56 protein-coding genes (2 of these 56 running past the window's edge) are annotated in these 56,541 nt (G+C 60.3%); 4 read left to right on the forward strand and 52 right to left on the reverse strand.

What is annotated here, in order from left to right:
- The 24 genes from BW979_RS24740 to BW979_RS24855 form a co-directional block, all read right to left on the reverse strand.
- Window positions 1–944: the 5' portion of a DNA circularization protein gene (locus BW979_RS24740; protein ID WP_076386137.1), read on the reverse strand. It extends 295 nt beyond the left edge of the window; 944 of the gene's 1,239 nt are visible here — the first part of the coding sequence; it begins with the start codon at window positions 942–944; the stop codon falls past the left edge of the window.
- On the reverse strand, window positions 931–2,505 hold the full coding sequence (locus BW979_RS24745; protein WP_076386139.1) for a phage tail protein: 1,575 nt from the start codon (window positions 2,503–2,505) through the stop codon (window positions 931–933). Before BW979_RS24745 ends, BW979_RS24740 begins: the two co-directional genes overlap by 14 nt.
- 130 nt (window positions 2,506–2,635) lie before the next feature.
- On the reverse strand, window positions 2,636–2,932 hold the full coding sequence (locus tag BW979_RS24750; RefSeq protein ID WP_047230006.1) for a phage tail assembly protein: 297 nt from the start codon (window positions 2,930–2,932) through the stop codon (window positions 2,636–2,638).
- The gene (locus BW979_RS24755; RefSeq protein ID WP_076386141.1) at window positions 2,929–3,276 is read right to left on the reverse strand and encodes a phage tail tube protein; all 348 of its coding nucleotides are present in this window, start codon (window positions 3,274–3,276) and stop codon (window positions 2,929–2,931) included. Before BW979_RS24755 ends, BW979_RS24750 begins: the two co-directional genes overlap by 4 nt.
- A gap of 67 nt (window positions 3,277–3,343) precedes the next feature.
- Window positions 3,344–4,840: a phage tail sheath subtilisin-like domain-containing protein gene (locus BW979_RS24760; protein ID WP_047230005.1), complete on the reverse strand. Its 1,497-nt coding sequence runs from the start codon at window positions 4,838–4,840 to the stop codon at window positions 3,344–3,346.
- Window positions 4,840–5,022 (reverse strand): DUF2635 domain-containing protein, encoded by a 183-nt coding sequence (locus BW979_RS24765; protein WP_047230004.1) that lies wholly within the window; start codon window positions 5,020–5,022, stop codon window positions 4,840–4,842. The genes BW979_RS24760 and BW979_RS24765 overlap by 1 nt, the downstream gene beginning before the upstream one ends.
- Window positions 5,019–5,603 (reverse strand): phage tail terminator protein, encoded by a 585-nt coding sequence (locus BW979_RS24770; RefSeq protein WP_076386143.1) that lies wholly within the window; start codon window positions 5,601–5,603, stop codon window positions 5,019–5,021. Before BW979_RS24770 ends, BW979_RS24765 begins: the two co-directional genes overlap by 4 nt.
- A gap of 139 nt (window positions 5,604–5,742) precedes the next feature.
- A complete protein-coding gene (locus tag BW979_RS24775) occupies window positions 5,743–6,759 on the reverse strand; it encodes a contractile injection system protein, VgrG/Pvc8 family (RefSeq protein WP_076386145.1) in 1,017 nt (338 codons plus the stop codon).
- 9 nt (window positions 6,760–6,768) lie between these two features.
- Entirely contained in the window at window positions 6,769–6,981 is a 213-nt protein-coding gene (locus BW979_RS24780) for a tail protein X (RefSeq protein ID WP_047230001.1), read from the reverse strand.
- Window positions 6,974–7,357 carry a phage tail protein gene (locus BW979_RS24785; protein ID WP_076386147.1) on the reverse strand — a complete coding sequence of 128 codons (384 nt, stop codon included), beginning with the start codon at window positions 7,355–7,357 and terminating at the stop codon, window positions 6,974–6,976. Before BW979_RS24785 ends, BW979_RS24780 begins: the two co-directional genes overlap by 8 nt.
- Window positions 7,357–9,516, reverse strand: coding sequence for a phage tail tape measure protein (locus BW979_RS24790; protein WP_076386149.1), 2,160 nt, complete (start codon window positions 9,514–9,516; stop codon window positions 7,357–7,359). Before BW979_RS24790 ends, BW979_RS24785 begins: the two co-directional genes overlap by 1 nt.
- A gap of 128 nt (window positions 9,517–9,644) precedes the next feature.
- Window positions 9,645–10,220: a phage tail assembly protein gene (locus tag BW979_RS24795; protein WP_047229997.1), complete on the reverse strand. Its 576-nt coding sequence runs from the start codon at window positions 10,218–10,220 to the stop codon at window positions 9,645–9,647.
- Window positions 10,221–10,399: 179 nt separating this feature from the next.
- The gene (locus tag BW979_RS24800; RefSeq protein WP_076386151.1) at window positions 10,400–10,906 is read right to left on the reverse strand and encodes a phage major tail tube protein; all 507 of its coding nucleotides are present in this window, start codon (window positions 10,904–10,906) and stop codon (window positions 10,400–10,402) included.
- On the reverse strand, window positions 10,906–12,072 hold the full coding sequence (locus BW979_RS24805; RefSeq protein ID WP_047229995.1) for a tail protein: 1,167 nt from the start codon (window positions 12,070–12,072) through the stop codon (window positions 10,906–10,908). Before BW979_RS24805 ends, BW979_RS24800 begins: the two co-directional genes overlap by 1 nt.
- Before the next feature lie 2 nt (window positions 12,073–12,074).
- On the reverse strand, window positions 12,075–12,284 hold the full coding sequence (locus tag BW979_RS24810; RefSeq protein ID WP_076386153.1) for a hypothetical protein: 210 nt from the start codon (window positions 12,282–12,284) through the stop codon (window positions 12,075–12,077).
- Window positions 12,285–12,384: 100 nt separating this feature from the next.
- Window positions 12,385–12,813: a phage tail assembly chaperone gene (locus tag BW979_RS24815; protein WP_076386155.1), complete on the reverse strand. Its 429-nt coding sequence runs from the start codon at window positions 12,811–12,813 to the stop codon at window positions 12,385–12,387.
- Between the two features lie 2 nt (window positions 12,814–12,815).
- A complete protein-coding gene (locus BW979_RS27355; RefSeq protein ID WP_083714460.1) occupies window positions 12,816–14,768 on the reverse strand; it encodes a phage tail protein in 1,953 nt (650 codons plus the stop codon).
- On the reverse strand, window positions 14,769–15,404 hold the full coding sequence (locus tag BW979_RS24825; RefSeq protein WP_076386157.1) for a phage tail protein I: 636 nt from the start codon (window positions 15,402–15,404) through the stop codon (window positions 14,769–14,771).
- Window positions 15,401–16,396, reverse strand: coding sequence for a baseplate J/gp47 family protein (locus BW979_RS24830; protein ID WP_076386159.1), 996 nt, complete (start codon window positions 16,394–16,396; stop codon window positions 15,401–15,403). The genes BW979_RS24825 and BW979_RS24830 overlap by 4 nt, the downstream gene beginning before the upstream one ends.
- A complete protein-coding gene (locus tag BW979_RS24835) occupies window positions 16,393–16,725 on the reverse strand; it encodes a phage baseplate protein (protein WP_076386161.1) in 333 nt (110 codons plus the stop codon). Before BW979_RS24835 ends, BW979_RS24830 begins: the two co-directional genes overlap by 4 nt.
- Window positions 16,726–16,736: 11 nt before the next feature.
- Window positions 16,737–17,348, reverse strand: a complete 612-nt coding sequence (locus BW979_RS24840) for a phage baseplate assembly protein V (protein ID WP_076386163.1) — start codon at window positions 17,346–17,348, stop codon at window positions 16,737–16,739.
- A 3-nt stretch (window positions 17,349–17,351) separates the two neighbouring features.
- Window positions 17,352–17,864 (reverse strand): hypothetical protein, encoded by a 513-nt coding sequence (locus BW979_RS24845; RefSeq protein ID WP_076386165.1) that lies wholly within the window; start codon window positions 17,862–17,864, stop codon window positions 17,352–17,354.
- A gap of 47 nt (window positions 17,865–17,911) precedes the next feature.
- On the reverse strand, window positions 17,912–18,262 hold the full coding sequence (locus tag BW979_RS24850) for a phage holin family protein (protein WP_047229987.1): 351 nt from the start codon (window positions 18,260–18,262) through the stop codon (window positions 17,912–17,914).
- 515 nt (window positions 18,263–18,777) lie between these two features.
- Window positions 18,778–19,512 carry a LexA family transcriptional regulator gene (locus BW979_RS24855; protein WP_047230040.1) on the reverse strand — a complete coding sequence of 245 codons (735 nt, stop codon included), beginning with the start codon at window positions 19,510–19,512 and terminating at the stop codon, window positions 18,778–18,780.
- Between the two features lie 780 nt (window positions 19,513–20,292).
- Between BW979_RS24855 and BW979_RS24865 the strand changes: the two genes are divergently transcribed.
- The 3 genes from BW979_RS24865 to fdxA all read left to right on the forward strand — a co-directional run bounded on the left by BW979_RS24865 (window position 20,293) and on the right by fdxA (window position 24,449).
- Window positions 20,293–20,649: a DUF6124 family protein gene (locus BW979_RS24865; protein WP_076386169.1), complete on the forward strand. Its 357-nt coding sequence runs from the start codon at window positions 20,293–20,295 to the stop codon at window positions 20,647–20,649.
- 754 nt (window positions 20,650–21,403) lie between these two features.
- Window positions 21,404–23,983, forward strand: coding sequence for a DNA mismatch repair protein MutS (gene mutS / locus BW979_RS24875; RefSeq protein WP_076386171.1), 2,580 nt, complete (start codon window positions 21,404–21,406; stop codon window positions 23,981–23,983).
- 142 nt (window positions 23,984–24,125) lie between these two features.
- Complete coding sequence (gene fdxA, locus BW979_RS24880; protein ID WP_076386173.1) at window positions 24,126–24,449, forward strand: ferredoxin FdxA; 324 nt, start codon at window positions 24,126–24,128, stop codon at window positions 24,447–24,449.
- Window positions 24,450–24,944: 495 nt separating this feature from the next.
- On the opposite strand, the gene rpoS is transcribed toward fdxA, so the two are convergent.
- The 8 genes from rpoS to BW979_RS24920 form a co-directional block, all read right to left on the reverse strand.
- A complete protein-coding gene (rpoS, locus tag BW979_RS24885) occupies window positions 24,945–25,952 on the reverse strand; it encodes an RNA polymerase sigma factor RpoS (protein ID WP_047227588.1) in 1,008 nt (335 codons plus the stop codon).
- Between the two features lie 106 nt (window positions 25,953–26,058).
- The gene (locus tag BW979_RS24890) at window positions 26,059–26,904 is read right to left on the reverse strand and encodes a peptidoglycan DD-metalloendopeptidase family protein (RefSeq protein WP_047227587.1); all 846 of its coding nucleotides are present in this window, start codon (window positions 26,902–26,904) and stop codon (window positions 26,059–26,061) included.
- A gap of 226 nt (window positions 26,905–27,130) precedes the next feature.
- On the reverse strand, window positions 27,131–27,766 hold the full coding sequence (locus tag BW979_RS24895) for a protein-L-isoaspartate(D-aspartate) O-methyltransferase (RefSeq protein WP_171061419.1): 636 nt from the start codon (window positions 27,764–27,766) through the stop codon (window positions 27,131–27,133).
- 41 nt (window positions 27,767–27,807) lie between these two features.
- The gene (gene surE / locus BW979_RS24900) at window positions 27,808–28,557 is read right to left on the reverse strand and encodes a 5'/3'-nucleotidase SurE (protein WP_047227585.1); all 750 of its coding nucleotides are present in this window, start codon (window positions 28,555–28,557) and stop codon (window positions 27,808–27,810) included.
- Complete coding sequence (gene truD, locus BW979_RS24905; protein ID WP_047227584.1) at window positions 28,545–29,603, reverse strand: tRNA pseudouridine(13) synthase TruD; 1,059 nt, start codon at window positions 29,601–29,603, stop codon at window positions 28,545–28,547. Before truD ends, surE begins: the two co-directional genes overlap by 13 nt.
- Entirely contained in the window at window positions 29,600–30,073 is a 474-nt protein-coding gene (gene ispF, locus BW979_RS24910; RefSeq protein ID WP_076386175.1) for a 2-C-methyl-D-erythritol 2,4-cyclodiphosphate synthase, read from the reverse strand. Before ispF ends, truD begins: the two co-directional genes overlap by 4 nt.
- 93 nt (window positions 30,074–30,166) lie before the next feature.
- Complete coding sequence (fghA, locus tag BW979_RS24915) at window positions 30,167–31,015, reverse strand: S-formylglutathione hydrolase (RefSeq protein ID WP_076386177.1); 849 nt, start codon at window positions 31,013–31,015, stop codon at window positions 30,167–30,169.
- Between the two features lie 8 nt (window positions 31,016–31,023).
- Window positions 31,024–32,136: an S-(hydroxymethyl)glutathione dehydrogenase/class III alcohol dehydrogenase gene (locus BW979_RS24920; protein WP_025212132.1), complete on the reverse strand. Its 1,113-nt coding sequence runs from the start codon at window positions 32,134–32,136 to the stop codon at window positions 31,024–31,026.
- 107 nt (window positions 32,137–32,243) lie between these two features.
- On the opposite strand from BW979_RS24920, the gene BW979_RS24925 reads away from it, so the two are divergent.
- A complete protein-coding gene (locus BW979_RS24925) occupies window positions 32,244–33,140 on the forward strand; it encodes a LysR substrate-binding domain-containing protein (RefSeq protein ID WP_047227581.1) in 897 nt (298 codons plus the stop codon).
- Between the two features lie 136 nt (window positions 33,141–33,276).
- Here BW979_RS24925 and ispD read toward each other — a convergent pair whose 3' ends face one another.
- The 20 genes from ispD to frr all read right to left on the reverse strand — a co-directional run.
- A complete protein-coding gene (gene ispD / locus BW979_RS24930) occupies window positions 33,277–33,984 on the reverse strand; it encodes a 2-C-methyl-D-erythritol 4-phosphate cytidylyltransferase (RefSeq protein WP_076386179.1) in 708 nt (235 codons plus the stop codon).
- The gene (gene ftsB / locus BW979_RS24935) at window positions 33,981–34,259 is read right to left on the reverse strand and encodes a cell division protein FtsB (protein ID WP_047227579.1); all 279 of its coding nucleotides are present in this window, start codon (window positions 34,257–34,259) and stop codon (window positions 33,981–33,983) included. The genes ispD and ftsB overlap by 4 nt, the downstream gene beginning before the upstream one ends.
- Window positions 34,260–34,429: 170 nt before the next feature.
- Entirely contained in the window at window positions 34,430–35,719 is a 1,290-nt protein-coding gene (gene eno / locus BW979_RS24940; RefSeq protein WP_047227578.1) for a phosphopyruvate hydratase, read from the reverse strand.
- A 159-nt stretch (window positions 35,720–35,878) separates the two neighbouring features.
- On the reverse strand, window positions 35,879–36,724 hold the full coding sequence (kdsA, locus tag BW979_RS24945; RefSeq protein ID WP_047227577.1) for a 3-deoxy-8-phosphooctulonate synthase: 846 nt from the start codon (window positions 36,722–36,724) through the stop codon (window positions 35,879–35,881).
- Between the two features lie 4 nt (window positions 36,725–36,728).
- A complete protein-coding gene (locus BW979_RS24950; RefSeq protein WP_047227576.1) occupies window positions 36,729–38,360 on the reverse strand; it encodes a CTP synthase in 1,632 nt (543 codons plus the stop codon).
- 298 nt (window positions 38,361–38,658) lie between these two features.
- Window positions 38,659–39,960: a tRNA lysidine(34) synthetase TilS gene (gene tilS / locus BW979_RS24955; RefSeq protein WP_076386181.1), complete on the reverse strand. Its 1,302-nt coding sequence runs from the start codon at window positions 39,958–39,960 to the stop codon at window positions 38,659–38,661.
- Window positions 39,961–40,091: 131 nt separating this feature from the next.
- Window positions 40,092–41,039 (reverse strand): acetyl-CoA carboxylase carboxyltransferase subunit alpha, encoded by a 948-nt coding sequence (locus tag BW979_RS24960; protein WP_047227574.1) that lies wholly within the window; start codon window positions 41,037–41,039, stop codon window positions 40,092–40,094.
- A gap of 151 nt (window positions 41,040–41,190) precedes the next feature.
- Entirely contained in the window at window positions 41,191–44,712 is a 3,522-nt protein-coding gene (gene dnaE / locus BW979_RS24965) for a DNA polymerase III subunit alpha (RefSeq protein ID WP_076386183.1), read from the reverse strand.
- 96 nt (window positions 44,713–44,808) lie between these two features.
- On the reverse strand, window positions 44,809–45,453 hold the full coding sequence (rnhB, locus tag BW979_RS24970; RefSeq protein ID WP_160891751.1) for a ribonuclease HII: 645 nt from the start codon (window positions 45,451–45,453) through the stop codon (window positions 44,809–44,811).
- Between the two features lie 11 nt (window positions 45,454–45,464).
- Window positions 45,465–46,595 (reverse strand): lipid-A-disaccharide synthase, encoded by a 1,131-nt coding sequence (gene lpxB / locus BW979_RS24975; RefSeq protein WP_047227571.1) that lies wholly within the window; start codon window positions 46,593–46,595, stop codon window positions 45,465–45,467.
- Between the two features lie 2 nt (window positions 46,596–46,597).
- Window positions 46,598–47,374 (reverse strand): acyl-ACP--UDP-N-acetylglucosamine O-acyltransferase, encoded by a 777-nt coding sequence (gene lpxA / locus BW979_RS24980; RefSeq protein WP_047227570.1) that lies wholly within the window; start codon window positions 47,372–47,374, stop codon window positions 46,598–46,600.
- Window positions 47,371–47,811: a 3-hydroxyacyl-ACP dehydratase FabZ gene (gene fabZ / locus BW979_RS24985; RefSeq protein WP_047227569.1), complete on the reverse strand. Its 441-nt coding sequence runs from the start codon at window positions 47,809–47,811 to the stop codon at window positions 47,371–47,373. The genes lpxA and fabZ overlap by 4 nt, the downstream gene beginning before the upstream one ends.
- 108 nt (window positions 47,812–47,919) lie before the next feature.
- Complete coding sequence (gene lpxD, locus BW979_RS24990; RefSeq protein WP_047227568.1) at window positions 47,920–48,975, reverse strand: UDP-3-O-(3-hydroxymyristoyl)glucosamine N-acyltransferase; 1,056 nt, start codon at window positions 48,973–48,975, stop codon at window positions 47,920–47,922.
- 3 nt (window positions 48,976–48,978) lie between these two features.
- A complete protein-coding gene (locus BW979_RS24995) occupies window positions 48,979–49,482 on the reverse strand; it encodes an OmpH family outer membrane protein (protein WP_047227567.1) in 504 nt (167 codons plus the stop codon).
- A 45-nt stretch (window positions 49,483–49,527) separates the two neighbouring features.
- Window positions 49,528–51,903 (reverse strand): outer membrane protein assembly factor BamA, encoded by a 2,376-nt coding sequence (gene bamA, locus BW979_RS25000; RefSeq protein ID WP_047227566.1) that lies wholly within the window; start codon window positions 51,901–51,903, stop codon window positions 49,528–49,530.
- A 74-nt stretch (window positions 51,904–51,977) separates the two neighbouring features.
- Window positions 51,978–53,330 carry an RIP metalloprotease RseP gene (rseP, locus tag BW979_RS25005; RefSeq protein WP_076386185.1) on the reverse strand — a complete coding sequence of 451 codons (1,353 nt, stop codon included), beginning with the start codon at window positions 53,328–53,330 and terminating at the stop codon, window positions 51,978–51,980.
- Between the two features lie 52 nt (window positions 53,331–53,382).
- A complete protein-coding gene (gene ispC, locus BW979_RS25010) occupies window positions 53,383–54,573 on the reverse strand; it encodes a 1-deoxy-D-xylulose-5-phosphate reductoisomerase (protein ID WP_076386735.1) in 1,191 nt (396 codons plus the stop codon).
- Entirely contained in the window at window positions 54,570–55,376 is an 807-nt protein-coding gene (locus BW979_RS25015; RefSeq protein WP_047227564.1) for a phosphatidate cytidylyltransferase, read from the reverse strand. Before BW979_RS25015 ends, ispC begins: the two co-directional genes overlap by 4 nt.
- Window positions 55,376–56,131, reverse strand: coding sequence for a polyprenyl diphosphate synthase (gene uppS, locus BW979_RS25020; protein WP_047227563.1), 756 nt, complete (start codon window positions 56,129–56,131; stop codon window positions 55,376–55,378). The genes BW979_RS25015 and uppS overlap by 1 nt, the downstream gene beginning before the upstream one ends.
- 13 nt (window positions 56,132–56,144) lie before the next feature.
- Window positions 56,145–56,541 carry the 3' portion of a ribosome recycling factor gene (gene frr, locus BW979_RS25025; RefSeq protein WP_047227562.1) on the reverse strand. 161 nt of this gene lie beyond the right edge of the window, so the window shows 397 of its 558 coding nt (coding positions 162–558); its start codon lies off the right edge, out of view — the gene reads right to left on this strand; its stop codon occupies window positions 56,145–56,147.

Below are 56,541 nucleotides of genomic sequence, written 5' to 3' on the forward strand. Positions count from 1 at the left end.
ACATCGTCGGCCACCGGCACGTCACGACGCTGGACCGGCTGCACCGCCTGCTGCGCCACCGATGGGGTGGCGCCCAACTTGACCGCCGGTGCGGCCACCGGCATCGCCGCAATCCATTGCGCGGCCTGCACCAACAGCGTGTCCTGCACCAGATCGGCCACGGCCTGGGCCGCCGCCGTGGTGTCCTTGCCAGTGGTGAGTTTGGGGGCGTCCGCCTTGCGAATCGCCTCGACCTGTTGCGACACGCTGGCAATCACGCCGCGATAGCCGTCACGGGCAAAGTCCTTCAATTCCCGGATGTCCCCCAGCAACCCTTTGAACTCGGCCGCCACTTCCTTGGGCAGCTCCTTCACCGCCTTGACCAGATCGCTGAGTTGCCGATAAGTCTCGATCAACGGTTTGAGTTCCTGCTCGATGACGCCGTAGACATCCTTGAGGCTGTTGCGCAGGTCAGCGATGCCGATCCGCGCGGCTTTGATCAGCGTCATCGCGTCTTCGAAGCGCCGCACCGCCGCACCCAGGAAACTGTCAGCCGACACCAGCAACAGTTTCTGGCTGTTGATCGCGGCCGACGGGAATTGCAGCGGCTGGTCGGGGTAGAACTTCAGGGCGAAGGTCACCAGGCCACCGTCCTGGCGGGTGTGGGTCATGTCGCATTCACCGACCTTGACCTGCAGGCGCCCCAACCACGGATGCACCAGTTCGCCGCTGCCCTGCTCCAGGGCCTTGAGCAACTTGTCGCGCTGCTCCAGGCAATCGGGGCCGACGATGAACGCGGTCAGCTCATGAATCTTCGCTTGCTGACCGAGACCTTCGAAGAACGGCTGGTCACGCTGGGGATATTCATGCAACTGGCCCTTGTGGCCGACCGGGGTTTTCGCCTGATCGACCCAGAACCCGACACCACGAAACGACGCCGGCAACAAACGATCACGCCAGCTCATTGGAACCTCCTGTGGAAAGTGAGCGATAGCCGATGCGCGAACTCACCGCCAGGGCCGGTTGATTGGTCTGTGGTGGATCGGCGCGCAAACCGGCCGGCGCATTTTCGAAGCGCACGGTCAGGCCGCCTTCGAGCTGCGTGCGATTGTTGGCGGCGCTTTGTTGCACCAGGGCGCTGGAGGTTTGCGGCAATGCGCCTGGCGTCAATGAGGTTTTCATCGGCAGGTTGCCGGACGCCGGCGCAAGGCTGGATGACAGGCCCGCAGGCGGCTCACTGGCCCCACCAAAAAACGCCGGCGCCAGCTCGCCCTTGCCTTCGGCATTGGTCTGGCGCTGCGCCTCGGTCAACCCTTCGACCTTGCCGGTGAACGAGGTGATGATTTCACCGAAGCCGCCGTTGAAGAACGCCTTGATCGGTGCAATCACGCCCTGCAGTTCGTCCCACCACTGGCTGAACCATTCACCCACCGGCCCCCACTGTCGGGTCAGGCCCTCAATGGGCGACCAGTCGAACAAACCGCTGAACACCGCCAGCATGATCGACACCTGATTGCGAATGCCTTCCCAGATACCGGCGAAGACTTCCCCGATCGTGCCCCAGTTGGCCATGATCAGCCCCAGTGGCGTCCAGTCGAACAGACCTTTCAGCGCGTCCATTACCGGCACAGTCAACGCCTTGAGCAGATCCCAGATCGCTGCGAACAACCCGGTCAGGGGCGCCCAGTTGCTGATGATCAAACCCAACGGTGACCAGGCGAACAGCGTCTGCATGAAACCGATGACCGGCGTTGCGGCCGCCACGATCACATTCCAGAGCGCGCCAAAAAAACTGCTGATCGGGCCCCAGTTGCTGATCACCAACCCCATCGGGGTGAAGGCGAACATCGTCTTGAAGAACTCGACCATCGGCATGACGATCGGCGCTAGCTTCTGCCAAAGCCCGGCGAAGAACGCCGAGATCGGAGTCCAGTAGGCGATGATCATTCCGGCCGCCAAGGCGATGCCCATGGCAATCAAGCCGATGGGGTTCATCTTCAAGGCCAGGTTGACCACTTCCAGCGCCTGGCTCGCACCACTGACCGCCGTTTGAATCGCATTGAACGCCACGACGCCAGTCGCCAGGCCCTGCACCAATTGCGGGTTATCCTGCAGCACCTGGGCCACACCCGTGACCATCGGCTGCAAGCTGGCTGCCGCCGCGTTGACCGCCGGCCCCAGGGCCGAACCGAACTGTACCGACACATTGCTGATGGAAGTCTTCAATCCATCCAGGCTTTGTGCCGCCACACGCGGCGCTTCAGGTGCCTTCAAGCTGCTGGCCGCCGCGTTCGCCGCGCCCACTTCACCTTTGAAAGCCTCTGCTGACGTGAGCCCCTCCATGAACGGTTTGGCCAGGCCGCCCTCGGGGAGCAGAGCGGAAATATCCAGGCTGCCAAGGCCCGTGGCATCGAGGTTCTGTTTGAAGCTGACGACCTTCGCTCGGAGGCTGGCAAGCTTGGGCGACAGCTCATCGATGCCGGTCAGCAGCACTGCTTTTTTCTCTACCTTTTGTGTCTCTGCCATCACTGCACCTGCTGCATCGCATTGATCCGTTGCGCGTGCTCCAGGGACTCGCGGAGCACATCCAGTGGCCTGGCCATCATCTGTTCGGGGTCAACCTTCCAGAACCAGGCCAGGTCATAGGCGGCTGCGATCAGGTCGCCGATGGCTGCGACGCCGCACTCATGAAAAAACTCGCGACGGCCCAGCTCAATGCGTTGAGGTCAGCCAGGTCCAACTGGTTGACCGACGACGGCGGGATGCCGGCGCAGACCGCGATGTATTTGGCCGCGACGTCCATGTCCAGGCTCACCTCCTCGCTCTTGTCGATCTTGTACGGCAGCGCCTTGATCGCCCGGACCTCCTGCACCGTCGGACGGCGCAGGGTCAGTTCGCTTAGCGGCTCGCCGTGGGCCTCGATGGCCACGCGCAGCGTCACGACATCGCTCATTGCCAGGCCCCCTTGATGCCTTCGAATTTCAGTTCGATGGTGGCGTCGTCGCCCTTGGACACCGGCTCTTCCACCAGGTAGGCGCCGGCCAGTACGTAAACCTTGCCGTTGTTGAATTCGCAGGTGACGGTCATGTCGGTGCCAGCGACCAGTTGCTTGAGCGGGAAGTCCGCGGTGTGCAGCGCCGTCACCTTGAAGGACGGGGCAATGTCGGTTTCCTTATAGAAACCCGGTACGACGGTTTCGCGTTTGGTGAACATCAGTGGCGCTTCGCAGCCGCCGTTGATGGTCAGTTGAGCGCCGTCCACTTTGACGTAGCAGGTGCCCGCAATCAGTTGACCCATGGTGTTTCTCCCTTCAAATAAAAAGCCCACACGAGGTGGGCGCAGTTCATACGTTCAAACGCGACTTTCAGGCGGCGTCGTCGTATTGCAGACGGAACTGGTTGAGCAGTGCGAACACCCGCAAACCATTGATGTAGTCCGGCGGGAACAGCACATTGACCCGGCTCGGGTCCTGACTGTCACGCTCGACAACCAGGTGCTCGGCGAACAGCTCGGCGTTTTCCACGTGGCCTTCCAGCTCCAGCTTGGCGTACTGGGCGATCAACTCGCCGCGAATGGTGCTCGGCGTCACGATGGGCTGGCCGGCGCCGAAACGGGTGCCGTCGGCAGCCAGTTTGTGGCGCCCATATTTGCTGGTGATCACACTTTGCAGGCGACGCACGATGAACGCCGACTGGTGCATGGTTTCGCTGTCCAGGTAGGAATTGTCAGCCTGGCCAAAAGCGTTCTTCTGATAGGTGGTGATCGAACGCTGGATGCGCACGTAGCCACCTTCGTAGTACGCCGTGGCGATACCGTAGTTGAGCAGCGACTGACGCTCGGTCAGGGTGAAACGTTCGCTGGCCGGCGCCGGATCCAGGCCTGGCAGACTGCCGCTCTGGGTCGGACGGCTGGCGTCGGCGGAAATGAACACCGCAGTACGGGCGGCCAATGCAGCGGCCTGGACCCAGAACGGTTGCGGCACACCCAATTCCAGGGCCTGGATAGTCATGTGCTGGTCGTTGCGCGCCTGACCGGCCGCCACCAGGGTGCCGATGGTGCCGCGCTTGGCGCTGTAGACATGGCCGAACAACTGCTTGGCCCAGGACCAGCGACCAGTGCTGTCGTCCATGACCGCTTGCCAGGTGTTGAGGCTTGCCACATCGGACCACGGCATCGCGATGAATTCGAACGGCTCGTCACCCAGCGCCGCGACGGCGGCGGTCTGGTCCGGTACACCGGCCCCACCGGTCATTGCCGTGATGGCGGTGGTCAGGCCGGCCGGGGTGTCTTCGCCATTGCTCTTGCCCAGGCGATTGAATTGCAGGCTGATATCGTTACCGCTGTCGCCGGTCCATTTGGCGCTCAGGGTCACAACACCCTCGGCAGCCGCAGCAATCACCGGCAGATCGGCCGCCGCGTTGATCTTCAAGGCCAGCGCAGTGGCGGCTTGAGCGGCCGTCGCTCCATTGACGATGGCCGCCTGAACACGCACGCCGCCCACATACAGATTGAGCATGCCGCTTTGAGTGGCGGCGCCGGTCAGGGTCAGCACGCCCTGGGCAATGGCACCTTCGACGTTGTGCAGCGGCAGGCACCAGATCTCGCCCAGCGGGTCGGTCTTGCGCCAGGTTTCGTACATCGAGGCAAGCATCGAACCTTGACCGCCGATGTTTTTGGCCAGCGCAACGCTGGACACCAGCACCAGTTTACCGACCTCGGCCGGGGCCACGTTGTCGTTGACCTGAGCCACGATCAACCGGCGCATGGCCGACGACGCGCTATTGGCCGCCGAGTTGTCCATTTCGGCGTAGAACAGCGGAACACGAATGTCCGCGGGAATGTTGCTGAATCCGATCGCCATTATTTGGCTCCCTGTGGTTTTGCCGCTTTCACGGTTTTGGTAGTGATATCGCCATCGGCCAGACGTCGACGCCACCAGGCGCTGTCCGGTACTTCACGGCCCTCGAGGGGCAACAGATCGCCCGCTTCCGGGTCCGGTACGGCACGGCCCGGGGCCGGCAGCACGGTGATGCGTTTGCTCATGGGGTTACGTCTCCAGAGAAGGTCAGTTCCACGCGCCCATCGGGCCCGGGACGTTTCAGGTTGGGGTCCGCCGGGTCGATGGCATCGACCCGCACGGTGGCCCCGGTAAAGGACGACAAGCCGTCCAGTTCACGCTCGTGCCAGCTTTCGGCAGGCTGGCTCGCCAGATTGCGGCCCAGCTGGAACTCGGCGAAAAAGTGCAGCCGGTACAACACACGGCTGCTGTTGATGGAAACCAGTTCGCTGCCGTCGTACTCGATGCCGGTGTAGTCACCACCGGGCTTGAACCCCACCAGTGCCCGCCACAGTTCGGCGCGCAGGTCGTGCAACAGATCCAGCGCTTTTGTCGCATCGGTGGCGTCGAGCACCAGTACGGTGTCGAAACGGTCACGCACCGCTTGCAGCGTGGCGTTCTGGGCGGCGTTCTTGCTGGCATTGTCGGCGCTTGGCAGGACATAGGCGCAGGGGGTTTGCAACGGCATGTCGGCTTGCAACGTGGCGAGGTCAAAACCTGCAGCCACGCGATTGCCGAGCGCAGGACATTGCTCACGCAGTTGCGTGAGGATCGGAGTGATCTTCATGGAGGTGCTCCAGTTGTATGGAAGGCGCAGTCAGAACTGTGGGAGCGAGCCTGCTCGCGACGGCGGTGTGTCAGGCAACATCAATGCTGGCTATGACGGCCTCATCGCGAGCAGGCTCGCTCCCACAGGGGAGTGGTGTTTAGGCCCTGGCATCCAGGCAGGTCGCATCAATCCTGCTGCGATAGCTTTTTTCCCGGTCGCCGCTGGCGGTGACTTTGTCGATCGACCAGCGCCCGCGCATGAAGTCCGGCCAGGAGGCGTCCAGCAGCACGATGCCTTCGGCGCACAAGCCTGGATTGCCGGGGCATTCGATCGCCACCTTGAGTGCTTCGCGCATCATCCGGCGTACCTCGCCTTCACCGGCGGCGCGAGCATCGTTGGCGCTTTGAAAGCGCTGGCGAAGGGTCTTGAACGGCGCGATGCCGCTCTCCTCGACCCGCATTTTCCCTGCCGCCGCATCCCACCAACTGGCCTTGCAGCCCTGGTATTTCGCCCGGGCGGTGTCATCCAGGACGGCGGAGATAAAGGCGTTGTCGCCCGGGCGGTTATTCGTCGTCACCGACAGTTTTGTCTCGGGCAGGACTTTGCCCGACAAAGACTTCGCCTGCCCCCGGCGCGCCAGCACATACAGCTCGTTGACCGGCTTGGCGACGGCGTCATAACGGTGAGCCAGTCGCGTCAGAAAACCCATGTCGGTTTCGTTGGACTGATCGATGTGCTCGATTTTTATCAGCGCCAGGTCCGGCGCCACACGCGGGGAAAACCCGTGTCTGGAGGTCAACTGACGAAACAGCGCGCCCAGGGTCGTCGGACCATGACTGACGGATCGCCGTTGCTTGAAACCGGTCTGATCGGCCGCACTGAACGGCGCCGCCGTCGCGACAAGCGTCAGGCGCAGGGGAAACAGCGTCGGCGTGCGCCGGGTCACGACGAACTCACCTTTATCCACCAGCCCCGACTCCAGATAACCGACCCGCAGGCCGATTTTCCCGCCCAGGCTGGGCAATCCTTCAAGCCCTTCCAGGCTGATGGTGAGCGTCAGTTGATCGGACTCAATCCCCGCCGCGTCGATGTGCGTCCAACTGAGCAAGCGTTCGTTGAGCAGCGCCGCGTTCGCACCGTAGATTTCCACCGCTGGCGTGAAACCCAGTGACATATTGCCTCCTTAATCCCAGGCCGAAACCGGTGTGGGTGCGACGGGCTGTAGATCCACTTCCGGCAGGACAATCCATACACCCGCCGGCAATACCGGCCCCCACTCGGCCAGCTTCGGATTGAGTCGCCAGAGCGCCTCTTCGGCGGCATCGTCACAACGCTCAAGCTCGCGGTACAGCAACAGATTCACCGAATCACCGGCGATACTTCGAACCCTACGCATTGGCGAACTCCGTCAATTCAATCACCCAGCCGACCACCATCGCGGTGCCGTCATCAATGACCTCGGTCTGGGTTTCCGACACCTTGTTGATCTGCCACAGCCCCCAGTTGCGGCCGATGCCGTCAACCAACGGCACCGGAGCGCGTCGGGCCTGTAATGCACGCAGCTCATCGAGTCGGTCCATGGCAGTGGCGTACATCGACTTGCCGGTGATCGTCAGCGCTTGCAGCCCTTGACCGACCTGACTGGATTTGGGTTTGCTGGTGAGGATGTCGATGCTTTTCCAACCGCCATCCGAGGTGCGGACCAAGGAGTGGTAGGCGAAGTTTCTGGACAGACCGAAAATGAAACTGCCCAGTGCCATTTGCTGACGCATCACGTACCTCCGTCAGTCAGCGCCGCATCACTGCGCATGGCGAGTGAGTTGGGCATGGTTGTCAGGCCGAACTGGCCCGAGAGCTGTTGCACAACCAGGTTGGCCAACTGACTGGCACTGGCCTGGTCCTGGCCGTTGATGTAGATGTTTGCGGTCATGGTGTTCTGATGAGTGCTTGTCGGGGTGCTGGTCAGGTCTTTGCTGACCTGCTCTGGAGCGGCGAGTCTGTCGGTGGGTGCGACGAGTTTTTCGCCCAGAGACGCCCCGGCATCGCTCCCCAACCAACCGCCCAGCAGTCCGCCGATCAGCCCACCAATGGCAGTGCCGATCACCGGAACGACGCTGCCCAAAGCGGCACCGGCCGCGGAACCTGCGGCAGCGCCTGCCCAGCCGCCACCTGCGGCTCCCAGGCCTGCGCCCATCATCCGTTTGTCGCCGGTGAGCACTCCCTCGGCTACATCAGCGACGGCGCCGACGACTTTCAACGGGCCGGGCGCCTTGCGAGTCATCGAGCGCAATGAGGCCGTTGGCGCGAGTGAAAAACGCCCTGCGCCTCCCTGTGAGCCTCGTGGCCTTCTCGTGGATTCGGGACGCTGGTTGGCATTGCTTGTATCCAGCTTGCCCACACGAGGATTTCTGAGATCTTCGGAGATCACCTCACCCAATCGGCCGGGAAGGTGCGGGGCGGCCCTACCCAGCACTCGCTTGGCCACCTGACTGGACATTTCATCCACTACGGCCTTGAGCAGCACACCCACCAGCGGTTTGATCGCTGCGGCAACAAGCACAATTGCAGCGGTGGCTTTAGGTGAGGATTCAGCCAATTCACTCATGCCATCGGCCAGCGAACCCAGCCACTGGGACGAGGTATCCGCCGAAGGCATCAGGGCATTTCCCGTAGCCACCGACAAACGCTCGCTACGGGCGTTGAGGATGTTCAGCTGGCCTTGTTGGGTTTTCGACAGCGCCAACGCGTCCTGCCGCACCGAGCCGTCGTTGCCCAATTGCGACGTGGCATATTGGCCTGGGTCTTTCACCTGCAAGAAGGCTGCGTTCACATCAGGCAGTTTCTGCGCCATGCGCAGCACCGCCTCATCGCCATTGCCGAAGAGCGTGCCGGCAAGGGCCGAGCGCTTGTCGGCCGGTTGCGCGTTCAAGGCCGCCAGCACCCTCATCACCGTGCCAGACGCCGTGTCCTTGTCACGCAAGCCGCTCGCCACCGCCGTGGGCGCCAGACCCAGCTGTTTCCAGGCCGTTTGCTCGGTGGCGGAGGCCTGGTCACCCTTGCCCAGGGCCGTCGTGAAACTATCCAGCGCCACCCCGGCTTCAGCTTGTTGGGTACCGGTATTGAGCAATGCCGCCGTCAACGCGGCGGCTTGTGCAGGGGCCAGGCCCGCCGTCGTCGCAGCGGCACCTTCACGCTGCAAGACCGCACCGATCTCAGCCGCTTTCGCACCGTTGGGTAATTTGCCCAATTGGTTAGCGGCATCCGCCAGGTCAAAGGCTTGCGCGCCGCTGAGCTTCATGGAGATGCGCCAGTCGGCCAGCATTTCGGCGGCCTTCATGGCCGGCATCTCGAACGCCGCCGCGGTGACGCCAGCATCCGAGGCGAAGTTCGACAGGACCAACTGTCGCTCCGAGGCATCGTGCACGTCGCTACCGATGCCTTTCCTGGCCGCCAGGCTTTGCATCCTCACCACTTCAACCGCCGTGGTGCCCCCGGCCGCCACCAGCGGTGCGGTGGCGATCTGCTGGGTTGACTCAGCCACCTGCTGAATCTGGCGCGGCCCGAATTGGCTGGCCTTTTTCAGATCGGCCATGGCCGAATCCATCGCTATCGCAGGTTTGAGCAGCGCCGGTGGTTCGATACCGCCACCCGACTTACCCTTAGGCTCACTGGCTGACTCACCCTTGGCGCCGGCGCCCATCGTTTGGGAGAACAATCGTTGCGCCGACAGTTTCACGGTCAGCGACTCGATCGCCGTGGTCAGCAACCCGAGTTTGAGCCCGAGTTTGTCCAGCACCCGATCGAGGCTCAGCAGCTGATCCCCGGCGAACGCACCTTGCGCTGCCACACCACTCGTGAGGCTGGTATTGCCGAACGCCAACCCACTCTCATTGAAGGCTGCGTATTTGAGCGAATATTTATCGTCCGCCATCCCGCCCTACTCCTTTTTCACGCCAAGGCGAGTCATCGCGATATCGTAACGACGTAATGCCTTGCCGACGTCCCACTCCAGAATTTCCGCTTCACTTACCGGGTAAATGAGCGGCACCACATCGAGGATCACTTCGATGTCGCGCTCCGAAAGAAGTCCGCCGGTTTGTTTAAAAAATCGTCGATGCGTACCTGAAGCTGTGTCCAGTCGGGCACGGTCAGCAGGTCCAGATCGGGAATCATCAGGCCGGTGCAATGGGCGGTGATGAACTCGGCGCGTTCCTTGGCCGTCTTCAGTTTTTTCATCGCCTTGGTCGCTCGCAGCACGGGCATTTCCAGAGTCAGCGAGGTCAGGCTGCGGCCAGCGACGTTGAGCGTTTGGAGCAGTTGTACCTGGTCGGGGTCGACTGCCGCGCCATCCGTCGATTCCAGAAAGTGGGACGTCGGGCGAGTGGACATTTCGTGCACGTATTGCGCGATGCTCACGTAGTCCGGGCGCTTGAGTTGATCCAGCTCCTTGACCGACAGGCCGGTGGCCAATTTGGCCAGCTCGAAAAACTGGTCGTCCTCATCGTCGCCGGCCCGGGCCAGGGCGTCTTTCTGTGCGGCGTAGTGCAGCGGCTTGAGCTGAAGCTGCTCGATTTGCGCCCCGTCATCACCGGTGATCGGCGACAGCAAGACGTGAACAGGAGGTGTCCAGGACATGAAGTGAATTCCTTGGTCAATCATGGGAAGTTGCGCGGTGCCGGTCAGTGGAGGACGCAACCTGTGGGAGCGAGCCTGCTCGCGATGACGGCGGTACACCCAGCATCAAGGTGTCTGACACACCGCTATCGCGAGCAGGCTCGCTCCCACCGGATTGCGTTCAGTTGCCAGGCATTTGCTTAGGGCAACAACACCGCACGACGGGCATCGCCGAGGATGTCGACGCCGTTGAGCACGAACTTCTGGGTGCGCACGTCGATGTCGATCACCGGGACACCGTTTTCGAGACGGTTGTAGGTGCGGCAGGCCAGCTCAAGTGTCGTGGTGGGTTTGTCGCCCATCTTCAGCTTGGCCTCCTCCAGGGATTTGAGCTTGCCGCCGACGGTGTGGTATGTGAACCAGGTGTTGCCATCCTGATCCTGACCGGCTTCACGCACGTTCAGCAGAATGTCATCGCCCAGTTGCACACCCAGGGCGAGCATGATTTCCGGACCGGCCCCTTGCAGTACGAGGGTAGCGTTCAGCACCTTGCCGCTCTTGGCCATTTCTTCGGCAATGAAGCGTCCACCGACCATCGCCTCCATGTCGAACTCGATCTTCGGCGGCGTGAACTCTTCCACCGTCGCCGACAACGGCAGGCCTTGCAGGGTGGCCGCGATGGCCTGTCTTACGCGGTTGGTAAACATTAGAGAACGTCCTCCAGGAACTGCTCGATGATTTCATCGCGGGCATTGAGTTGATAAATCATGTGTTCGTTCGGCGCGTAGCGGCCGTAGTCGATGACCACGTACCAGGTGCCGTTCTTGTACTTCTCGACGCTGTTCAATTCCGGGTGCAGGTACACGCTGCCGCCGGGGATGGTTTCGTCGGCGACCAGGGTTTGCAGCCAGTCGTTGATGCGCTTGACCTCCTGGTCCATGAAAGATTTGGTCAGGTTCTTGGCCATGGCCTTTTGGCCGGCTTTCACCAGCTTGCGGCTGATGGCATCTTCAAGGCCGACGTAGCTGATGAACTTGCCAGTGACGGAGCGGTTACCCAGCAGCGAGAAGCCGCCGAGAATGGTCCGGGCGTAGTAGCAAACGCCGTAGCGGTTGAGCAGATCGCCTTCGGTGGAGGTGTCGAGGATGTTGTATTCCACGGTACGCGAGACGTCTTCGGCATAGGTCACCTGGTTGCCCGGACTTTCCCATTGCTTGACCTTGGCCAGCGCGGCGATGGCCAGGCTCGACGGGGCCAGGAAGACGTTTTTCTTCGCCGCTTTCGAGTACACCGCTGGCATGTTGTGCACCACCAGGCAACGATCGAAACCGAGGTCCGCGCCGCCCAGTTCCTGGCTGTAGGTCACTTGATCAGCAACCGCCGCGTCCTTGCCGTCGAGCACCACGCGCGCCTTGATACGCTTGCCGAACGAGGCGAACTCGCTCGCCACCGCCTTGGTGCCGGTGAAGCCTGGCGCGCCGATGATGGTCAGGTCTTCAGCGACCCCACTGAGCGCCGCCAGACCGAGTTTGCGCCCGGTCTCGGGCTCGATGCCGCCAATCACGTTGTTCTGCGTGTCGGCCGGTGTGGCGCCCTCTTCGACGATGACCACGTAGACCGGCACCTTGACCACTTTGAGGATCTGGTAAACCGCCTGAAACAGCGTCCCCGCCTCAGCACCGGTCGGGTCCAACTGGGCCTGAGTGGTGAAGCTGTTGATGCGAAATGGGGTGTTTTTCGGAATCAACAGGTTGGCATTCGGCGCCGTGCCGACCAGCCCGATGACGTTATCACCCAGGCCACCCATGGCCTCGGGAGATTCAGTGGCATTGACGGTGATGCCGTTGTGCTCGAAGTTCAAAACCTCAGCCATGGTTATTCAGCCTTTTTGGTGGTGGCCTTTTTGGCCGGGGTGGATGCAGAAGCCGCTTCGGCGACCTCGGTTTTTTTCAACTGCAGACGACCAGCGCTATGCCAAGCGTTGGCCTCGACGTCGAGCAGGTCGAGTTCCTGCCCAACACTCGACCAATGGCCGCCGCCGGTGGGGAATGGGAGGAGCACGGTGTAGGTTCGGCGTAGTGCCATTTGGGGTTCTCCAGATACGAAAAAGCCCCGTGTGTGCGGGGCTGTTGTCAGGTTTTTGTGATGTTGCGGAAAAGAAAACGCCCCGTCGGTGCGGGGCGTTTTATTGGGGTTGGTCAGCGAGCCAAGGGGGTGCAGCCGGGCGTAGTTCGTCGCTTGGAAAGTCTGGTGACAGCGGCCAATCGCGCAAGGCTTGCAAATAGTCCAGCAGCTCCGCGGACTGCTCAATCGTCAGGGTCGTGAGCCGGTCAGAATCTACTTCATCACGATGACGCTCACGCAGCCATCGAACACTCTCGATCTCGGCATCTCGCCATCTGCGCTCAACCGCTGCCAACTCATAAGTCGAAACAGGTAACGGATCTATCAGAGTCGGCAGACCGTCTACGTCATGGCTGCGGACCTTACCTGGGGCTGGATTGGCAATCACTTGGTTATAGCGATCATCGGGAATATCCACAGCATCGGCGGGAATTACTGAATGAAGGCCGACTATGTAACAAGTCCCCGTTGTGCGACTGTACTTACGCATGATCATCTCCCAAGACAAATAAAGGTATATCCAGCGACACCGGCAGGAACTGCAATAGACCCTGAGCTTACAGTACGCGCCAGAACGTCAATCCCATTAACAGACGCTGACTGACAGCTCATCATTGTCCCAGGGCTTGACGTACTAATCGAGTAAGCGAGAAGTGAATAGGGAAAAGCCATGGCCAAGTTTATATGGGCAATACCTGCGCCTGCATTAACTTGCCCGTTAGCCCATTGAATGATAAAGCCACCCAGCCACGATGGGAAAGCTATATAACCATTAGAGGTAAAGCTAACAGCAAATCCCCAGCGCATTTTCTTCGGCGAGACTACAACATCGTCTAATACACCCCCATCTACTTGTGCTTGCGTCGCAATTTGTTCGTCGCTCAATAGCCAAGACCAAAACAGAGTATCGGTAGTTGAAGTATATTGACCGAGCCAGAACCGGCGATCATTGCTATCAGAAGCATGCTCAACAGCAAGATAATAAGTGGCATCACTACGAGGCGTAATTGCCAGAACGCCTATGAGTCTGTTACCGCTCTTGGGAGGTGCCCCCGGAGTCGCCGCGTTTGGAACAAGCGCACCATAAGCCTGATACAACCCACCGGGCGTAATTGATTTGAATGTAGTCAGCGGGGTCCCAATCCCCCCCAAACCAAATTGCCCAACACTGATTTTCCCAGCCATCAGATCCTTGAACGCTGTAGACAACACGTCTCGGATCGACCCATCCTCCGCATACCAGGAAATGCCCGCCCCCGTCGACAAACTGATGCTGTCCATCGTCTTTAACACAAGCTGACTCGCAGCCATGCCCGCCACATAATCCGTGCCTTGCAGGATGATGGTCGCGGCGCCGGTTGAGACGTTTACGAAGGTTATGGTGCCGCCGTTGAACCCCGTATTGGCCCGGGGCAACGTGATATTGATCGGGTTTGTCGAGTTGATAATGAACGATCTCCCGAACGCATCGGCTGTCAGCACAGTACTTGCGTCAAGCCCACCAATCCCCGAATGATTGCCAAGAGCTCGTTGCACAAACGCGGTATTGGCGAGCATCTGACTATTATTGCTGAGCGGTGCAGTCGGGGCCGTTGGTGTGCCTGAAAAGGCCGGGGAATTAAGTAGCGCGAACCCCTGCGTCACATTCTGAAAAGTTAGCGCCGTAGTGCCCAGAACAATCCCACCATCCGTAACCAACTGCCAAATCGTATTGGCAAGCGTCGTGCCCTCCTCCACCGAGACAATCAATCCCGAAGTAACCTCGGCGTTCGCATCGGCATCCCTTGCCCGAACCCAAGCGCCGTTCGCGGCAACGTAGATGCCATTGTCTTTCGCCAAGGTCTGGGATTTAACAAGCACCCGATTCCCGGCAACCACGGCAATACCATCAATCGCCTGCGCACCACTCAAAACAATGTTGGCCGTCGTCGCCACCCGTACAGACTGCTTCCTGTCGAGCTTGGCCAGCTCATCAGCGACGTAGCTGGCAACCCAGGCCCGCGTTGCTTTGACGACCGTGTCATCAATCAGCAACGTCACCAACTCAGCATTACTGGTCTCGAAAATCGACCGGATATAAAACTCTTTCCCTGAGCCTGACGTCGCCAACACCGGCTTGAACGACTCCGGATATTTAATAATCGCGTACAGAATCCCGGTATCGGTCCAGATCCCGGCCTCACGCACATACCAGCCGCCCACGTCGGGCGGGATGGTGACTTCAGCGAGCAACCAGCTCGGGTTTTTCTCATCCTGGAACAGCGCATTGAGTGGCCCGCGCCACACTTCGCGTTTGAGCGCCGTGGCAGTTGCGGCCGGGTTGTAAACTTCGCCACCACCGTCACCGACGGAAATCTGCGACAGCTTGATCGGTGTGCCCGCCGCCTTGCAGGCGGTTTCGTAGGCGATCCCCGCATCGGTGAGCAGGGTGTAATAGTCGGCCATTTAGGACCCCTGTGGATAAATAGTGGAGGTTTCGACGGTGTAGAGCGCGGCGGCCTTGAAGGCCTGGCCCGAGGCTTCAAGCCCTTCGATGACAATCGGATAAACCGTGGTGAGTTCGCCGCACACCGTGGCGGCGCCGATGACGTGACGGCCGAACGCACTCAAGCCGACAGAGACCGTCAAGGTGTCGCGCTCGCTTTTGGCATCGGCCAGACGGCGGTCGAGACGGGCGTCGATGGCTTCGCTGTAGGGCTGTTCGGTAAACGCCCTGACAGAAAAGCTATAGGGTGGGCCGGGGGGCGTTTGCTCATGCCAGGCGCGCACCTCAGGCATCAGTTGCAAACCCTTGGCGGCGTTTTCCAGCGCCTTTCGCGTCCCGGCTTGCCGTGCGGTGGGCCAGGCCAGTTCAACCGTCAGGCGCTTTTCAGCTTCGGGCGCTGAGGAACTCCATTCACTGACCCCGCGATCCGCCGCGAGATAGGGCAGGAACGCCAAAGGCGTGGCTGCCGGATTCATCAACTCGGGAAACGGTGGATCGATGCGTTCGAGCAGCCGGGCGAAACCCAGATCGAGCGCCCTTTCCAGCGGCGAACTGTTGGCCGGCAGCAGGCTTGGGCGAGGTGTGTCGTCACTCATAACGTATCCACCTCGACCTCGACACCCGTGCAGTACGGAGCTTGAAAAGCCGTTGTCACAATCGGCTCGAGCGGTTCGAGAATCTGCAGCTGAACCGCCCCCGCGCTGTGCAGCGTGTAGTCGATCCAACTCGGGTCCACCCGGCCCTCCAAGTGATGACAGGCCTCGGCGTACGCCTGCAGCTGCTGTTGTGCCGCAACCTGGGTCAAACCCGAATCCGGGCCAGCATTGATCTTCGCCACGACGCGGATTTTGTAGGGTTTGATTTGCGCAGCCTGAACGATGATGTGATCCGTCTCCGGTCGTACATCAGGACGAGCGAAGTGCTGACGAACACCCTCAAGGAGTGTCTCGGACGGTGTGCCATCGCCCTCCCGGGACAGCACCGTGACCGTGACTTCTCCCGGCGCGGTGCGGCGTCCATTGCCGTCCTTGACCTGCGCCGCATAGCCATCCGGGTTGAAGGTGTAGGTAACCGTCACGACACCGGCCGAGGCGTTTTCCACCTTCACGACGGGCCGTTCACCCAAGGTAAAAATCTCCCGCCGATACTGCATGCGCGAGCCGGCCGCCGGGGCATGGGGCGCCAGGTAATAGCGCAAGCGGGCGTCATCATCGCTCTCGTAAACCGGAGGGATGGGCGGGAATGCTGCCGGGTCGCCAGGATCGAGCAACTGGCGTTCGAGGCCCATGTCCGCGAGGCGCGCATCGAGGTTGGTCCCCGTGGCCCACCACGCCAGCATCTGCTTGATGCGGGCGTTGTATTTGCGTTCGTGGGTTTGCAGGCGGACGCAGAACGCCTCCAGGGCCAGGGTCAGCAATTCGCTTTCGTTTTCGAGGCTGTCCACCAGCTTCGCCGCGCTGGCGGGAGAGCGTGCGGCGACGTACTCGACCACGAAGGTCTTGAACTCTGCGAGCAAGTCTTCGAACGCTTCGACAGTGACGATTGCCGGTTCGGCCAATTGGTTCTGGCCGGGTATCAACATGCTCATGTCACCACCTCGAAAGTCTGTTTGCGGTTTTTCCAGGTGCCGGCGAAGCGCAACAACAAACCGGCACCCTGTCGGCTGGCGACAATGACCTGCGGCTCGAAGTCTCCAATGCCGTTGTCCGGGTTGTAGAACGCTTGGGCCGCGTGGCTCTGGGCAAGGATCAGCAGGTCATCGCCGAGGTTCTGCCCGAGCAATTGCGTGAGGGCGCAGCCATACAGAGGGCGCTTCTGGCGAGTGCCCAACGGCGTGGTCAATGCACGAGTGGCGCGCTGCACGAACTGCAGCCAGTCGTCGACCGTGGCGCCGGTATTTCGATCGATTCCAATCATGAGGAAATCTCTTATGCGGTGCTGATGACGCGCCCCTGGTGATCCACCACCGGGCCGCTCAGGTGCACACCGGATGCGTCGAGCCGTATGCCGACGGCGCCCAGTTGCAATTCGATGGCCTGCGGCGTCATCGCCAGCCTCGCCGGGCCAATGCTTAAGTCGATGGACTCACGGGAACCGGTGAATGCCGTCGGGCCGTTTTGCCAGTGCAGGACATGGCTGGCGTGGTCGTAGCCGTTTTCCGTGCCGTCCTGATAGCGGCGGCGCGTCAGTGATGCCTGTGTGGAGACGGGCGGGAATTGACCGCCGTTGAGACCGAACAACGCCACTGACTGCCCACCGCTCTCACCGCCGCCATGGTTCAGCAGCAGGCACTGCTCGCCCACGGAGGGAATCCGCGACTCGCTCTGTTCGCCAGCGCTGGGATTGAAAAAACGGATCGCGGGGGTCAGCAATTCGCCATGGCTGACCTTGCAGGTGTTGCTGGCCGCGTCGACTTCCTGACAAACGCCGATGCGACAGAAACTGTCGGCGCGCCGATGCAGGTCTTCCAGCTCGGTTTCCATCTCGGCCAGACGCTCGATGAGCGGCCCCAGATGCATCCGTAATAGCGCATCAAACATGGGTCAGCCCTCAAGTGCGGTGTATTGAGCCGGGTCATCGATGTTCGAGACTTCCCAGGTCCGGGCAAATTTCGGGATGCCCAACGGGTCCTCCAGCAGCGTCGGGCCGAGGTAGAGGGTTTGGGTAAATGAAAGGGTCCAGGCGGTGTACGCCCGGGCTTCGTGGGTGAACGTGGATGCAAGGCCATCGATCTCCGTGGGCAGATCACATTGATCGCCCGACAGCCCCCAGCGGTTATCCACCACCAGATGTTTCAGCTCACCGGCGAGATCGCACGCCTCCCATCCCGCAACGGCCATGACCACTTGCAGGGAAACCGTCAGGACATGGGCAATACGTCCGTCATTGGCGCGGTTGCCTGACGCATCACGCTCGAGGGCAATCAGCACCCAGGGTTGGTCGTCGGTGCCATCGAACTCCTGGGGGCTGCCGATTTTCAAAGTGGGGTAAGTGGCGCGTAGCGTCTGGGCAATGGCGAAGAACAGCTGCGACGGTTTTTCGAGGACGGCAGGCATCAAGGCCTCCTGTTTTTTATGGCGGCACGAAGATCAGCAGCGAGGGATCAATGTTGGTCGGAACGGGAATCACGCGGCGGCAGCTCACTGACGCCCATCCGCTTGGCGGCCCAGCGTTCGTAAAGCCCGATGGCCACGTCCGCCCCGGCCATCGCCGTCAGGCAACCGAAGGCTCCTGCGGCCCAGATCGACAGGCCCATGGCGTACAACAGCATGATCGCCGAGACGCCGCAGACCATGCAGGCGCCGGAACGCAGGGCCAGGCGACGCAGTAGCGACCAGCCGCGGGCGCCCTCTTTGTCGGCACGCCACATCTCGCCGGTCACGCCGCCCACCAGGGCGAGCACGATGACCAGCCAGATCGGCATGTCCAGCAACGCTTGTTGCTCGTTTGTCATGTCACGCCTCCTGGGGTGATGGATGAGAAATGTGTGTTGGGTTCAAACGATGTCTCTTGAGGTAGGCATTCCAAAAAGCCCGGGGTGAACCGGGCTTTTCAGTAATGCGGTCCTTCGCCTTCCCTGGCCGATGGCCAGAAGGAAGTTGATCTTTCGGCGCGACTGGCGCGGTACGGATCCATTCAAATTGTTTTTCCGACCGCGGTCCCTGCCCGCCGGATAACTGCTTCTGGTGCTTTACGCTGCACACCCGGGTCAGTTGCCAACCCTCTGAACCGTTAAGGCCGGTTCATCGCTGCCTGTTGGTGGAACTAAAGAGCTTCGTTGCCAGCCGCTTTGTCGAGCGGCTTGGACACAGAATATGCATGGATGCATATACAGTCAATGCGTAAATGCATTTATTTATGCACGATGAATGCATAGACGCATAAAGCCCAGCAAACACAGGGGTCAGGGGATTTTCACAGGCGTAAAAAAACCCGCACGATGGCGAGTTTTATCTGACAGCGGAGGGGTTAACGGGCGTACATGCCCCACCAGAAGACGTGGCCGAGGATGACGATTTGCTCATCCTGCATGTCCTGGAAGGTGTAGTCCTCATCCGGATGCTCGTCGCGGTTGAAGCTGCGCAGACGGATGCCGGTGGGCAGACGGTAAAGCTGCTTCACCCGCAGTTGACCGTTGTGGTTGATGGCATAGAGGTCGCCGTCGACGATGTCGCCGATCCCGCACTTGCCTGCGTTCACCCCGACCGTTGCGCCATCGCGCAGCACCGGCAACATGCTGTTGCCGCGTACCGTCACGCATTTGGCCTGATCGAACTGCACGCCGTTATGACGCAGGCTGCGCTTGCCAAAGCGCAGGCTTGAGCGCTCGCTCTCCTCGATGACGAATCTTCCTGATCCAGCAGCCAATTCAACCTCACGCAGAAAAGGGACCGACACCTCGTCTTCTTCGACGGGGGTGTCGTCATCCCACAGGCTTATGTCCTTGAGTTCGGAATGCGGCTCGTCGCGGCGCGGATGGCCGGCAGACGCAATGTCCGCGCGCCCGCGCAACTGATCGGTACTCACGGCAAAGTATTCGGCGATCTTCGAGATGTGTTTATCCGAAGGGTCGACAATCTTGCCGCTGAGAATCCGCGACAGGGTTGACTGAGGCACGCCGGTACGACGGTGAAGCTCCGTGGGGGAGATCCCGTGCTGATCGAGCAGTGCCCTTAATACGGTAGAAACGTTGCGTTTTTGCATAACGCGCATGATGCGGGTTCTTTTTGCAGAAGACAAATGCTGTTTTGCATAAGTGTGCATATCGATGGTGAAGTGTTTCCGTCCAACATCAATGCAAGCTGACCCAGCGCTATCGCGAGCAGGCTCGCTCCCACAGGGGATTTGGGGTGTATGCGAGGTCTGTGAACGACTCGGTAAAACTGTGGGAGCGAGCCTGCTCGCGAAGACCACAGCCCATTCAACATCAATGCAAACTGATCCACCGCTTTCGCGAGCAGGCTCGCTCCCACAGGGGATTTGGGGTGTATGCGAGGTCCGTGAACGACTCGGTAAAACTGTGGGAGCGAGCCTGCTCGCGATGACGGCGGCACATTCAACATCGATGCAGACGGCCCTAACGCGCTGGGCTGGTGTCAGCTATTGTCAGCGCTTGGAAACCCCCTACAACCTCGTGGGAAACCGCCCGATCTGCGTCCTTCAAATTTGCGAGGCCGGGCTACGTCGCCTTGCGCCTCTGCCTACAACTGCGCCAGAATCCGCCGGCTTGTCCACCTTGGATCCAATTAGTACTTTTGATCCTGTCACTGCCCATCAGTGATCGGGTTTAGTAGCCCGGCATTCCAAGACGAACATTGCTCTATTCAGCCGGGTATTTCTTACCTACGCTCAATGGTAGCTGTGCGCAGGGCGCCCTCGGGCGCGCCGGTTTCTTGGATCCCCGGTCTACTAACCTGCGTACAGCTGCCGCCTATCTCGTTTAGTAGCGGATTGGTAGTGGCTCCAACTTAAGGATCCAAGACTATGACCAAACCAACTCCGAATCCCCCTGAAAAAGACCATACATCCCGCACCCAATCGGCCAAAGCCAAAAAACTCGACGAAGCCGCCACCCGCGCTCTGGACTACTACCTCAAGCCGCCAGCTGACAAAGAAACATCCGACACACTCGACACCCTTTACGTCATCGCCCCCAACATCGACGCCGAATGCCTACTCGCCAACCTCAGCGAAACCCTGGCCTCGGCCAACGCCATGGTCAGTGATCTGGCATTCGACCTGGAGGGCTCGCGACGGCATATCGCGCTGGGGGTCCAGCAGATGATCGAACTGGGGCAGTTGCTGGCGAATCGGGCGTTGGATGTGGTTGAGCCGAGGTAGGCATTCACGATGCAAGCCGAGACCTAAGAGAAGCCCGAGTAATCACTGTGGGAGCGAGCTTGCTCGCGATAGCGGTCGTCCAGTTACAACTAAGTTGTATTGGCAGCCGTCATCGCGAGCAGGCTCGCTCCCACAATTGGATCGGAGTACGACCGGGAGAACCATGCCGGCTGTCAGGCCGCCTCGCGAGCAAGCTTTGCTCCCACAGATATGATGGGTGTACGACCGGAAGAACCAGGCCGGCTGTCAGGCCGCCTCGCCAGCAAGCTTTGCTCCCACAGATATGATGGATGTACGACCGGAAGAACCAGGCCGGCTGTCAGGCCGCCTCGCGGTGGACGTTGATCTCGGCGCCCCGTTAACCACGATGGCCGAACGCAGGTATTGCGTAGTGGGTATCCCGGCATGGATGCCGGGATAGCCGCGCTGGACCATGGATGGTCCTTCGCGGCGGGCCCACGGAGCAATGCCGGAGTGAGGGCACACCGAGCCTAGGCGAGGTGCCAAGTGGTGGGGCAAAAGCGTTTTGCTTACTTTTGCGCTTCTCAAAAGTGAGCCGCCGTAAGGGCGGAACCATAAGCAGCCGTTACCGCAGCAACGGATATACACCCAATCCCCGATACACCCAACCCCAAAAACCACTCACATATGGGTCGCACCAGACCGCCCATGTTAACCTTGCGCCCATCGCGGAAAAGCCGGGCCAATGCCCCTCCTTTTGCCCCACACCTTTCAACGAGCCTCCCTGACACCCATGAATACAGCCGTAAACGACCTCTCCAGCCACACGCCAATGATGCAGCAATACTGGCGCCTGAAGAATCAGCACCCCGATCAGCTGATGTTCTACCGCATGGGCGACTTCTACGAGATCTTCTACGAGGACGCGAAGAAAGCCGCCAAGCTATTGGACATCACCCTGACGGCGCGTGGGCAATCGGCGGGCATGGCGATTCCGATGTGTGGGATTCCTTACCACGCGGCGGAAGGTTACCTGGCGAAGCTGGTCAAGCTGGGCGAGTCGGTGGTGATCTGCGAGCAGGTCGGCGACCCGGCTACCAGCAAAGGGCCGGTGGAACGCCAAGTGGTGCGGATCATCACGCCGGGCACGGTCAGTGATGAAGCCTTGCTGGATGAACGCCGGGACAACCTGATCGCCGCCGTGCTGGGCGATGAGCGCCTGTTCGGCCTGGCGGTGCTGGACATCACCAGCGGCAATTTCTCGGTGCTAGAGATCAAGGGCTGGGAAAACCTGCTGGCGGAGCTGGAGCGGGTCAATCCGGTGGAGTTGCTGATCCCGGATGACTGGCCCAAAGACCTGCCGGCGGAAAAACGCCGTGGCGTTCGGCGCCGGGCGCCGTGGGACTTTGAGCGCGACTCGGCGCTGAAAAGTCTCTGCCAGCAGTTCTCCACTCAGGACCTTAAAGGCTTCGGTTGCGAAAACCTGACCCTGGCCATTGGCGCGGCCGGCTGCCTGCTGGCCTACGCCAAGGAAACCCAGCGCACCGCCCTGCCCCACTTGCGCAGCCTGCGTCATGAGCGCCTGGATGACACCGTGGTGCTGGACGGCGCGAGCCGACGCAACCTGGAGCTGGACACCAACCTGGCCGGCGGGCGCGACAACACCCTGCAATCGGTGGTCGATCGCTGCCAGACCGCCATGGGCAGCCGTCTGCTGACCCGTTGGCTGAACCGTCCGCTGCGAGACCTGACGGTGCTGCTGGCGCGTCAGAGCTCCATTACCTGCCTGCTGGATCGTTATCGCTTCGAGCAGTTGCAACCGCAGCTCAAGGAAATCGGGGACATCGAGCGGATCCTGGCGCGTATCGGCCTGCGCAACGCCCGCCCCCGTGACCTGGCGCGCCTGCGCGATGCCCTCGGCGCCCTGCCCGAGCTTCAGGTGGCGATGACCGACCTGGAAGCGCCGCACCTGCAACAACTGGCGCGCACCACCAGCACTTACCCGGAGCTGGCTGCGCTGCTGGAAAAGGCCATTATCGACAACCCGCCAGCGGTGATCCGTGACGGCGGTGTGCTGAAAACCGGCTACGACGCCGAACTCGACGAACTGCAATCGCTGAGCGAGAACGCCGGGCAGTTCCTGATCGACCTCGAAGCCCGGGAAAAAGCCCGTACCGGCCTTGCCAATCTCAAGGTCGGTTACAACCGTATCCACGGTTACTTCATCGAATTGCCGAGCAAACAGGCCGAACAGGCGCCGGCTGACTACATTCGTCGCCAGACGCTAAAAGGCGCCGAGCGTTTCATCACCCCGGAACTCAAGGCGTTCGAAGACAAGGCGTTGTCGGCCAAGAGCCGTGCCCTGGCCCGGGAAAAGATGCTCTATGAGGCGCTGCTCGAAGACTTGATCAGCCAACTGCCACCGCTGCAGGACACCGCCGGCGCCCTGGCGGAGCTTGACGTGCTGAGCAACCTGGCTGAACGCGCGCTGAACCTGGACCTCAACTGCCCGCGGTTTGTCAGCGAGCCGTGCATGCGCATCACCCAGGGTCGTCACCCGGTGGTCGAACAGGTATTGACCACGCCGTTCGTGGCCAACGACCTGAGCCTGGATGACAACACCCGCATGCTGGTGATCACCGGTCCGAACATGGGCGGTAAATCCACCTACATGCGTCAGACCGCCTTGATCGTGCTGCTGGCCCACATTGGCAGTTTCGTGCCGGCAGCCAGTTGCGAATTGTCCCTGGTGGACCGGATCTTTACCCGCATCGGTTCCAGCGATGACCTGGCCGGCGGGCGTTCGACCTTCATGGTGGAAATGAGCGAAACCGCGAACATCCTGCACAACGCCACCGAACGCAGCCTGGTGCTGATGGACGAGGTCGGACGCGGCACCAGCACCTTCGACGGCCTGTCCCTGGCTTGGGCAGCGGCCGAACGGCTGGCGCACCTGCGGGCGTACACCCTGTTTGCCACCCACTATTTCGAACTCACCGTACTGCCGGAAAGCCAGCCGCTGGTGGCTAACGTGCATCTCAATGCCACCGAGCACAACGAGCGCATCGTGTTCCTGCACCATGTGCTGCCCGGCCCGGCCAGCCAGAGCTACGGCCTGGCGGTGGCGCAACTGGCCGGCGTCCCCAGCGAAGTGATCAGCCGTGCGCGCGAGCATCTGAGCCGTCTGGAAACCACCAGCCTGCCCCACGAAACACCGCGCCCGAGCAAAGGCAAACCGGCGGCTCCGCAGCAGAGCGACCTGTTCGCCAGCCTGCCGCATCCGGTGCTTGATGAACTGGCCAAAGTGGATCTGGACGACCTGACGCCACGGCGGGCACTTGAATTGCTTTATTCATTGAAGACACGGATCTAACGCACTGGCGTTCAAGCTGGTAGAATCTCGCGCGGTTTGGGATGCTGCGGACTATTAGCCTGGTCCGCAGACTATCGCTCCCGAACCTGGCGAGCCCACCGTGAAGGGGTTCCGCTGCCGCCGCCTGAGGAGAGAATTAGAAATGACCTTCGTCGTCACCGACAACTGCATCAAGTGCAAGTACACCGACTGCGTAGAAGTCTGTCCGGTGGACTGCTTTTACGAAGGGCCGAACTTCCTGGTCATTCACCCGGACGAGTGCATCGATTGCGCCCTGTGTGAACCGGAATGCCCGGCGAATGCCATCTTCTCGGAAGACGAAGTGCCGGCCGGCATGGAGAACTTCATCGAGCTGAACGCTGAACTGGCGGACATCTGGCCAAACATCACCGAAAAGAAAGACGAGTTGCCAGACGCCAAAGAGTGGGATGGCAAACCAGACAAGCTCAAAGACCTCGAACGCTGATATCACCCTGCGCTCGTTGAAAAAGGCCCCTTGCGGGCCTTTTTGTTTTCTCGGATTCAATAAATCGCAGGCAAAAAAAGGGGCGGTTTGACCCGCCCACATTTTTTCCCTAATCCCTTTGATCCTTTTCATCGTCCTGATGAATCGCATCCTGCGATGTCCTTCCTTCCCCATCGTCCGTGACAGGTGTGTCTGTCCGTCGACACAGGACTGATATTAGTATTTTCCCCAGCGAGTGCAATTGGCCAAACGCCGTCGCCGTGCCTCGTCACAGGACTGAAATACATAAAAATATAGCTATATATCAAAAACATACGAAAAATACGACGGCCTTTATAGTCGTCTATCCCTTCGACGGGAAACCAAACGCTTACGCAACACTAGGCAAAAGCTTACACGCCAAGCCGGCAAACAGAGTAAGCGCTGCAACAGCCGCCAAAAAAACGAAAAAGCCCCGAACCAGTCGGGGCTTTTCTTATTACGCGTGCGTTCCCGTTATTGGAACAACGACTCGCTCGACAGGCCGTTCTTCTCCAGGATCTCCCGAAGACGTTTGAGGCCTTCGACCTGAATCTGCCTGACCCGCTCACGGGTCAGCCCAATTTCCAGGCCCACATCTTCAAGGGTGCTGCTTTCATGACCGCGCAAGCCGAAGCGGCGAATCACCACTTCCCGTTGCTTGTCCGTGAGCTCCGAGAGCCACTGGTCGATGCTCTGGGACAAGTCATCGTCCTGGAGCAGTTCGCACGGGTCGGTAGGTCGGTCATCGGTGAGCGTGTCCAGCAGGGTCTTATCCGAGTCCGGCCCCAGCGAGACATCAACCGAAGAAACCCGCTCGTTGAGCCCAAGCATGCGCTTGACCTCGCCCACCGGTTTCTCCAGCAGGTTGGCGATCTCTTCGGGTGAGGGTTCGTGGTCGAGCTTTTGGGTGAGTTCACGGGCAGCCCGCAGGTAGACGTTCAGCTCCTTGACCACATGGATCGGCAACCGGATGGTCCGGGTCTGATTCATGATCGCCCGCTCGATGGTCTGGCGAATCCACCAGGTCGCGTAGGTCGAGAAACGGAAGCCTCGCTCGGGGTCGAATTTCTCGACAGCGCGAATCAGCCCCAGGTTACCCTCTTCGATCAGGTCCAGCAGCGATAGGCCACGATTGACGTAGCGTCGGGCGATCTTCACCACCAGGCGCAGGTTGCTTTCAATCATGCGTTTTCGCCCGGCCGGGTCGCCACTTTGCGACAGACGCGCAAAATGAACTTCTTCCTCGGGGGAGAGCAGCGGCGAGAAGCCGATTTCGTTGAGGTACAGCTGAGTGGCGTCCAGCGCCCGTGTGTAGTCGATGTACTTATGTTGTTTAAGCGAAGCGGAGTGTCTGGATTTGGCACGAACGGAAGGTGGAGTCGCCCCTTCATCATTCGACATCGAATCCATAGCGATGCCGGTCTCCATAAGGAGAACCTCATCGTCGATGTCAAACTCCGGCACTTCTTTACTGAGAGCCATTGTTATAGTCCTTTGGTGAGTTCGACCTCAAGCTCAAGCGACGCCTTTATCCTTGGCAACGCTGGAGCCTGTTCCCTCTACGTGACGGAACAGGCTGACAATCAAATCAACGACGTGGCAGGAATTGCAGCGGATCGACTGGCTTACCTTGTCGGCGAATCTCAAAATGCAGTTTCACCCGGTCCGTTCCCGTTGATCCCATTTCGGCAATTTTTTGCCCGACCTTGACCTGCTGCCCCTCCCGAACCAACAGCCTGCGGTTGTGACCGTAGGCACTGACGTAGGTATCGCTGTGTTTGATGATCACGAGTTCGCCGTAGCCCCTTAAACCACTCCCGGCGTACACAACCGTGCCATCAGACGCGGCTAAAACAGGCTGTCCCAAATCCCCGGCGATATCAATTCCTTTATTCAAACTACCGTTTGAAGAGAATTTTCCAATAAGAACGCCATTAGAAGGCCATCCCCAGCCGCTCGGGCTGGGGCCTGGCGCGGGGGTAGGAGCAGGTGTCGGTTTGCTCGCGACGGACGGTACTGTTGCCGTTGCGGCACCGACCGGACGTTGAATCACCGTGGTTCTACTCGACGACGAAGCCGTCGAACCGGACTGAGTCACCACCGCGGTAGGCGTTGAACCACTGCGCCCATCAAAGCGAATTCTCTGACCCGGATGAATCGTATAAGGCGCAGGAATGTTGTTTCGCGCTGCGAGGGCTTTGTAGTCCCAGCCATAGCGAAAAGCGATGGAAAACAGCGTATCACCGCGACGGACTACATACTGACCGGTCGTTACTGTAGGACGTTGAGGCGTTGCGTTGGTGCGATCGACAACCCGGACGTTACCCGACGGGGTACTGGAGCAACCGACCAGCAAGGTACTCAAGACAAGGCCAGTCACCAGGCGCTGAAAGCTCGTGATACCCATACGCTGCGCAATGACTGTGAGACTCACCCGCCGCTCCCTTTGTGGTGGTTGAAAAATTGGAAACTGCCTGTGCAGGCAACGGTATTACAAATACAGCTGGCCGCAACCCCACCTCTATTAATGAAGCGCGAGGCGCTGCCGCACACGTTTGCTGGACGCCGTTGCAATCCGTTTAACCAATCAACGGTTAATTGATCAGCGCCGGTGTAAGACACAACCCACGCCACGGAATTCAGCGTCTGTTTATAAATGCTCAGGCCAATGGCCCGTTAAGCAACGGAACAAACCGAACCGCCCCCAGCACGTGACGTGAAAAACCCTGTTCTTCGCGCACGATCAGCATCAACTGCTGGACTTCACCAGCCCCCACCGGAATGACCAGCCGGCCGCCGGGGGCCAGTTGATCCAGCAAGGCCTGGGGCACATCAGTGGCAACGGCGGTCACGATGATGCCGTTATAAGGTGCCAGGGCCGGCCAGCCTTCCCAGCCATCACCCCAGCGAAACACCACATTGCGCAGGTTCAGTTCCACCAGGCGTTCCTTGGCGCGATCCTGCAGCACCTTGATCCGCTCCACGGAAAATACCCGCTCCACCAGCTGCGACAACACCGCCGTCTGGTAACCCGAACCGGTGCCAATCTCCAGCACCTTGTCCAGCGGCCCCGCCTCCAGCAGCAACTCGCTCATGCGGGCCACCATATAAGGCTGGGAAATGGTCTGGTTGTGGCCGATCGGCAATGCGGTGTCTTCGTAGGCGCGATGGGCCAAGGCTTCATCGACGAACAAATGCCGTGGGGTGCGGCGAATCACTTCCAGCACCTGGGCGTTGGAAAGGCCTTCTTCATAGAGCCGTTGAATCAGGCGCTCCCGGGTACGCTGGGAGGTCATGCCGATTCCGCGGCGCAGTATATCGTCTTGCTCGCGAGCCATCAGCGCAGCCCCTCCAGCCAGCCATCGAGCGTTCGAAAAGCATCGTTGAAGGTCCGATCCAGCTGCAACGGCGTTATCGAGACATAGCCTTGCATCACTGCATGAAAATCGGTGCCCGGCCCGCCATCCTCGGCATCACCGGCGGCGGCGATCCAGTAACCGGCCTTGCCCCGGGGATCGACCACCTGCATGGGCTTGGCCGCGCGGGCACGATGACCCAGGCGAGTGAGCTGGATGCCTCGGATGTGATCCAGTGGCAGGTTCGGAATATTCACGTTCAGCACCGTGCGCGGTGGCAGGTCCAGCTCGCCATGGGCCTCGACCAACTTGCGAGCGAAGTAGGCGGCAGTAGGCAGATTATCGACTTGCCGCGAAACAAACGAAAAGGCAAACGACGGATGCCCGAGGAAACGGCCCTCAAGGGCGGCGGCCACGGTGCCGGAATAAAGCACGTCATCCCCCAGGTTGGCCCCCAGGTTGATGCCCGAAACCACCATGTCCGGCTCGCGCTCCAGCAAGCCGTTGAGGCCCAGGTGCACGCAGTCGGTGGGGGTGCCGTTGAGGCTGATGAAACCATTATCCAGATAGCACGGGTGCAATGGTCGGTCGAGCGTCAGCGAACTGCTGGCGCCGCTTTTGTCCTGGTCCGGGGCGATGACCACGCATTCGGCAAAATCCGCCAGCGCAGCATAAAGCGCGGCAAGGCCGGGTGCTGTCACCCCGTCGTCGTTAGAAATCAGAATACGCATGGGCTGTCCGTCTGCCCCACCGGCACCAGATCGACGAGTTCGCGCACCAAGACAGTGGCGAAACATCCGGCCGGCAGGACGAATTCCAGTTGCAGAATGTCAGGCGAGGGATAATGCCACGACAGGCCGCCAATGGGCAGTCGCAGGATGCGACGTTCGTGACTCATTCCCGCGTTTATCAACCAGTCGCGCAGATCGGCCTCCGCCTCGGCGATGGCCTGCTCCAGATCATGGACCGCGCCGGCGGCAGGCGAAGGTCCCTCGCCCCACTGCGGCCCGGTGGGGTGCAGGTCGAGAATCGCTAGGCGTGGGTCACTGCACTCGGCCTCGCCGGCGGGGAAAAAACTGCGGCTGTCGGTGAAGGCCAGCAAGTCGCCCACCTGCGCGTGCTGCCAGGTGCCATCGGCCACCCGAGCCGCCAACACCCGGTTGAAGAGAAAACTGCGGGCGGTGGACAACAGCCGCGAACGCACATTGCGCTGTTCCGGCAAAGCCTTGCGCGCCGCCCAGGCGCGGGCATCGACGAGGTTACCGCCGTCATGCCCGAAGCGCTGGGCGCCGAAATAATTGGGAATGCCCAGACGGGCGATCTGTTGCAGACGCGCATCGATCGCCGCTGGATCGCCCTTGAACTGGGTCAGGCGCAAAGTAAAGCCATTGGCCGAGTGCGCGCCGCGTTGCAGCTTGCGTTTATGACGACCGGTCTTGAGGATCTTCAGCGTTTCGTTTTCGGCCGCCGACAGGTCCGGGTCGGCCTTGCCCGGCAACTGGACGCTGAACCACTGGCGGGTCAGCGCCTGGCGGTCCTTGAGACCGGCATAACTGACGGTGCGCAACGATACGCCAGCGGCCTTGGCAATTCGCCGAGCCGCTTCTTCAGTGTTCAAACCGCGTTTTTCAACCCAGATCCATAAGTGCTCGCCTTCGCCCGTGAGCGGGATGTCGAGCACTTCGTCGACCTGAAAATCTTCAGCAGTGGCCTTGAGTACTGCGCTGCCCAGCGACTCGCCGTAGGCACGGGGGCCTAATAGTTCCAGTTCGGTCATGGGCGCAGCAACAAGGCAACGCTATGAACAGCAATGCCTTCTTCGCGACCGACGAAACCAAGTTTCTCGGTGGTGGTGGCTTTCACGTTGACCTGGTCCAGCTCAACTTGCAGGTCCTCGGCAATCAACCGACGCATCGTTTCGATGTGTGGCGCCATTTTTGGCGCCTGGGCGACGATGGTGTTATCGACATTGCCGACTTTCCAGCCCTTGGCGTGGATCAGCGAGACCACATGGCGCAGCAGCACCCGGCTGTCGGCGCCCTTGAACTGCGGGTCGGTGTCGGGGAAATGTTTACCAATATCCCCCAGCGCGGCCGCGCCAAGCAAGGCGTCGCTCAAGGCGTGCAGCAGGACGTCACCGTCAGAATGCGCGAGCAGCCCGAAGCTGTGTGCAATACGCACGCCGCCCAGAGTAATGAAGTCGCCTTCAGCGAAACGGTGAACATCGTAGCCGTGGCCAATACGCATAAAAAAACGCCCCGATTTTTGTCAGGGCGTGATTCTACCTGCATTCAGCGTGGGGAGCGCCCTCAATTAGCTCCCTCGCCAAGGGGAAACAGACTAAGAGCCCCCTAAAGCGTGGGCATGATGTTGCAAGTGATCCTCAATGAAGCTGGCGATGAAGAAGTAGCTGTGGTCGTAGCCCGGTTGCAGGCGCAGCTCCAACGGATGACCGGCGGCCCTGGCCGCTTGCTGCAAGGCTTCGGGCTTGAGCTGGTTGGCCAGGAAATCATCGCGATCGCCCTGATCCACCAGCAACGGCAGCTTTTCGTCAGCTTCGGCGATCAATGCACAGGCATCCCACTCACGCCACTTCGAGCGGTCTTCCCCCAGATAACGAGAAAACGCCTTCTGACCCCACGGGCAATCCATCGGATTGTTGATCGGCGAAAATGCCGACACCGAGCGGTAACGCCCCGGGTTACGCAAAGCGCAGACCAACGCGCCGTGGCCACCCATGGAGTGACCACTGATGCCGCGCTTATCCGAGGCCGGGAAATGCGCCTCGACCAAGGCCGGCAGTTCCTGCACCACGTAGTCATGCATCCGATAGTGCCGCGCCCACGGTTCCTGCGTGGCGTTCAGATAAAACCCAGCACCCAGGCCAAAGTCCCAGGCACCGTCCGGATCACCCGGCACGTCGGCGCCGCGCGGGCTGGTGTCCGGCGCGACAATAATCAGGCCCAGTTCGGCGGCCATGCGCTGGGCGCCGGCCTTTTGCATGAAGTTCTCGTCGGTGCAGGTCAATCCGGACAACCAATACACCACAGGCAACTTGCCGCCCTGCTCGGCCTGGGGCGGCAGGTACACGGCAAACACCATGTCACAACCAAGCACTTCGGAACGATGCCGGTAACGCTTGTGCCAGCCGCCGAAGCTTTTCTGGCAGGAAATGTTTTCAAGGCTCATGACCGACCTCAGAAATGAATAACGGTACGGATGCTCTTGCCTTCATGCATCAGGTCAAACGCCTTGTTGATATCCTCCAGGCCCATGGTGTGGGTGATGAAGGTATCCAGCGGAATCTCGCCCTTCTCGGCCATTTCCACGTAGCTTGGCAATTCGCTGCGCCCGCGCACGCCGCCAAACGCCGAACCGCGCCAGACGCGCCCGGTCACCAACTGGAACGGACGGGTGGCGATTTCCTGGCCGGCCCCGGCCACACCGATGATCACCGACTCGCCCCAGCCCTTGTGGCAGCATTCCAATGCGGCGCGCATCAACTGCACATTGCCGATGCACTCGAAGGAAAAGTCCACGCCGCCGTCAGTCATGTCGACGATGACTTCCTGGATCGGACGGTCGAAATCCTTCGGGTTGACGCAATCGGTGGCACCCAGTTGCTTGGCGATTTCGAACTTGGCCGGGTTGATGTCGATGGCAATGATGCGCGATGCCTTGGCTTTCACCGCACCAATCACCGCCGACAGGCCAATGCCGCCCAGGCCGAAGATCGCCACGGTGTCACCTGGCTTGACCTTGGCGGTGTTGAGGACCGCGCCGATACCGGTGGTGACGCCGCAACCCAGCAGGCAGACTTTTTCCAGCGGCGCTTCTTTGGGGATTTTCGCCACGGAAATTTCTGGCAATACGGTGTATTCGGAGAACGTCGAGGTCCCCATGTAGTGGAAAATCGTCTCACCCTTGTAGGAAAAGCGCGAGGTGCCATCTGGCATCAAGCCTTTGCCTTGGGTGGCGCGAATCGCCTGACACAGGTTGGTCTTGCCCGACTTACAGAACTTGCACTGCCCGCATTCCGGCGTGTACAGCGGAATGACGTGATCGCCCACCGCCACCGACGTCACGCCTTCGCCGATAGCTTCGACGATGGCGCCGCCTTCATGGCCGAGGATCGACGGGAAGATCCCTTCCGGATCAGCGCCCGACAAGGTGTAGGCATCGGTGTGGCAGACACCCGAGGCCACCACGCGCAGCAACACTTCGCCCGCCTTGGGCATGGCGACGTCGACTTCAACGATTTCCAGGGGTTTCTTGGCCTCGAAGGCAACGGCCGCGCGTGACTTGATCATGGGGAGTCTCCAGCAAATAAAAACAAGACAGGGAGTGTAATCCCTCACCGGACGATGAATAATCCAACCAAAAGCAAAACATTATTGCTGCACAGGGATAATCATTCATGTCCGATAACCGCTGGGAGGGCATTGACGAATTCGTCGCCGTGGCCGAATGCAGCCAATTCACCGCCGCCGCCGAACGCCTAGGGGTTTCGTCTTCCCACATCAGTCGACAAATCGTACGGCTTGAAGAGCGTCTGCAGACACGACTGCTGTATCGCAGTACCCGCCGGGTCACTCTGACCGAGGCCGGCCAGACGTTCTTGCAGCATTGCCAGCGCCTACAGGACGGACGCGAAGAAGCACTGCGGGCGGTGGGCGACCTCACCAGCGAACCCAAAGGCATGTTGCGCATGACCTGTGCCGTGGCCTACGGCGAGCGGTTCATTGTGCCGCTGGTGACACGGTTCATGACGCTTTATCCGCAATTGCGGGTGGACATCGAACTGAGCAACCGCCCCCTCGATTTGGTTCACGAAGGCCTGGACCTGGCGATTCGCCTGGGCCGCTTGCAGGACTCACGCCTGGTTGCCACGCGCCTGGCGCCACGGCGCATGTACCTGTGCGCATCGGCGTCCTACCTGGAGCGCTACGGTCGCCCCCATAGCTTGTCGGAATTGAGCCGCCACAACTGCCTGATCGGTAGCTCCGACCTCTGGCAACTGGAGCAGAACGGGCGGGAATTTTCCCAACGAGTGCAGGGAAACTGGCGTTGTAACAGCGGGCAGGCGGTGCTGGATGCGGCTTTGCAAGGGGTGGGATTGTGTCAGTTGCCGGATTATTACGTGTTGGAGCATTTGCACAGCGGGGCGTTGATATCGCTGTTAGAGGCTCACCAGCCGCCGAATACAGCGGTGTGGGCGTTGTATCCGCAGCAACGGCATTTGTCGCCGAAGGTGCGCAAGTTGGTGGATTACTTGAAGGAGGGGTTGGCGCAGCGGCCGGAGTATCGGGGGTAACACTGGTCTTTATGTTATCTGAGCGATTGCTATCGCGAGCAGGCTCGCTCCCACACTGGATCTTCAGCGGCTACAAATTTTTGTGTACAGCCAAAGCCCCTTGTGGGAGCGAGCCTGCTCGCGATGGCGATTCCACTTAATGGCGATTCGCCCAACGCTGGCGCAACCACTCCAGATCTTCAGGGCGTGTGACCTTGAGGTTATCGGCCCGCCCTTCGATCAGGCGTGGCGCCTGCCCTGCCCATTCCATGGCGGACGCTTCATCGGTAATCACGGCATCGGCCACCAGGCTGTCAGCCAGGGCCCGGTGCAAGGCACCGAGATGAAACATTTGCGGTGTGTAGGCTTGCCAGATGACGCTGCGGTCAACGGTTTCCACTACACGGCCGTGCTTATCGACTCGCTTGAGGGTGTCACGCGCCGGCACGGCCAGGAGACCGCCGACCGGATCATTCGCCAGTTCCCTGAGCAATGTGTCCAGATCGTCCCGGGCCAGGTTGGGCCGGGCGGCGTCGTGCACCAAGACCCAGTCGTGATCATCGGCACCCTGTCCGTGAAGATGCAGCAAGGCATTGAGCACCGAATCCGAACGTTGTTCGCCACCGTCCACGCGCTGGATGCGTGTATCGCTGGCACAGGCCAGGGTCGGCCAATAAGGGTCATCGTGTGCAACACTGACCACCACGCCTTTTACGGTCGGATGATCGAGGAAACAGCCAAGGCTGTGTTCGAGAATTGTGCGTCCGCCCAGTTGCAGGTATTGCTTGGGACGGTCCGCAGCCATACGGGCTCCAACGCCCGCGGCAGGAATCACGGCCCAGAAGGCCGGCAAACGGATGCTCATTGGGCCAACTGGTAGAGGGTTTCGCCCTCTTTAACCATGCCCAGTTCATGGCGAGCCCGCTCTTCAACGGTCTCCATGCCTTTTTTCAGTTCACTGACTTCGGCGTCCATCACCCGGTTACGCTCCAGCAACGCCTCGTTTTCGGCATGCTGTTCAGCAATCTGCTGAGTCAGGTCCGCCACTTGCGCCAGACTGCCATTACCCACCCAAAGGCGGTACTGCAGGCCAGCCAGCAACAGGAGCAAGACAAGAAACAACCAATTGGGACTGCGCATCGAATCTCAGGTATCCAGTGAAAAAGACAGCCATGCCACACTTTGAAGCGTCTGATAGCACGAAGCCTGGAAAAACCAGGCTTGTGCTTGATAAGGCATCAGATTAGAGGCAAAACCGCCGCTATTGCGACTTTTTTGACATCATCCGGTGTCTTTTTACCATCTACCGCTTAACCGCGAAACTCGGCACGACCGTTGTACTTGGCCTTGCCGTTCAACTGCTCTTCAATACGCAGCAGTTGGTTGTACTTGGAGACGCGATCGGAACGGCACAGCGAACCGGTCTTGATCTGGCCCGCCGCAGTGCCCACGGCCAGGTCGGCAATGGTCGAATCTTCGGTTTCGCCGGAGCGGTGGGAGATCACGGCAGTGTAGCCGGCGGCCTTGGCCATCTGGATGGCTTCCAGGGTTTCGGTCAGGGTACCGATCTGGTTGAACTTGATCAGGATCGAGTTGGCGATCTTCTTGTCGATGCCTTCTTTCAGGATCTTGGTGTTGGTGACGAACAGGTCGTCGCCCACCAGCTGGGTTTTTTCGCCAATCTTGTCGGTGAGGATTTTCCAGCCGGCCCAGTCGGACTCGTCCAGGCCATCTTCGATGGAGATGATCGGGTAGCGCTCGGTCAGGCCCTTGAGGTAGTCGGCAAAACCTTCGGCGGTGAACACCTGGCCTTCACCGGACAGGTTGTACTTGCCGTCTTCGAAGAACTCACTGGCCGCGCAGTCCAGGGCCAGGGTCACGTCGGTGCCCAATTTGTAACCGGCGTTGGCCACGGCTTCGGAGATCACTTTCAGCGCGTCTTCGTTGGACGCCAGGTTCGGTGCGAAACCGCCTTCGTCGCCAACGGCAGTGCTCAGGCCACGGGCCTTCAGCACAGCCTTGAGGTGATGGAAAATCTCGGTGCCCATGCGCAGGCCTTCGGAGAAGGACTTGGCGCCCACTGGCTGGACCATGAATTCCTGGATGTCGACGTTGTTATCGGCGTGCTCGCCACCGTTGATGATGTTCATCATCGGCACCGGCATCGAGTAGACACCCGGGGTACCGTTGAGGTTGGCGATGTGTGCGTACAGCGGCAGGTCCTGGTCCTGGGCGGCAGCCTTGGCAGCGGCCAGGGACACGGCGAGGATCGCGTTGGCGCCCAGGGTGGCTTTGTTTTCGGTACCGTCGAGCTTGATCATCGCGTGATCGAGGGCTTTCTGGTCGGCAGGATCCTTGCCCAGCAACAGGTCACGGATCGGACCGTTGATGTTGGCGACGGCTTTGAGCACGCCCTTGCCCAGGTAACGGCTCTTGTCGCCATCACGCAGCTCCAGCGCTTCGCGCGAGCCAGTGGAAGCACCGGACGGCGCGCAGGCGCTGCCGATGATACCGTTGTCGAGAAGCACGTCCGCTTCAACAGTGGGGTTGCCACGGGAGTCGAGAACTTCACGACCTTTGATGTCGACGATTTTTGCCATTGTTGTAAACACTCCAAAGTTGACGAAACGCTGTAACAGTAAGGCTTGCCGACGACGGTCCCGAAGGACGTCATCGCTGGCAAGCCATGCTCCCACAAAAGCAGTGCGGCCAGCGGGCCAGAGCGATAATCGAGCGGTACTTTACCGGAGAAAACCGCGTTACGCGGTTTCTATCGTCGGAAAACTCTTGACCAGTTCGTCCAACGCCTTGAGCTGAGACAAGAAGGGTTCCAGCTTGTTCAAGCGCAAGGCACAAGGGCCGTCACACTTGGCATTGTCCGGGTCCGGGTGGGCCTCGAGGAACAGACCTGCCAGGGACTGGCTCATGCCGGCCTTGGCCAGGTCGGTGACCTGGGCGCGACGCCCCCCAGCGGAATCGGAACGACCACCGGGCATTTGCAGCGCGTGGGTCACGTCGAAGAACACCGGGTATTCGAACTGCTTCATGATGCCGAAACCAAGCATGTCCACCACCAGGTTGTTGTAGCCGAAGCTCGAACCACGCTCGCAGAGGATCAACTGGTCATTGCCGGCCTCTTCGCATTTGCTCAGGATGTGTTTCATCTCCTGGGGCGCGAGGAACTGGGCTTTCTTGATGTTGATCACCGCACCGGTCTTGGCCATCGCGACCACCAGGTCGGTCTGGCGCGACAGGAAGGCCGGCAGCTGGATGATGTCGCAGACCTCAGCGACCACTGCGGCCTGGGCAGGCTCGTGGACGTCGGTGATGATCGGCACGCCGAAGGCTTGCTTGATGTCCTGGAAGATGCGCATGCCCTCTTCCAGGCCCGGGCCACGGTAAGAGGTCACGGACGAGCGATTGGCCTTGTCGAAACTGGCCTTGAAGACATAAGGGATGCCCAGCTTCTGGGTGACCTTCACGTACTCCTCGCAGACCTGCATCGCCATGTCGCGGCTTTCCAGTACGTTCATGCCGCCGAACAGCACCATGGGCTTGTCGTTGGCAATCTCGATGTCGCCGACGCGAATGATCTTCTGGGCCATCGTTTTATGCCTTCTTCTGGTGTTGAGCCAAAGCGGCTTTCACGAAACCACTGAACAGCGGGTGGCCGTCCCGAGGCGTCGAGGTGAACTCGGGGTGGAACTGGCAAGCAACGAACCATGGATGATCCGGGGCCTCGACCACCTCCACCAGCGCGCCGTCACCGGAACGACCGGAGATTTTCAGGCCGGCCTCGATCAGTTGCGGCAGCAGGTTGTTGTTCACTTCGTAGCGATGGCGGTGACGCTCGACGATCACGTCCTTGGCGTAGCAATCGTGCACCTTGGAGCCGGCTTCAAGCAGGCATTCCTGGGCACCGAGACGCATGGTGCCGCCCAGGTCGGAGGCTTCGGTGCGTACTTCCACGGCGCCGGTGGCATCTTCCCACTCGGTGATCAGGCCCACGACGGGGTGACCGCTGGCGCGATCGAATTCGGTGGAGTTGGCGTCCTTCCAGCCCATCACGTTACGGGCGAACTCAATGACCGCCACTTGCATGCCCAGGCAGATGCCCAGGTAAGGCACCTTGTTTTCGCGAGCGTATTGAACAGCGGTGATCTTGCCTTCCACGCCCCGCAGGCCAAAGCCGCCCGGCACGAGGATCGCATCGGCGCCTTCGAGCAGACCGGTGCCCTGGTTCTCGATGTCTTCAGAGTCGATATAGCGCAGGTTGACCTTGGTACGGTTGCTGATACCGGCGTGACTCATCGCCTCGATCAGCGACTTGTAGGCATCCAGCAGCTCCATGTACTTGCCGACCATGGCGATGGTGACTTCGTGTTCCGGGTTGAGCTTGGCATCGACCACCGCTTCCCATTCGGACAGGTCGGCGCTGGCGCACTGCAAGCCGAAACGCTCGACGACGAAATCGTCCAGGCCCTGGGAGTGCAGGATGCCCGGGATCTTGTAGATGGTGTCAGCGTCTTCCAGGCCGATCACCGCACGCTCTTCAACGTTGGTGAACTGGGCGATCTTGCGCCGCGAAGAAATATCGATCGGATGATCGGAGCGGCAGATCAGCACATCCGGCTGCAGGCCGATGGAACGCAGTTCCTTGACCGAGTGCTGGGTGGGCTTGGTCTTGGTTTCGCCAGCGGTGGCGATGTACGGAACCAGGGTCAGGTGCATCAGCATCGCGCGCTTGGCGCCGATTTCGAAACGCAACTGGCGGATGGCTTCGAGGAACGGCTGGGACTCGATGTCACCCACAGTGCCGCCGATTTCGACCATCGCCACGTCGGCGTCGCCGGCACCCTTGATGATGCGGCGCTTGATTTCGTCGGTGATGTGCGGGATGACCTGGATGGTCGCCCCCAGGTAATCACCACGGCGTTCTTTGCGCAGCACGTGTTCGTAGACACGGCCGGTGGTGAAGTTGTTGTTCTGGGTCATGGTCGTGCGGATGAACCGCTCGTAATGGCCCAGGTCCAGGTCGGTCTCGGCGCCGTCGTGGGTGACGAACACTTCACCGTGCTGGAACGGGCTCATGGTGCCCGGGTCGACGTTGATGTACGGGTCCAGCTTGAGCATGGTGACCTTAAGTCCCCGCGCCTCCAGGATGGCCGCCAATGAAGCCGAGGCAATGCCTTTCCCCAATGAAGAAACAACACCGCCCGTGACGAATATGTAGCGCGTCATGAAAAACCCTAGAAGTCTGCGTTAAAGCGGTCCGAGCCGCCGGGGAAAGCGAAGGAAGGCCGAAGCCCCCGATCACCTGCATTAATCACAGTGCACCTTTCAAAAAAACCGCCGCGTTGGGACAGACCGGAAGTGAAATCACCGGTACGTTGCTCGCTACACATTTTTTGGAATCGCCCAGCAAAGACTGCTTGGTAATCGGCAACTCCTGCAATTCAGGCGAATCCACAGAAGTTGTATCAAGAAGGGAGCGTAGTCTACCGGAAAGCCCCTTTCAGCTCAAACCCAGATCTTGGTTTCATGGCTGCCAGATCAGTTGCCAGTTGCCATCAATGCCGCTGTCGAGTCCTGGCAGGTTCGCCACCGCCAGCAATTGCTCGTCCCGATACAGCAGTGGCAATCGACCGCGCGCAAACGCCGGCACGCCTCTTTCGTTGAGCAAACGCTTGAGGTCCCGGTGACCACGGCCGGGCAACATCATGGCTTCACCTCCCTGACGATAGCGGACGCAGAGCGGTCCGTCGGGCATTTTACCGTCGAGGGTCACCGTGCCGTTGTCTGGCAGGGTCAATGCTTGAGCAGTCAGCGTCCATTCTACGGGGCCTGCGGCCGGTCGCAGCCAGCGGTCGGATAACCACCAGACGCGTCCGCCGGTGCGGTGCAGTTCGCCACCGGCCAGCCGCCAGATCGGCCGGGCATCGTCCGCTGCATCGCGCAACGAGTCCCAGCCAGACCAATGATCACTGTCGGGCAGCGTTGTCATTGAAACCAGCCAATGACTCAACGCATTACGCTGACGGGCCGGCGACAAGGCTCGCAACGGGGCCAACTCAAGCGACCGCAACCCAAGCCAGTCGAACGCGCAGGGCGTGATGGCTCGATCCAGATCGATTCGCGCCAGGTCATCCAGCAAGCCTTGCGCCTCACTCAGGTGCGCAGCGCTGCGGGCGAAGGTCGTCGAGGCTTGGGGCCACTGCTCGGTCAATACCGGGAAAATTCGCTGGCGCAGGAAATTGCGCGCGTACCGGTGATCGTCGTTGGAAGGGTCTTCGATCCAGTTCAAGCCCTGTTGCGTCGCGTAGGCTTGAAGCTCTGCCCGAGACACATCGAGCAAGGGTCGCAGCAAGTACCCCTGGCCCAGAGGACGCTGCCGAGGCATCGCCGACAAGCCCCTCACCCCTGCCCCACGCAACAAACGAAACAACAGGGTTTCAGCCTGATCGTCGCGATGTTGACCGGTGAGTAGCACTTCATTGCTGTGGAGCAGCGCCACGAAGGCAGCATAGCGCGCCTCCCGGGCGGCACGCTCGACGCTGGCACCGGCCGGGACTTGCACGTTCACTACTTCCAGCGGCACCCCAAGGGCCTTGCAGACCGAGCGACAATGGTCCGGCCATGCATCGGCCACAGCCTGAAGGCCATGATGGACGTGGACAGCACGTAACGGTGGCAGGGCTTCATTTTTGGAGAGAGACGCGAGCAGGTGCAGCAGGACGGTGGAATCGAGGCCACCGGAGAAGGCGATGCGCCAGGTGACGGCGTTGCGCCAGGGGGATAGCTGTGTGAGGAGCCGGGTTGGCAGATCCGCGCTTGGGTTCATAGGAGTCAGCCTTGGCACAAACAACTGTGGGAGCGAGCCTGCTCGCGATGGCGGTATATCAGTCAACTCATTTGTTGAATGTTAAACCGTATCGCGAGCAGGCTCGCTCCCACATGGGCATTGCGGTCGGATCAGAGACCGTAGCTCATCAGCCGCTCATAGCGACGGGCCAGCAGCGCCTCGTTGTCGAACTTCTTGAGCATCGACAGTTGCGAACTCAGCTCGGCACGAATCAGCGCCGCAGCCGCGGCCGGATCACGATGAGCGCCGCCTACAGGCTCGCTGATCACTTTATCCACGATACCCAGGCCTTTGAGACGCTCAGCGGTGATGCCCATGGCTTCGGCGGCATCCGGCGCCTTCTCGGCGGTTTTCCACAGGATCGAGGCGCAGCCTTCCGGCGAGATCACCGCGTAGGTGGAGTATTGCAGCATGTTCAGCTGATCGCAGACACCAATGGCCAGCGCACCGCCGGAACCACCTTCGCCGATCACGGTGGCGATGATCGGGGTTTTCAGTCGCGCCATTACGCGCAGGTTCCAGGCGATCGCTTCGCTCTGGTTGCGCTCTTCGGCGTCGATGCCCGGATAAGCGCCCGGCGTGTCGATGAAGGTCAGGATCGGCATCTTGAAGCGCTCGGCCATTTCCATCAGGCGGCAGGCCTTGCGATAGCCTTCCGGACGCGGCATGCCGAAGTTGCGGCGCACCTTTTCGCGGACTTCGCGGCCTTTCTGATGGCCGATGACCATCACTGGCTGGTCGTCCAGACGGGCGACGCCACCCACGATCGCGGCGTCGTCGGAGAAATGCCGATCGCCGTGCAGCTCATCGAACTCAGTGAAGATGTGCTCGATATAGTCCAGGGTGTAGGGACGACGCGGATGACGCGCCAGGCGGGCGATCTGCCAGCTGGTCAGCTTGCCAAAGATGTCTTCGGTCAGCGTGCGGCTTTTGTCCTGCAGACGAGAGATTTCATCGCCGATATTCAGCGAATTGTCATTACCGACCAAGCGCAACTCTTCGATCTTGGCTTGCAGGTCGGCGATCGGCTGTTCGAAATCTAGAAAATTCGGGTTCATAGGCGTCCGTCTTGGGTCGACGTCCAAGAGAGCTTGGGCCGGCCGGTTGTCTATTCGCGCCCTACCTTAAGGGAGAGGCGCGTTCAGGTCGAGATTAAAAATTCGGGTCGAGATCAGGGCCGCTCCAAGGTTCAGGAGTGGCACCTGGCCGTCAACGGTATTGGAGGAAGACGTTGTCTTTGCCGAACTGGTCACGCAAGGCTTGAATCAACGCATCCGCCGGATCGATCCGCCAGCCTTCGCCGAACTGCAGCACAGCCTTGGCGTCGGGGCGCACGTACTCCATGGTAATCGGGCAAGCACCGCGATGGCGCTTGAACAACTCCCCCAGCCAGCGTAGCTGATCGCCCTTGAGATCCTGGGTCTGCAATTTCAGGCGCAGGCTCTCGGCCAGGTTGGTCCGGGCATCTTCCATGCTCATCACCCGTTTGACCCGCAGCCGCAGGCCACCGGAAAAATCGTCGTTGCTGACTTCGCCTTCCACCACAACCATCGCGTCAGTCTGCAACAGCGACTGGGCCGAATGGAACGCATCGGCAAACAACGACGCCTCGATGCGCCCGGAGCGGTCGTCGAGGGTGATGAAGCCCATCTTGTCGCCCTTTTTGTTTTTCATTACCCGCAGGGCGATGATCATACCGGCGACGGTCTGCGTGTCACGCGCCGGCTTCAGATCAATGATGCGCTGGCGGGCGAACCGGCGGATCTCGCCTTCGTACTCGTCGATCGGGTGACCCGTGAGGTACAGGCCCAAGGTGTCTTTCTCACCCTTGAGACGCTCCTTGAGCGTCAGCTCCTTGGCCTTGCGGTGATTGCCGTAGACATCGGCATCTTCCTCGACAAACAACCCGCCAAACAGGTCGGCGTGACCACTGTCATGGGTCCGGGCGGTTTGCTCGGCGGCCTTGATCGCTTCTTCCATGGCCGCCAGCAGCACCGCGCGGTTGCGGTCGATATTGGCCTGGTAGGCCTTGGGTTCATCCTGGAAGTACGGGCCCAGACGGTCCAATGCACCGCTGCGGATCAAACCGTCGAGGGTACGTTTGTTGATGCGTTTGAGATCGACCCGGGCGCAAAAATCGAACAGGTCCTTGAACGGTCCGTCCTGACGGGCTTCGGTGATGGCTTCCACCGGTCCTTCACCCACGCCCTTGATCGCCCCCAGTCCATAAATGATGCGGCCTTCGTCGTTCACCGTGAACTTGAACTCCGAAGCGTTCACGTCCGGCGCGTCGAGGCGCAACTTCATGGTCCGCACTTCTTCGATCAAGGTCACGACCTTGTCGGTGTTGTGCATATCCGCCGACAGTACCGCGGCCATGAATGGCGCCGGGTAGTGGGCCTTCAGCCACGCGGTCTGGTACGACACCAGACCATAGGCGGCCGAGTGGGATTTGTTGAAGCCGTAACCGGCGAATTTTTCCACCAGGTCGAAGATGTTACCGGCCAGGTCCGCATCAATGCCGTTGTTCGCACAACCCTCAATGAAACCGCCGCGCTGCTTGGCCATTTCCTCGGGCTTTTTCTTACCCATCGCCCGACGCAGCATGTCCGCGCCGCCGAGGGTGTAACCGGCCATTACCTGGGCAATCTGCATCACCTGTTCCTGGTACAGGATGATGCCGTAGGTCGGTGCCAGGACCGGCTTGAGGCCGTCGTACTGATAATCCGGGTGCGGGTACGCCAGCTCGGCGCGCCCGTGCTTACGGTTGATAAAGTCATCCACCATGCCCGATTGCAGCGGGCCCGGACGGAACAGGGCCACCAGTGCGATCAGGTCTTCGAGGCAGTCGGGCTTGAGCTTTTTGATCAGCTCCTTCATACCCCGGGATTCAAGCTGGAACACTGCCGTGGTTTCGGCTTTTTGCAGCAGGCTGTAGGTCGGCTTGTCATCCAGCGGGATGAAGGCGATGTCCAGCGGCTCTTCGCCGACCTTGGCCCGGTCACGGTTGATGGTTTTCAGCGCCCAGTCGATGATCGTCAGGGTCCGCAGGCCAAGGAAGTCGAACTTCACCAGGCCCGCCGCCTCGACGTCATCCTTGTCGAACTGGGTCACCAGGCCGTCGCCCTCTTCATCGCAATAGATCGGCGAGAAGTCAGTCAGCTTGGTCGGCGCGATCACCACGCCCCCGGCGTGCTTGCCGACGTTACGCACCACGCCTTCAAGCTTGCGGGCCATCTCCCAGATTTCCGCGGCTTCTTCATCGACCTTGATGAAGTCCCGCAGGATTTCTTCCTGCTCGTAGGCTTTTTCCAGGGTCATGCCGACTTCGAACGGGATCATCTTCGACAGACGATCCGCCAAACCATAGGACTTGCCCTGCACCCGCGCCACGTCACGCACCACAGCCTTGGCGGCCATGGAACCGAAGGTGATGATCTGGCTCACCGCGTTGCGGCCGTATTTCTCGGCCACGTAATCAATCACCCGGTCGCGACCGTCCATGCAGAAGTCGACGTCGAAGTCGGGCATGGACACCCGTTCCGGGTTGAGGAAACGTTCGAACAGCAGGTCATATTCCAGCGGGTCGAGGTCGGTGATCTTCTGCACGTAAGCCACCAGAGAGCCTGCACCCGACCCCCGGCCTGGCCCCACCGGCACGCCGTTGCTCTTGGCCCACTGGATAAAGTCCATCACGATCAGGAAGTAACCGGGGAAGCCCATCTGGATGATGATATCCAGCTCGAAATTCAACCGGTCGACATAGACCTGGCGCTTGGCCTCGTAATCTTCGGTGGTGTCCTTGGGCAAGAGAACGCTGAGGCGCTCATCCAGGCCATCGAAGGACACCTTGCGGAAATACTCGTCGATGGTCATGCCATCGGGGATCGGGAAGTTGGGCAGGAAGTGCTTGCCCAGCTTCACTTCGATGTTGCAGCGCTTGGCAATCTCGACCGTGTTTTCCAGCGCCTCGGGCAGGTCGCTGAACAACTCGGCCATTTCCTCGGCGCTTTTGAGGTACTGCTGATCGCTGTAGTTTTTCGGACGACGCGGATCATCGAGCGCCCGGCCTTCACCGATGCAGACGCGGGTTTCGTGGGCCTCGAAATCTTCCTGCTTGATGAAGCGCACGTCGTTGGTCGCCACCAGCGGCGCGCCGATCCGGTCGGCCAGGGCCACGGCGGCATGCAGGTGTTCTTCGTCGTTGGGGCGATTGGTGCGTTGCACTTCAATGTAGAAGCGGTCCGGGAACACCGCCATCCAATCGCGGGCCAGTACTTCGGCTTCTTCTGGATTGCCACTGAGCAGGGCCAGGCCGATTTCACCTTCCTTGGCCGCCGACAGCATGATCAAACCTTCATTGGCCTCAGCTACCCATTCGCGCTCGATGATGATCGAGCCGTTGCGCTGGCCATCGATAAAACCGCGGGAGATCAACTCGGTGAGGTTGCGGTAACCCACGGCGTTCATCACCAGCAGGCTGATGCGGCTCAGCGGCGCGTCCGGGTCTTTGTTCGACAGCCACAGGTCGGCCCCGCAGATCGGCTTGATCCCGGCGCCCATTGCATTTTTGTAGAACTTGACCAGCGAACACATGTTGTTCTGGTCGGTGACCGCCACAGCAGGCATGTTCATGCCCACCAGGGTCTTGACCAGTGGCTTGATCCGCACCAGGCCATCGACCAGGGAGTACTCAGTGTGCAGGCGTAGATGAACGAATGAAGCCGGCATAGTGATCCTGCGTTAAGTCATGAAAACAACAAGGCCCGGATTGTACCGAGCCTTGGGTAAAACATCAGCATGATTGCCTTGCCACAAAAGCCTGCATCAAGAGACCGCAGTCTGATGACTTACGATCAAACCCTCACGGGCTTCATAAGCCAGCCGCACCGGCGCGAACGAGCGCCGATGGATCGGCGTTGGCCCAAGGCGCGCCAGCGCTTCCAGATGAACGGGTGTCGGGTAGCCCTTGTGGCCGCCGATGCCGTAGCCCGGGTAAATCAATTCAAAGGCGCTCATTTCCCGATCACGGCTGACCTTGGCCAGAATCGATGCCGCCGCAATGGCCGGCACCTTGCCGTCCCCCTGAACGACTGCTTCGGCGCGCATAGACAGCTTCGGGCACCGATTGCCATCGATCATCGCCAGTTTCGGGGTGATGTGCAGGCCTTCCACGGCACGCTGCATCGCAAGCATGGTGGCGTGCAGGATATTCAGCTCGTCGATCTCCTCCACTTCAGCCCGGGCAATGCACCAGCTCAGGGCTTTCTCGCAGATTTCGTCGTAGAGCTTTTCGCGACGGGCTTCGGTGAGCTTCTTGGAGTCGTTGAGGCCCAGAATGGGCCGGTTTGGATCGAGAATCACCGCTGCCGTCACCACTGCGCCGCACAACGGACCACGACCGACCTCATCAACACCGGCCACCAGTTCTTCAACTTCAGCCACCAGATTGAAGTCCAGGCCCATCTGCAATTTCACGTTACTCATGGTTTGGCGCCGATCAGGGTCAATACTGCGTCGGCGGCCTGGTTGGAGGCATCGCGGCGCAAGGTACGGTGAATGTCATCAAAGCCCCGGGTCTGCTCCTGGCCACCGTCGATCAAGGGCGACAGCGTACGGGCCAGCGCATCGGCGGTTGCCTCGTCCTGCAGCAATTCAGGCACCAGCAAGCGCTGGGCCAACAGATTGGGCAAGGAGATGTAGGGGCTCTTGACCATGCGTTTGAGGATCCAGAACGTCAACGGCGCCAGACGATAGGCGACCACCATCGGGCGTTTGTACAGCAACGCCTCAAGGGTAGCAGTGCCAGACGCAATCAACACGGCGTCACACGCAGCCAGTGCGAGATGAGAGCGGCCATCGAGCAATGTGACAGGCAGATCGCGCCCGGCCAGCAGCGCTTCAAGCTGAGCCCGTCGCTGCGGGCTGGCACAGGGCAGAACAAAACGCACGCCGGGACGCATCGCTCGCAGACGCTCGGCGGCGTCGAAGAACAAGCCTCCCAGGCGACTGACCTCGCCGCCACGGCTACCGGGCATCAAGGCCACCAGCGGGCCGTCGGGCAGGCCCAACGTCTGACGCGCCGCGTCACGATCCGCTTGCAGGGGAATGGTATCGGCCAGGGTATGGCCGACAAACCGTACCGGCACGCCCTTCTCTTCGTAGAATCGGGCTTCGAACGGCAGCAGCGTGAGCATCAGGTCGCAGCCTTCGCGGATTTTCAACACGCGCTTCTGCCGCCAGGCCCAGACCGAGGGGCTGACGTAGTGCACCGTCTTGATACCGGCCTGACGCAACTTGAGTTCGATATTGAGAGTGAAATCCGGCGCATCGATGCCGATGAACACATCCGGTCTTTCGTCGATCAGGGTCGCGATCAGCTTCTTGCGGCGAGCCAGCAGTTCGCGCAGACGTCCGAGCACCTCAACCAGCCCCATCACCGACAGGCGTTCCATGGGGAAATATGACGCCAGCCCTTCGGCCTGCATCAAGGGGCCACCGACACCGATGAACTCCACTGCTGGGTGCTGCGCCTTGAGCGCGCGCATCAGACCGGCACCCAGAATGTCACCGGAAGCCTCTCCCGCCACCAGTGCTATACGCAAGTTAGCCATGGTTAGCGAGTGATGCCGCGAGTCGAGGACTGGATGGAGTCACGGAATATCGCAACTTCCGGGAACTGCGCCGAAGCCTCGGCCAGCTCGACAAGGGCCTGTTCGACGGTCAACCCCTGGCGGTACACAACCTTGTAGGCGCGCCGCAATGCCGTGATCGCCTCTTCGCTGAAACCACGACGGCGCATGCCTTCGAAATTCATACTGCGGGCTTCGGCCGGGTTACCGAACACAGTGACATAGGCCGGTACGTCCTTGCCGATGGCGGTGCCCATGCCCGAGAAGCTGTGGGCGCCGATATGACAATATTGATGGACCAAGGTGAAACCGGACAGGATCGCCCAGTCGTCCACATGCACGTGGCCAGCCAACGCGGTGTTGTTGACCAGGATGCAATGGTTGCCAATGACGCTGTCATGACCGATATGGGCGTAGGCCATGATCAGGTTATGGTTGCCCAGAGTCGTTTCGGAACGATCCTGAACGGTGCCACGGTGAATCGTCACGCCTTCGCGGATCACGTTGTGATCGCCAATGACCAGCCGGGTTTCTTCACCTTTGTACTTGAGATCGGGCGTGTCCTCGCCTACCGAAGAAAACTGGTAGATGCGGTTGTGCCGACCGATCCGGGTCGGACCCTTGAGAACTACATGGGGCCCGATCACCGTACCCTCGCCGATTTCCACACCTGGGCCGATGATCGACCATGGGCCGACCTCGACATCGGCGGCCAGGACTGCCGCCGGATCGATGATTGCGCGAGGGTCAATCAAACTCATAGTTTGCGTTCCGCACAGATGATTTCAGCGGAGCAGACTGGCTTGCCGTCGACCGAAGCCTGGCATTCGAACTTCCAGATCTGGCGCTTGCAACTGATGAATGTGGCTTCGAGGATCAGCTGATCGCCCGGGGTGACCGGCTGGCGAAAACGCAGCTTGTCGGAGCCCACGAAGTAGTAAAGCGTGCCGTCGGCAGGCTTCACGTCGAGCATTTTGAAACCAAGGATCCCGGCAGCCTGAGCCATTGCCTCGATGATCAGCACGCCGGGCATGATTGGATGCGCGGGAAAGTGACCATTGAAGAACGGTTCGTTGATGCTGACATTCTTGTAGGCGCGAATCCGCTTGCCTTCAACGTCAAGTTCCACCACCCGGTCCACCAGCAGGAACGGGTAACGGTGAGGCAGGTATTCGCGAATCTCGTTGATGTCCATCATTTCGGGGGGAAGCCTATGTAAAGATTGGAAGCGCACGATCGACGCGCGCCCCTCTAGCAAATCAAGGAGGCAGTCTAGCGGCTGTGCACACTTGATATGGAAATGGTATCAGCCATCTGATGAAGCATTACCGTCAGGGGTCACGTCCCCTACACGCTTTTCCAACTGACGCAAACGCCGCGCGATGTCATCGAGCTGGCGGATTCGGGCCGCGCTCTTGCGCCATTCGGCCGCCGGTTGCATCGCCGTGCCGGAAGAATAAGCACCCGGCTCGGTGATCGAATGGGTCACCATGGTCATTCCGGTGAGGAATACGTTGTCACAAATATCAATGTGCCCCACCAGCCCCACGCCACCGGCGAGCATGCAATGCTTGCCGATCCGGGTGCTGCCGGAAATGCCTACGCAGGCGGCCATGGCGGTGTGATCACCGACCTGGACGTTGTGGGCGATCTGAATCTGGTTGTCGAGCTTGACGCCATTGCCGATGACCGTATCAGACAGGGCACCCCGGTCGATCGCGGTGTTGACACCGATTTCCACGTCATCACCGATGGTCACGCCGCCGATCTGGGCGATCTTTTGCCAGATCCCCTTCTCCTTGGCAAAACCGAAACCTTCACCGCCCAGTACCGCACCCGACTGGATCACCACCCGCTTTCCGATACGCACGTCGTGATACAACGTGACCCGGGGAGCAAGCCAGCCACCCTCACCGATCTCGCAGCGCGCACCGATGAAGCAATGGGCGCCCAGCGTGACGCCCGGGCCGACCCGGGCGGCGCTTTCAATGACGACAAAAGGACCGATGCTGGCCGTGGGATCAACCACCGCATCCGCCGCGATGACCGCGCTGGGATGAATGCCGGGGGCCGACTTGGGCTTGGGGTCGAACAGGTGGGAAATCCGCGCATACGCCAGGTAGGGATCCGGTACGATCAGCGCATCGCCCGCGAACCCGTCAGCATCGGCAGGCTTGAGCAACAGCGCTGCGGCCCGGCTGTCGGCCAGGTATTTGCGATATTGAGGATTTGCCAGGAAGCTCAACTGAGCTGGGCCAGCCTCTTGCAAAGTGGCTAGCCCAGTGATGACCTTCTCCGGGTCGCCACGCAGGGTGGCGCCGAGGAACTCAGCCAGTTGGCCGAGCTTGATAGTCGCTGTCATGGATTACTTCAGCTGATTCATGCGCTCGATAACCTGGCGCGTGATGTCGTACTGGGGTTTGACGTCAATCACTGCACCACGCTCGAACACCAGGTCAAAACCACCTTTCTTGATGACTTCTTCCACCGCCCGATCGAGCTTTGGCTTGAGCTGCTTGAGCATCTCGCGGTCGGCAACGGCTTTCGCTTCGTTCAGCTCCTTGGACTGGAACTGGAAGTCACGGGCCTTTTGCTTGAACTCAAGCTCCAGACGCTCACGCTCGCCCTGGGCCATTTTGTCGCCACCGGAAACCAGACGATCCTGGATACCCTTGGCGCTGCTCTCCAGGCTCTTGAGCTTGGTCAGCTGCGGGCCGAACTTCTTCTCGGCATCCACGGCGTATTTCTTCGCCGCGTCGGATTCCAGCAGGGCCATCTGATAGTTCAGTACGGCAATCTTCATGTCGGCAAAAGCCGGACCTGCGACCATCAAGGTCGCCAGGAGAACCAATTGAGTCAACTTACGCACGATGTACTCCTACAAAATCCATTGTCGTTATCTTGGGTCAGACGCTTAAAACGTCTGGCCGAGGGAGAATTGGAACACTTGGGTTTCAGCGTCATCCGGTTTCTTGATCGGCATCGCCAGGGCGAAGCTCAAAGGACCGAGCGCGGTGACCCAGGTCACACCCACGCCCACGGAACTTGCCATGTTGCTCAGGCTGATGTCGTTGCACTTGGTATTGGACCTGGTGCCGTCGGCGTTGGTGGTGTCCTCGCACGAAGAGTCGAATACGTTACCCACATCCCAGAATACCGAGGTACGCAAGGAGCGCTGATCCTTGACGAACGGCATCGGGAACAACAGCTCGACACCGCCCTGGATCAGGACATTACCACCGAACGGCAGCGGATCCTGGTCCGGATCACGTATGGTTCCCGGGTTGGTGCCCCGGCTCGGCGTACTGCGCGGACCAAGAGTGCTGTCCTTGAAGCCACGGACCGAGTTGAAACCGCCGGCATAGTAGTTCTCGTAGAACGGCAAGCCGTCGGTGGAACCATAACCGTCGCCATAACCCAGCTCAGTGTGCAGGCGCATGGTGTAATTATCAGACAGCGGCTGGAACAGTTGGCCACGATAGTCGAGCTTGAAGAACGAGAGGTCGCTGCCAGGGGTGGTAGTTTCCAATACCAGGCTCTGGGAACGACCACGGGTCGCCAGCACACCTTTGTTCAGGGTCGATTCGGACCAACCGACAGACGCCTTGAAGTTCAGGTACTTGTCGCCTTCCTTTTCAACGAAGTCAAAAATCTCGTCAACGGTATAACGCCCGGTGCTGATCTCGTCCTGCTGGGCGGTGAGACCGAACGTCAGACGCGAAGTCTCGCTGATTGGATAACCCACGTTGACGCCTGCACCCAGGCTGTCCACGGCATAGCTGGAGATGTCGGAGTCGAGCTCGTCATAGTCAGTGGTGCGGTAGAAGGCGTTGTAGCCCAGGCTCACACCGTCTGCAGTCCAGTAGGGGTCGACAAAACCGAAGTTGTAGCGGGTCTGGTATTCGCTGCGGGTCAAGCCAACGCTGACCCGGTTACCGGTACCCAGGAAGTTGTTCTGGGTGATCGAACCACCGAGGATCAGGCCGGCGCTCTGGGCGAAACCGACGCTGGCGGTGATCGAGCCGGACGCCTGCTCTTCAACGCTGTAGTTCACATCGACCTGGTCATCGACGCCCGGTACTGCCGGCGTCTCGACGTTGACTTCCTTGAAGAAGCCCAGGCGCTCCAGACGGGTCTTGGACTGGTCGATCAGGTAGGTCGACGCCCAGCCACCTTCCATCTGGCGCATTTCACGGCGCAGCACCTCATCTTCGGACTTGGTGTTGCCACGGAAGTTGATGCGGTTGACGTAGGCACGCTTGCCCGGATCCACGGCGAAGGTGATGTCGACGGTATGGTCTTCATCGTGCGGTTGCGGCACGCCGTTGACGTTGGCGAAGGTGTAGCCCTCGTTGCCCAGACGACGGGTGATCAGCTCGGAAGTGGTGGTCATCAGCTTGCGCGAGAACACCTGGCCCTTCTGCACCAGCAGCAGAGAGGTGACCTGGTCTTCAGGCACCTTCAGGTCGCCGCTGAGCTTGACGTCACGAACGGTGTACTTGTCGCCTTCGTTGACGTTGACGGTGATGTAGACGTGCTTCTTGTCCGGGGTGATGGACACCTGGGTCGAAGCGATGTCCATGTTGATATAGCCGCGGTCCAGGTAGTAGGAACGCAGACGTTCCAGGTCACCGGAGAGCTTTTCACGGGCGTACTTGTCGTCGTTCTTGAAGAACGACAGCCAGTTGGTGGTCTTGAGTTCGAACAGGTCGATCAGGTCTTCATCAGGGAAAACGGTGTTGCCCACCACGTTGATGTGCTGGATCGCCGCCACGGTGCCTTCATTGATGTTGACCTTCAGGCCTACGCGGTTGCGCGGCTGCGGCACCACTTCGGTGTCGACGGTGGCCGAGTAACGGCCCTGGGCAACGTACTGGCGTTGCAGCTCGTTACGAACACCTTCGAGGGTGGCGCGCTGGAAGATCTCGCCTTCGGCCAGGCCGGACTGTTTGAGGCCCTTCATCAGGTCTTCAGTGGAGATCGCCTTGTTGCCTTCGATCTCGATACTGGCAACCGATGGACGCTCAACTACCGTGATGACCAGTACATTCCCATCACGACCCAGCTGGATATCCTGAAAGAAGCCGGTTTTGAACAGCGCGCGAGTGGATTCCACCAGACGCCGATCATCCGCCTGCTCGCCGACGTTTAACGGCAAGGCACCAAAGACACTACCCGCGGAGACCCGCTGGAGGCCATTGACGCGAATATCAGAGATAGTGAAGGACTCGGCGTGAACTTCGGCGATCATCAATACGGTGAGAACCGCAGTTAGCAGCAGACGTTTCATGAAGTCCTTTCTTATTCCAACTGGCAATAAACAAACTGCCGCAAAATGCGGCAGATTCGCAATTCAGCGAAGCGTTACAGACGACCCAGATCGTTGACCAAGGCAAGCAACATTACCCCGACCACCAAGCTGATACCGATCTGTATCCCCCAACCTTGCACCCTATCCGACAAGGGACGACCACGCGCCCACTCGATCAGATAAAACAACAAATGCCCCCCATCCAGTACCGGAATGGGCAGCAAATTCAGAACCCCCAGGCTAATGCTCAGATAAGCAAGGAAATTCAGGAAATCAGCGACGCCCGACTGGGCAGAAGCGCCCGCCACTTTAGCAATGGTTATCGGTCCACTCAAGTTTTTTACCGAGAGCTCGCCGAACAACATTTTCTTGAGCGAATCGAGGGTCAGGATGCTCATGGTCCAGGTACGACGCGCGCCCTCGCCAATCGCCGCCAAAGGGCCGAAACTGACCTCGCGGATCATTTCCGGCGGCCAGTCGACAGCCTTGACGCCGGCACCCAGATAGCCGGTCGGCGCCTTGCTCTCGCCACGGGCGCCCAGGGTTACCGGGACGTCGATCGGCGCACCATCGCGCTCGACGCGCAGCACTATCTTGCTATCCGGACGTACACGAACCGAATCGACCACCTGCTGCCAGTCACTGACCGGCAGGCCATCGAGCGCCAGCAGCCGATCACCGGTCTTCAGGCCTGCAGCCTGGGCCGGGCCTTTCGGGTCGAGTTCGGCGAGTATCGGCGGCAAGGCCGGACGCCATGGCTTGATCCCCAGGGAACGGATCGGATCCGGCTCGTCGGCGCCCTTGAGCCAGTTGTCCAGGATCAGTTCGCGAGGCGAATCCACCGTGGAACCCTGCTCGCGCACCATCAATTGCAACGAACCGCTCTCACCCAGGCGACGCACCAGTTGCAGGTTGACCGCCGCCCAGCCCGATGTCGGCTCCCCATCGATGGCAACGATTTCCTGCCCGACACCCAGCCCGGCACGGGCGGCGACGCTGCCGGCCTCCACCCCACCGATGACCGGACGCACCTGCTCGCTGCCCAGCATGGCCAGGGCCCAGAAAAAAACCATGGCCAGCAAAAAGTTGGCTATCGGCCCCGCCGCCACGATGGCAATACGCTGACGGACGGTCTTGCGATTGAAGGATTGGTCGACCTGATCGGCCGGCACTTCACCTTCGCGCTCGTCGAGCATCTTCACGTAGCCGCCCAGCGGAATGGCTGCCACAACGAATTCGGTGCCCTTTTTGTCATGCCAGCGCAGCAGCGGCATGCCGAAACCGACGGAAAAACGCAGAACCTTGACGCCACAGCGCCGCGCGACCCAGAAATGACCGAATTCGTGAAAAGTGACCAACACCCCCAATGCAACCAGGGTGCCGACAATCATATAGAGCGCGCTCATCTGTTTTCTCCGCAATCCTGCCCAGGACAACCCTGGCTAACGTACCGCAGCCTCAACGCCCGTGGCGCTTCAACCATTGGCCCGCCAGCTCACGAGCCCTGGCGTCCGCCGTGAATACCGCATCGAGGTCATCGAGCGAAACCACAGCCTCGAGGTTCAAGACCTCCTCGATGATACTCGCGATCTCGAGGTAACGGACACGTCCGTCGAGAAACGCTGCAACCGCCACTTCATTGGCAGCATTGAGCATGGCCGGAGCACTGTTGCCTGCCTCAGCCGCTTGTCGCGCCAGACGCAGGCATGGAAAGCGCTGCTCATCAGGCGCCTGGAAATCCAGGCGGGCAATGGCGAACAGGTCCAGCGGCGCCACGCCCGAATCAATCCGCGCAGGCCAGGCCAGCGCATTGGCGATCGGAGTACGCATATCCGGGTTGCCCAATTGAGCCAGCACCGAACCGTCTATGTAATCCACCAGGGAGTGAATCACGCTCTGCGGGTGAATCACCACTTCCACCTGGGACGGCTTGGCATCGAACAACCAGCAGGCCTCGATCAGTTCCAGGCCCTTGTTCATCATGCTGGCCGAATCCACGGAAATCTTGCGCCCCATGGACCAGTTCGGGTGAGCACAAGCCTGCTCGGGTGAAACATGCACCAACTCTTCCAGCGGAGTCTGCCGGAACGGACCGCCGGAAGCCGTCAGTAAAATCCGCCGGACCCCCACTGCGCCCAGGCCGCGGGAAAAGTCCTGCGGCATGCATTGAAAAATCGCATTGTGCTCGCTGTCGATGGGCAGCAGCACCGAACCGCTTTTGCGCACGGCCTGCATGAACAGCGCGCCGGACATGACCAGTGCTTCTTTATTGGCCAGCAGGATTTTTTTGCCTGCCTCTACCGCCGCCAGCGTTGGACGCAAACCCGCCGCGCCGACAATCGCCGCCATCACCGCGTCGACTTCAGGATCGGAGGCGACCTGACACAACCCTTCCTCCCCCACCAGGACACGGGTAGGCAAGCCCGCCGCGCGCAAGTCGTCCTGCAAGGCGCGGGCAACGCCAGCCTCAGGCACCACGGCGAAACGCGGGGTATGGCGTATGCACAGCGCCAGCAGCTCACTCAAGCGAGTAAAACCACTGAGGGCAAATACCTGATAGCGCTCCGGGTGACGGCCGATGACATCAAGCGTACTCAGGCCGATCGAACCGGTAGCACCCAGGACGGTAATTTGTTGAGGGCGACTCACGATGCCGCCATCCATAGCAGCACGGCAAAGATCGGAATCGCAGCGGTCAGGCTGTCGATGCGATCCAGCACGCCACCATGGCCGGGCAGCAGATTACTGCTGTCCTTGATGCCGGACTGACGCTTGAACATGCTTTCGGTCAGGTCGCCGACCACCGATACAAATACGATGAGAGCAGCCCCAAACAGGCCCATCAGCAACTGCCCGGCACTCCACTCCCGCACGACGCCGACCACCGCTGTGATCACCAGGCTCAAGGCCAGGCCTCCATAGACCCCTTCCCAGCTCTTGCCGGGACTGACCTTGGGAGCAAGCTTGCGCTTGCCAAACGCCCGTCCGGAGAAATAGGCACCGACATCCGCCCCCCAGACCAACACCATCACAGCCATGATCTGCCAGTTGCCCAACGGGCCTTGCTTGATCCAGATCAGCCCTTGCCAGGCCGGCAGCAGGATAAGCAGGCCAATCACCAGCTTCGCGGCAGCACCTGCCCAATGATGCGTGGTCCGCGGATAGGTCAACACCAGGAAGGTCGCCGTGGCCCACCACAATACCGCTGCCCCCAGAACCCAGGGCGCGATACCCGGCACCAGGTACATGACGAACAGCATCGCCGCCACGGCCACGGCATAGGCCACCCGCGCAGACTGCGCCGGGAAGCCCGCCAAGCGCGCCCACTCCCATGCCCCCAAGGTCACGACCAACCCGATGAACAGCGCGAAACTGGCACCTTCAAGCAGGAAAAATCCACCCAGGGCGATGGGCAACAGGATCAGAGCGGTGATGATTCGTTGTTTAAGCATTAAACCCGGGCTCCAGCTTCGATCTGCTCGCTCGTTTTACCGAAGCGACGCTGACGGGAAGCGAAATCGGCCAGCGCCGTGCGCATGGCTTCGTGTTTGAAGTCCGGCCAGAACAGGTCGGAGAAATACAGCTCGGCGTAAGCCAGCTGCCAGAGCAGGAAGTTACTGATGCGATGCTCGCCACCGGTACGAATGCACAGGTCCGGCAACGGCAAGTCGCCAGTGGCCAGACAGGTCTGCAGCAGCTCAGGCGTGATGTCTTCCGGCCGCAGATGCCCGGCCTGGACCTCCCGCGCCAGCCGCTGGGCTGCCTGGGCGATGTCCCATTGGCCGCCATAGTTGGCGGCAATCTGCAGGACGAACCGATTGGCACCCGCCGTGGCGGCCTCGGCTTCGCGCATCGCAGCCTGCAACTCGGGATGAAAGCGCGAGCGGTCACCAATGATGCGCAGGCTGATGCTGTTGTCGTTGAGGCGCTTGGCCTCACGCCGCAGAGCCTTGAGGAACAGATCCATCAAGGCGCTGACTTCATCGGCCGGACGCTGCCAGTTCTCGCTGGAGAAGGCGAACAGGGTCAGCACCTCGACCCCGGCCTCGGCACACACCTCGATGACCGCGCGAACTGCATCGACCCCCGCCTTGTGCCCGGCCACGCCAGGCATAAAGCGCTTCTTGGCCCAGCGATTATTGCCATCCATGATGATCGCCACGTGACGCGGAATCGCAAACGGCACGGCCTGTTTGGTCTTTTCCATGAAAACGAGACCCTTATACGGCCATCAGGTCTTTTTCTTTCTGCGCCAAATCCGCATCGATCTTAGCCACGTACTTCTTGGTCAGATCATCAATCTCGCCAGCGGCGCGACGCTCTTCGTCTTCACTGATTTCCTTTTCCTTGACCAGATCCTTGAGCTGGCTGTTGGCATCACGACGGATGTTGCGCACGGCAACGCGAGCGTCTTCAGCCACATCACGGGCCTGCTTGGTGAAGCCCTTACGGGTTTCCTCGGTCAGGGCAGGCATGGAAATCAGCAGCAACTCACCCAGGTTGGTCGGGTTCAGGTTCAGGCCGGCACTGCCGATGGCCTTGTCGACCGCGCCCAGCATGTTGCGCTCAAAGGCAACGACTTGCAGGGTCCGGGCATCCTTGACGGTGATGTTGGCC

This window comes from Pseudomonas sp. A214 (assembly GCF_900156295.1).
GTDB classification, from domain to species: domain Bacteria; phylum Pseudomonadota; class Gammaproteobacteria; order Pseudomonadales; family Pseudomonadaceae; genus Aquipseudomonas; species Aquipseudomonas rhizophila.

What these genes read in the sequence shown, in the direction of transcription:
- ispD (WP_076386179.1), bottom strand. Translation starts at nt 33,984, where the DNA reads ATGAGCATCCGTTTGCCGGCCTTCTGGGCCGTGATTCCTGCCGCGGGC.
- BW979_RS24960 (WP_047227574.1), bottom strand. Translation starts at nt 41,039, where the DNA reads ATGAACCCGAATTTTCTAGATTTCGAACAGCCGATCGCCGACCTGCAA.
- tilS (WP_076386181.1), bottom strand. Translation starts at nt 39,960, where the DNA reads ATGAACCCAAGCGCGGATCTGCCAACCCGGCTCCTCACACAGCTATCC.
- BW979_RS24825 (WP_076386157.1), bottom strand. Translation starts at nt 15,404, where the DNA reads ATGAGTGACGACACACCTCGCCCAAGCCTGCTGCCGGCCAACAGTTCG.
- BW979_RS24835 (WP_076386161.1), bottom strand. Translation starts at nt 16,725, where the DNA reads ATGATTGGAATCGATCGAAATACCGGCGCCACGGTCGACGACTGGCTG.
- BW979_RS24805 (WP_047229995.1), bottom strand. Translation starts at nt 12,072, where the DNA reads ATGGCTGAGGTTTTGAACTTCGAGCACAACGGCATCACCGTCAATGCC.
- BW979_RS24760 (WP_047230005.1), bottom strand. Translation starts at nt 4,840, where the DNA reads ATGGCGATCGGATTCAGCAACATTCCCGCGGACATTCGTGTTCCGCTG.
- lpxA (WP_047227570.1), bottom strand. Translation starts at nt 47,374, where the DNA reads ATGAGTTTGATTGACCCTCGCGCAATCATCGATCCGGCGGCAGTCCTG.
- BW979_RS24845 (WP_076386165.1), bottom strand. Translation starts at nt 17,864, where the DNA reads ATGCCTGCCGTCCTCGAAAAACCGTCGCAGCTGTTCTTCGCCATTGCC.
- BW979_RS24925 (WP_047227581.1), top strand. Translation starts at nt 32,244, where the DNA reads ATGTCCGATAACCGCTGGGAGGGCATTGACGAATTCGTCGCCGTGGCC.
- BW979_RS27355 (WP_083714460.1), bottom strand. Translation starts at nt 14,768, where the DNA reads ATGGCCGACTATTACACCCTGCTCACCGATGCGGGGATCGCCTACGAA.
- BW979_RS25015 (WP_047227564.1), bottom strand. Translation starts at nt 55,376, where the DNA reads ATGCTTAAACAACGAATCATCACCGCTCTGATCCTGTTGCCCATCGCC.
- fdxA (WP_076386173.1), top strand. Translation starts at nt 24,126, where the DNA reads ATGACCTTCGTCGTCACCGACAACTGCATCAAGTGCAAGTACACCGAC.
- mutS (WP_076386171.1), top strand. Translation starts at nt 21,404, where the DNA reads ATGAATACAGCCGTAAACGACCTCTCCAGCCACACGCCAATGATGCAG.
- rpoS (WP_047227588.1), bottom strand. Translation starts at nt 25,952, where the DNA reads ATGGCTCTCAGTAAAGAAGTGCCGGAGTTTGACATCGACGATGAGGTT.
- BW979_RS24920 (WP_025212132.1), bottom strand. Translation starts at nt 32,136, where the DNA reads ATGATCAAGTCACGCGCGGCCGTTGCCTTCGAGGCCAAGAAACCCCTG.
- BW979_RS24850 (WP_047229987.1), bottom strand. Translation starts at nt 18,262, where the DNA reads ATGACAAACGAGCAACAAGCGTTGCTGGACATGCCGATCTGGCTGGTC.
- BW979_RS24755 (WP_076386141.1), bottom strand. Translation starts at nt 3,276, where the DNA reads ATGGGTCAACTGATTGCGGGCACCTGCTACGTCAAAGTGGACGGCGCT.
- BW979_RS24795 (WP_047229997.1), bottom strand. Translation starts at nt 10,220, where the DNA reads ATGTCCTGGACACCTCCTGTTCACGTCTTGCTGTCGCCGATCACCGGT.
- BW979_RS24745 (WP_076386139.1), bottom strand. Translation starts at nt 2,505, where the DNA reads ATGGCAGAGACACAAAAGGTAGAGAAAAAAGCAGTGCTGCTGACCGGC.
- BW979_RS24810 (WP_076386153.1), bottom strand. Translation starts at nt 12,284, where the DNA reads ATGGCACTACGCCGAACCTACACCGTGCTCCTCCCATTCCCCACCGGC.
- BW979_RS24800 (WP_076386151.1), bottom strand. Translation starts at nt 10,906, where the DNA reads ATGTTTACCAACCGCGTAAGACAGGCCATCGCGGCCACCCTGCAAGGC.
- BW979_RS24780 (WP_047230001.1), bottom strand. Translation starts at nt 6,981, where the DNA reads ATGCGTAGGGTTCGAAGTATCGCCGGTGATTCGGTGAATCTGTTGCTG.
- ispF (WP_076386175.1), bottom strand. Translation starts at nt 30,073, where the DNA reads ATGCGTATTGGCCACGGCTACGATGTTCACCGTTTCGCTGAAGGCGAC.
- BW979_RS24895 (WP_171061419.1), bottom strand. Translation starts at nt 27,766, where the DNA reads ATGACCTCCCAGCGTACCCGGGAGCGCCTGATTCAACGGCTCTATGAA.
- BW979_RS24815 (WP_076386155.1), bottom strand. Translation starts at nt 12,813, where the DNA reads ATGCGTAAGTACAGTCGCACAACGGGGACTTGTTACATAGTCGGCCTT.
- lpxB (WP_047227571.1), bottom strand. Translation starts at nt 46,595, where the DNA reads ATGGCTAACTTGCGTATAGCACTGGTGGCGGGAGAGGCTTCCGGTGAC.
- kdsA (WP_047227577.1), bottom strand. Translation starts at nt 36,724, where the DNA reads ATGGCCCAGAAGATCATTCGCGTCGGCGACATCGAGATTGCCAACGAC.
- eno (WP_047227578.1), bottom strand. Translation starts at nt 35,719, where the DNA reads ATGGCAAAAATCGTCGACATCAAAGGTCGTGAAGTTCTCGACTCCCGT.
- truD (WP_047227584.1), bottom strand. Translation starts at nt 29,603, where the DNA reads ATGACCGAACTGGAACTATTAGGCCCCCGTGCCTACGGCGAGTCGCTG.
- BW979_RS24785 (WP_076386147.1), bottom strand. Translation starts at nt 7,357, where the DNA reads ATGCGTCAGCAAATGGCACTGGGCAGTTTCATTTTCGGTCTGTCCAGA.
- BW979_RS24855 (WP_047230040.1), bottom strand. Translation starts at nt 19,512, where the DNA reads ATGCAAAAACGCAACGTTTCTACCGTATTAAGGGCACTGCTCGATCAG.
- BW979_RS24830 (WP_076386159.1), bottom strand. Translation starts at nt 16,396, where the DNA reads ATGAGCATGTTGATACCCGGCCAGAACCAATTGGCCGAACCGGCAATC.
- fghA (WP_076386177.1), bottom strand. Translation starts at nt 31,015, where the DNA reads ATGAGCCTTGAAAACATTTCCTGCCAGAAAAGCTTCGGCGGCTGGCAC.
- BW979_RS24865 (WP_076386169.1), top strand. Translation starts at nt 20,293, where the DNA reads ATGACCAAACCAACTCCGAATCCCCCTGAAAAAGACCATACATCCCGC.
- BW979_RS24750 (WP_047230006.1), bottom strand. Translation starts at nt 2,932, where the DNA reads ATGAGCGATGTCGTGACGCTGCGCGTGGCCATCGAGGCCCACGGCGAG.
- bamA (WP_047227566.1), bottom strand. Translation starts at nt 51,903, where the DNA reads ATGAAACGTCTGCTGCTAACTGCGGTTCTCACCGTATTGATGATCGCC.
- rseP (WP_076386185.1), bottom strand. Translation starts at nt 53,330, where the DNA reads ATGAGCGCGCTCTATATGATTGTCGGCACCCTGGTTGCATTGGGGGTG.
- BW979_RS24765 (WP_047230004.1), bottom strand. Translation starts at nt 5,022, where the DNA reads ATGAGCAAACGCATCACCGTGCTGCCGGCCCCGGGCCGTGCCGTACCG.
- BW979_RS24775 (WP_076386145.1), bottom strand. Translation starts at nt 6,759, where the DNA reads ATGTCACTGGGTTTCACGCCAGCGGTGGAAATCTACGGTGCGAACGCG.
- fabZ (WP_047227569.1), bottom strand. Translation starts at nt 47,811, where the DNA reads ATGATGGACATCAACGAGATTCGCGAATACCTGCCTCACCGTTACCCG.
- BW979_RS24950 (WP_047227576.1), bottom strand. Translation starts at nt 38,360, where the DNA reads ATGACGCGCTACATATTCGTCACGGGCGGTGTTGTTTCTTCATTGGGG.
- dnaE (WP_076386183.1), bottom strand. Translation starts at nt 44,712, where the DNA reads ATGCCGGCTTCATTCGTTCATCTACGCCTGCACACTGAGTACTCCCTG.
- lpxD (WP_047227568.1), bottom strand. Translation starts at nt 48,975, where the DNA reads ATGACAGCGACTATCAAGCTCGGCCAACTGGCTGAGTTCCTCGGCGCC.
- surE (WP_047227585.1), bottom strand. Translation starts at nt 28,557, where the DNA reads ATGCGTATTCTGATTTCTAACGACGACGGGGTGACAGCACCCGGCCTT.
- BW979_RS24840 (WP_076386163.1), bottom strand. Translation starts at nt 17,348, where the DNA reads ATGTTTGATGCGCTATTACGGATGCATCTGGGGCCGCTCATCGAGCGT.
- uppS (WP_047227563.1), bottom strand. Translation starts at nt 56,131, where the DNA reads ATGGAAAAGACCAAACAGGCCGTGCCGTTTGCGATTCCGCGTCACGTG.
- BW979_RS24790 (WP_076386149.1), bottom strand. Translation starts at nt 9,516, where the DNA reads ATGGCGGACGATAAATATTCGCTCAAATACGCAGCCTTCAATGAGAGT.
- ftsB (WP_047227579.1), bottom strand. Translation starts at nt 34,259, where the DNA reads ATGCGCAGTCCCAATTGGTTGTTTCTTGTCTTGCTCCTGTTGCTGGCT.
- BW979_RS24770 (WP_076386143.1), bottom strand. Translation starts at nt 5,603, where the DNA reads ATGAAGATCACTCCGATCCTCACGCAACTGCGTGAGCAATGTCCTGCG.